The following is a 57671-nucleotide window of genomic DNA, read 5'->3' on the forward strand; positions in this document are numbered from 1 at the left end:
CTAAGCGCGAAGCCAACCTTAAGATGAGTATTCGTTGAAGAGACCTGGAAGATGACCAGGTAGATAGGCTATAGGTGGAAGCACAGTGATGTGTTAGGGAGCCAAGTAGTACTAATTTCTCGAAAGCTTCCTTTTTCTTTCTTTTTTAAAAGAAGGATCGATAATCAACGCACTTTTAAAATTCTATTACTTTCCGTATGTCATAACGATATAGAGTTTATCCAAAGGGATAGACAAAGATTTAATGGTGGTCATAGCGAGGGGGAGACACCTTTTCCCATTCCGAACAGAGCAGTTAAGCCCCTCAGCGCCGATGGTACTACGAAAGTGGGAGAGTAGGTCACCGCCAACCTAATCTATAAAGCCTGTACAGCAATGTGCAGGCTTTTTTTATCAAAAAAATAGCTCATCCAAAGGGATGAACAAAGAGTTAATGGTAGTCATAGCGAGGGGGAGACACCTTTTCCCATTCCGAACAGAGCAGTTAAGCCCCTCAGCGCCGATGGTACTACGAAAGTGGGAGAGTAGGTCACTGCCAACCTCATCTATAAAGCCTGTACAGCAATGTGCAGGCTTTTTTTGTTTAAGAAGAAAGGTTTTGCCCCACAGGGGCTGGCGGCTTTGCCGCCAAAGAGGAGCGAAGCGACTGGCCTAGCGATGTGCAGCAGTGGCCCATAGGGCCAGACCGAGCAGGCAAAGCCTGCGAAGGGCCGAGCGAATAGCGAGCTGCGAAACGTAGCGCCGCAAGGCAAAGCCGCAGCGGAGGCCCCAAAAACAATAAAGCATACATCAAAAAAACAATAGGCTGCATCTAGTAAAGAAAAGAACCTATGCGTAAAATTATTTACTTCCTCCTCTTTCTAGGAATATATAGCTCGGCTTGGGCTCAAGAGTGGCCCTACAGCCAGAAAATAGAGCAATACAATGAAATCTTGCCCACAGAAAATATTTATGCGCAAACCGATCGCAGCTATTATGAGCCAGGGGAAACCATCTGGTTTTCAGCTTATTTGTTGGACCAAAATCTGTTAGCTAGTAAGTCTGAAGTCCTAGAAGTGGAATGGCTAAACCCTAAGGGACAGGTCGAGAAAAGTTACCGCTTAGCCGTGCTAAAGGGAAAAGCAAGAGGAGATTTTAAGTTGAATGAAGATGCCAAAGGTGGAATTTATACGCTTCGGTTAAAGACCAGTTGGCAGAAGAATTTTGGAGATCAACAGTTTGTTTTTGAGAAAAAACTCACGGTCCAAAACCAATATTTGCCTGATCTATTGATGAAATTGGATTTTTTGCGAGAGCGCTATGGAGCTAGCGATTTGGTACAGGCCAAATTGGATGTACGCAGTCCCGAAAATGAAGTTTTGGCCAATAAAAAGCTAAGCTACGAGATTTTTCTGGGCGGAAAAGTCTGGAAAAGAGGTAAGGGAGAGACCAATGCCATGGGGCAAAGCCAAATTCAATTTGAGCTACCCACTCCCTTGGAGGCCTCAGAAGGATTGCTCAATGTCTTTGTAGAACATGAAGGCAAAAGAGAATCTATAGGGCGAAGTATTCCATTGGTCCAAGATAAAATACAGCTGCACTTTATGCCCGAAAGTGGCGACCTGATGGCGGGTTTTCAAAATCGCTTGGCTATTAAATCTCTAGATCTACAAGGCCAAGCTGTAGACATTGAGGCCGTTTTATTGAATGCCGCCGGAGAAGAATTGCAAGCCTATAAAAGCTATCATCAGGGAATGGGGGCCTTGGACTTTGAGCCAAAAGCGCAAGAACAATATCGTCTAAAAGTGCTTCGCCCCGTACAACAAGAGTTTGATTTGCCCAAGGCCCTCACTAAGGGACTTAGCTTTAAGATCTTGGCCCAAGATCAAGAACAACTAGAACTAGAAATTTATAGCAGTAAAAAACAAAGCGTCTGCCTGTTGATGGTACAAGATGCAGGCCTTATTGAAGAGCGGGGCATTGCCTTAAAGGCGGGTAGCCAAAGGTATAGCTTGCCGCTAAAAGATTGTAAAATGGGAATTACCAAAATTACCCTTTTCAATCAGGCAGAGCAGCCCGAGGCCGAGCGCCTATTCTTTGCCAAAAAGCAAACAGGTCTGCAAATCGAGATCGAAACAGATAAAGATAAATATGCCATTCGCGAAAAGGTCGAGCTGAAAATTAAGGTAAAAGATGCAGCAGGCAAGCCAGTGCAAACGCAGCTCTCTTTGGCCGTGGTCGATGATAAGTTTTGGAATCTGGACCAAGATAAACCCGATAATATTCTCTCTCATTTTCTACTCTCTAGTCAGCTAAAAGGAAAGGTCCAAGAACCCGCTTTTTACTTTGAAGACAATAACCCCAAAGCAGATACTGCCTTAGATTATTTGCTTTTGACGCAAGGTTGGCGCCGCTATAATTGGCGGCAAATATTGGCAGATGAGCCCCAAGTTAAATTCATAGCAGAAGATGGAAAACGTTTGGCCGGACAGCTATTATTTAATGGGAGGCCTCTGAGCAATAAGTCGCTAAGCGTTTATCGTAATGGAGATAGAAAACTACTCAGAGAACTCAAAACAGATGCAGAGGGCTTTTTTGTCTGGGAAGACTATGAGGGAGAAGATCAGCTCATACTAAAAACAAAGCATAGAGGCTTTTCGCTAGAACAAACGGTTTACCCCAAGCACTACTATAATGCCCCGAATACTAAGCCTATTTATTTTCAAATACAGCTTTTCCGCAGACAGCAAGATAAAGGCGCCTATTATAGCCGTAAAAAAGTGGGGAGCTCCTCAGATCCCACGGCCCTCAAAGGGATGGTCTTTGATGAATATGGAGAGCCTCTGGCTTTTGCTAATGTTGTCCTACTAAAAGCAGGAACAGAGCAGCTCGTAAAAGGAACCACTACAGATTTTGATGGGAATTATAAATTTGATGGAATTACTCCTGGAATCTATGACCTCAAGATTACTTATGTAGGTTATCCTAAAGGGCTGGTTAAACAGCTAAGTACTGGAGGCGGTGAGCAGCTACGCTATGACTACTATTATTCAGATTCGGATCTAGAGTTAATGGAGGTAGCTGTTGAAGAGGTGCAGGTTGTAGAATATAGTATTCCACTGATAGAAATGGATAATACCACTGCTGGCCAAACATTGGGGGCAGAGGATATCGAAAAATTGGCTACTCGTAATATTGCTAGTATTGCCGCAACTACAGCAGGGGTGAACCAGGCAGAAAATGGCGAGAATTTAAGTAGACGCACTAGGGCTGATGATGTTTTTGTTGATGGAGTAAGAGTAATTGGTGGCGCGCCAAGACCAGCTCCAATAGAAAAGATTACAGTAGTAGGACAGAAAACAAAGCTGAATACAGCTAATCTAAACGAAAACAGCAATTACCTCAACTTGCAAAGAGCAGAAGGACAGCTGCGACCCAACCCCACAACCGATAAGTTGAGCCAACCTCAAATTGCCGATACCAAAACGACGATAAAAGGACTCAGCGCAAAGCTTAGCCAAGAAGGTTGGGCGAGGTTTTATCGAAGTCAAAGCTTTTATGCTCCAGATTATAGCCCTTACTTAGCTGCAAAAGAGGACTACGAAAATATTTCCGTAGAGCGGACCGACTTTAGAAATACCCTATACTGGAACTCTTTGGTCGAAACGAATGAAGATGGAGAGGCAGAACTCTATTTTTATAATTCTGACGCACTAACCACTTTCCGCATTATTACAGAAGGGACCGGCGGACAAAAAATTGGCCGTAAAGAAAAAACCTATAGCGTGCAGGCTCCTTTTCAGCTACGTGCCCAATTGCCCAAAGAGCTGATTGTTGGCGATACCCTCCGTTTGCCTGTCTTTTTGATTAACCAAACCGATGAAGCGCTTTCAGGCAAGTTTTATTTATCGCATAGCCAGCAATGGCAACCGCTGTTTAGTCGAGATACACAGACATACAATATTCCTAAGGATAGCTTTTTGCGCCTGGAGCTGCCTTTTGTGCTCAATTATAGCAAAAACCGAGACCTCAATATGAAACTGAGCTTTTTTGCTTCTGGCCATAAAGATGCTTTAAAGCTAAAGAGCCGACTCAAAGCTAGAGCTTTTCCTGTAGCCATTAGCCAGGCCGATAAACAACGGCAAGCGAGCTATCAATTGAATATTGATGAAATGAAGGAGGGCTCTATGCAGGCCCAAATTACCGTTTTTGGCAATCCGCTTATGCAATTGCAAGGAACCTTAGAAGGCATGATCCGCCGCCCTTATGGCTGTTTTGAACAGGTCTCTTCCAGTACTTACCCAAATATTTTGGCCCTACATTTATTAGAATCTACAGGCCAACTCGATCCCAAAATAGCGGATCGAGCGCTGGGCTATATCCAAGATGGCTATAATAAATTGGCGGGCTATGAGTCTGCAGGCGGTGGCTTCGAGTGGTTTGGCGCATCTCCCGCACATGAGGGCCTCACAGCTTATGGCCTAATGGAATTTAAGGATATGGCCGCTGTGGCACCCATTGTCGATGAGGCCATGGTCGATCGTGCTCGAACTTGGTTGCTCTCTCGCCGAGATGGCCATGGTGGCTTTTTGTCTGCGGCTGGCTATAATCATGGCTGGGGCAAATCGGAGGCGGTAAGCAATGCCTATATTACGATGTCTTTGGCCTATATTGGCGAAAAAGGCTTGGCAAAAGAGCTGCAACTAGCCGCCAAAGAGGCAAGCGCTAGCCGCGATTTATACCGTCTGGCCCTAGTGAGTTTGGCCCATTTCTATGCAGGCAAAAAGACCAAGGGCAAAGAGCTTTTGGCTTTGCTCCAAAAGAATATGACCGACCTCAACAAGCTAAAGGCCGAGCATTCAATTACCTATTCTACGGGCCGAAATCTTCGTCCGCATATTTTGGCTTTGGCCATTTTGGCCCATTTGGAGGCGGGCGATTTGGCCGCCTGCCACCCCCTAGTCAATGCTTTGATCAAAACAAAAGGTCGCTATTATTTTGGCGATACCCAAGGCACGGTTTGGTCGCTCAAGGCCCTAACCGCCTACGCCTTGGCGCAAAAAATACAGTCTGCAGAAGACGGAAAATTGCTTGTTCATTTAAATGGGGAGCTGGTCCAAGAACAGGCCTTTAATAGCTATGAGGGCCTAACTTTAGCCATGGATAACTTGGCCAAAAAGATGGCTCTTGGTCAAAATAAAATTAGCCTGAGCTTTGAGGGCTTTAGCCAAGCGCAAAGCTATATGTTGGCGCTCAATTGGCTAGAATATACGCCCCCTACGGCCCAAAATGCGCCTATTTCAGTGGCTACTCGCTTGGCCAAAACGCAAGCATTAGAAGGAGATTTGATTCGCTATGAGGTAGAAATTAAGAACGAACTGCAGGATAAAGATGCGCCCACGCCCATTGCCATGATCGGGATTCCCGCTGGCCTGAGCTTACAATCTTGGCAGCTCAAGGAGCAGCAAGAGGCGGGCAAATTTGATTACTACGAGATTTTTGACAACTATTTGGTCCTCTACTTTAGAAAAATTCCTTCGGGCCAATCTAAAAAGATACTTTTGGACCTAAAGGCGGAGCTGCCCGGGCATTTTACGGCCCCAGCCAATTCGGCCTACCTCTATTATCGCCCCGATGCCGTATTTTGGGAAGCGGGCCAAAGTATTCAGATCAAAGCGGCCAATTAAGCGATTTTTATTTTGGGGCTGCCCCGCCCTGCGGGCGGGTCGGGCTGTGTCGTGGCTCGCAGGTCTGCTCGGCCCTGCAGTTTTTTCGCTACGCTCAAAAACTTGGGTCTGCGGCTGCGCCGCCCCACTTTCCATCCCTCAGCCTGCGGCCCTTTGGGCCTGTAGGACGCCAAGAGTGGGCCTTGGCCTAGCGATGCGGCGGGGTGGCCCGAAGGGCCAGACCAAAGGCGAAACGAAGTGTAGCCTGAAGGGCCGAGCAGACCTGCGAGCCCCAAAGCGTAGCGCCTGCCGAAGGCAGGAGGCCCCAAAAAAATATATATACAGATAGCAGATGAATAAACTATTAGCCTACTTTTTTTTCCTTTTAGTTGGACCAATTTGGGGGCAGAGCCTATCGGAGCCTGCCGTTTTTCAGCATTATTTTAAAGATGACTTGCGGGCCGCTCGTTTGTATACGGATGCGGGTTTGGGCAAATATTTTTGGTTGGCCCAGCAGCGGGAGCCCAACCTAAATTACTATGGTTTTGATGATTATAGTTTGGACCATGATGGGGCCTTTGGCAGTATTTTGCTTACGCCCAAGCATCAACCTCGTTTGGGTATAGACCTTATGGGCAGTCATGCTGGAGAGTTTAATGGGGCTTTGCGCAGCCGTTTGGATGTGGATGCCATGCAGGTCAGTTTGGATGTTCAGGGGCAATACCTGAATCAAATTCGGGATGCAAATGGGGATGGCTGGCAAGATCAGGCCCAAAATCAGAGTTTTTATTTAGATAATGGCTGGGATTTTTACTCGGGTCGATATCACTCCAATAATAATATTCAGTTTTTGAGTTTGGAGCAGCAAGATGGGCAAACTGCCTTTTTGCAGGGCGATACGATGGCTTATGGGCAAGAACTCAAGCTGCAACAGCAGCAGTTTAGCAGCCATCATTTGCTGGGGTTTCGGACCAAAGATTTATTGCTCATCAATTTGCAGTATAAGGACCATATGCAGCAGCGAAATTGGGGGGAGCGAGAATATGAGGGGGAAGAAGTTCGCCTAGAGGTTAAGGCTCGTTATGAATACCACCTCAAATCGGAGCTGGATATTTTTCGGATGCAGCTGGATGTGGTCCAAAATCGCTTTATTGAGCGCTTAGACAGCCAAGATTTTAGACGAGATGAACGGCTTTTGGGCGGGGCCTTGGGCTATGATACCTATTGGGGCCCAAAATGGCAGTTTATTACGCATATGCAGTTGCACTATCATAATTTGGCGGGCCCGCAATTTAGTCCACAACTAAAATTGAATTATCAAATCCATAAGGAGGTCAAGAGTAACTTTTTTGCTGGCCGCTCTTGGCGCTTTGCCAATCCCTTGACCGAATATGCCGATTTATTGCGCACGGGCCGCAGCATAGCAGTAGATAGCGATTGGCAGGCCGAAGAACTCTATTATTATGGCTTTGCCTTAGATGTTTCGCATTGGTGGAACCTTTATTATGGACCATTTGGCGCATTTCTTTCCCAGCTTCAGTTTCGTTGGCGGCAGCAGCTGGCCCCTCAAGAAATGGTTGCGAACTTAGATGAAGATCCCTATTTGCTTAGCTTTGACTATTTAGAGGAAGGGCAGAGGGGCCTGCGAAATAGCTTAGAGGTATCAGGAGGAATCAACTTTTCAGAGCCTTTACTTTCCTTTAATTTTGACTATCGTCATAGTCGGCGTTGGAGCTATATTGCAGATCAGCGTCGAGAGTTGCCCCTTTATAGTCGGCATCGTTTACGTTTGTCGGCTCGTTATATTTGCCGTTTCCGAAATTGGCCAAGGAATCGACCTACTTCTCTTTTTACTATAGAGTCTATTTTATATCTGCAATCTGCTCAACGTCTGCCGACTTTGGGCGCTAGAGGCGATGCCCCAGAAAGAAGTCCGGGCTTTAGTCGCTGGGATATGGAGTTGGAGTTGCCTTTCAATCGCTGGTTTTCAAAGTCTAAGTTCTTTAAGAAAACAGCATTTAAGCTAGGCGTACAACAACTGCTCAATAGGCAACAAAAAACGCTGATTTATGGAGCAGAAGATCCTTTTTCTGCAGATTTTGAGGGCGGCTATCAGTGGGGGAGTACAGTGGGCAGACGGTTTTATCTTCATTTTCGCTATCAGTTGATGTAGCAAGCAAAAAAGCCTAGTATCTGATGATACTAGGCTTTTGCTTTGTAGAGAAACCTACTTGAAAAGTTGGTCCAGTAGATCCTCATCGGCTTCTTGGGCAAGGGTAACTTGCAAGCCAGGAGAGCGTTTCATCTCTTCCTCAATGGCAAAACGAGCATGTGGGTTTCTGGCCCAAGCACGGCGGGCAATGCCGTTATTAACATCCCAGAAAAGCATCTGCTGTAGTCTGCGATCCGCTTCGGGACTGCCATCTAAGAGCATTCCAAAGCCGCCATTGACAACCTCGCCCCAACCTACACCACCACCGTTGTGGAGAGAAATCCAAGTGGCTCCGCGAAAGGCATCACCCACAAAGTTTTGTACGGCCATATCAGCGGTAAAAGCTGAGCCATCATAGATATTAGAGGTTTCCCGATAGGGCGAATCTGTTCCAGATACATCATGATGATCGCGCCCAAGGACCACAGGCCCTAGTTTGCCTTCAGCAATAGCTTGATTAAATGCTTGGGCAATGCGAATGCGGCCTAGGGCATCGGCATAGAGAATACGAGCCTTAGAACCCACCACCAATTGGTTGTCTTCGGCGGCCTTAATCCAACGAATGTTATCCGCCAATTGCTGGCTAATTTCTTCTGGCGCATCTTGGGCCATCTCTTCTAGCACCTGCGCCGCTAGCTGATCGCTAAATTGCAGATCTTCCATCTTTCCTGAAGCACAAACCCAACGGAAAGGACCAAAACCAAAGTCGAAGCACATTGGCCCCATGATATCCTGCACATAAGAGGGATACTTAAATCGACCATCGGGCAAACAAATATCAGCTCCCGCCTCATCACGAGCCGCCTTGAGAAAGGCATTGCCATAATCAAAGAAATACATGCCTCTTTCACTCATCTTATTGATGGCCGCCACATGCCGTCGGAGAGTGGCCTGCACGGCTTGGGCAAACTGCTCGGGCTGCTCGCCCATCATCTGCTTGGCCGTATCAAAATCTATATCAATCGGGTAGTAGCCGCCAGCATAAGGGTTGTGCAAAGAGGTTTGGTCAGAGCCTAGCTCTACTTTGACATTTTTCTCGACCAAATATTCCCAAAGGGCAACTACATTGCCCTGATAGGCCAAGGAAACGGCCTCTTTTTTAGCTCTGGCGCTTTCTATCCGCTCTACTAATTTGGCCAAATCCGTATAGACCTCATCTACCCAGCCTTGCTCATGTCTTTTTTGAGTGGCAATGGGGTCGGCCTCCGCTACAATGCCAATGGCACCAGCAATAACAGCCGCCTTGGCCTGAGCGCCCGACATGCCGCCTAGACCCGCCGTAACAAATAACTTTCCCCCCAAATCGTCGCTGCCTTGCAAACGAGCCGCATTGAGGACCGTAATGGTGGTGCCATGCACAATCCCTTGTGGACCAATATACATATAGGAGCCTGCTGTCATTTGACCATATTGGGTGACCCCCAAGGCGTTGTAACGCTCCCAATCATCTCCCTTAGAGTGGTTGGGGATCATCATGCCATTGGTGACGACCACTCTAGGCGATTCTTTGGGCGCAGGAAAGAGCCCCATAGGATGCCCAGAATACATCACTAAGGTTTGCTCATCAGTCATCTCCGCCAAGTACTTCATCGTGAGGCGATATTGGGCCCAGTTCTGAAAAACAGCCCCATTGCCCCCATAAGTAATCAGCTCATAAGGATGCTGGGCCACTGCAGGATCCAAGTTGTTCTGAATCATCAGCATGATGGCCGCAGCCTGCTTAGATTGATGCGGATATTCTTCTATCGGACGAGCATAAATGGCCTGCTTGGGCTGGTAACGGTGCATATAGATGCGGCCATAATCCTTGAGCTCCTGCATGAATTCAGGCGCCAACTGAGCATGCAAATGTGGCGGGAAATAACGCAAAGCATTTTTAAGGGCCAATTTTTTCTCCTCCAAACTAAGGATGTCCTTGCGCTTGGGCGCTCGGCTGATGCTAGGGTCCATTTTGGGGTATTCGGGCAGCTCTTGCGGAATGCCCGCTAGTATTTCGGCCTGAAAGGCCGTTAGACTGGCGTTGTCTGTTAGCATAGTTCTGTTTTTTTATATGAAATAGCTGTTTTCTTCATTAGGGCTAGGAAAACCTAAGGCCCAATACTAACGTACTGGGCCTTTTTTGGTTTTAGTCTTGCACGCAGCGACAAGCGGCAAAATTAGATTGGCTATAACTGGCCCCCCTCATGTTCTCATCATCATAATCCAGAATTTTATAATGGGCGTTCTGTGTGCCATCGGCCTCATTGCTCCAAAAAATTCCATATTCGCTGAGGCCCCTAAATTCGCCCTGAGCGGTCAGGTAATCTCCAGCGGCAAAAACCTTGAAGCCCAAGGCATCAATGCCATCGCTAGAGAGGATCCAGCCAGAAGTGGCTTTGAGCAAACGAGCTGGCCCTCCTTCATCATAGGGGAGGCTCTGCACCAAATTGTCCCATTCGCTCAAACTAGGCAGATGAAAATCCGCTGGGCAAACCAAGTTGGCGGTGTTCCAGGTATACAAACGACCGTAAATAGTGGCCGGAAAATCGGGATTGACCAAGGAGCCATTGGCCTGGTAACGCAGGTTTTCGCCCATCCAAATTTGGCCCCCCATCTCGGTTAGTAAGTAAAGTTGATTGTCTCGACTATCTTCGAGGTAGGCGGGTTGGCCAAAAAACTCTAGGGCGGGGCCATTTAAACCATCTACTTCGGCCCGAACTTTTTGGCTGCGGTTTTCTCGGCCCAAGGTCCAGTATATCTGCGCCACCCCATGGCTATTCGTTTTGCTGCGAGCCTCAAAAGTGCCATTATCAAAAGTACCGCTGCCAATGGCAATCTGAAAACTAACCTCTACATCTTCTATGGGCTCGCCTTTATTGTTGGTCACTCGAAGCTGTAAGGGCTCGCTTTGGCGGCTGCCCAGGGGCGTTTCTTGGTTGTTGCCTGCAAAAATGCTCGCTTCTGCGGGGATATTTTTGGTGCAGCTTCCCAAAAGTAGGAGGGAGGCAAGCAGGAGAAGGGGGAAATGGCAGCTAATTTTCATGCTAAGGGCTAAATTTAAAAGGAAAATATCTGTTTTTTGATGTTTTGGGGCTGCCCCGCCCTTTGGGCGGGTCGGGCTGTGTCGGGGCTCGCTATTCGCTCGGCCCTGCGCTTTTTCGCTCTGCTCAAAAGCTGGGTCTGCGGCTTCGCCGCCCCCCTTTCCATCCCTCAGCCTGCGGCCCTTTGGGCCTGTGGGACCAGAAAAGGGCGAACTAGCTTAAAGATAAAATTTTTGGAGCAGAGCAAAGCAGCCCAGGCCAAAAAATGGTCCAGTTGGCCTGGCGAAGCCAGGCTGGCCGAAGGCCAAATGGCCCAGCGCTGCGCAGCGGTGGCCGAAGGCCAGACCCAGCGGGCGCAGCCCGCGCAGGGCCGAGCAGACCTGCGAGCCGCGTAGCCTAGCGGCGGCCGCCCCCCTGAACAGGGCGGCCGCGGGCCCCAAAAAAAAGGACCATCCTGCAGCAGAATGGTCCAGATAAATTATCGTTCGTTTGGCTTAGAAAACGATGCCTAGACGTAGGCCAATATTATGAAAACCCGTGCGGGCTTTGTTGGGTTCTAGGCTTCCATTTAGCTCAAACAGTTCGTTAGTACTTACGGCATCCAAGAAGCCATAGTTGTAGAACAGGCCAGCAGTAAGCAAGAGGCCGCCGTCTTCATTGGGGGCGTACTCTACTCCAGCGCCGGCGCCAAGTTGGATTTGGAGGGGAAAGATATCCTTATAAACATTTTCGCCCTTTACTTTTTCGGGGGTGTAGTAAACTGGATCTCCAGTGCTGTTGACAAAGTTCGTTTCGTTGGGTGATTCAATGGTAGCGCGGGCCGAAACGGGGATACCAATAGTGAGGACAGGCAGTTGGAAAAAGGCGCGCATATAGCTTTCGCCCAACTCATTGGTGCGCAACTTTAGGCCAACGGGAATCTCGAGATAATTGAGGCGATACTTCACCTTAGTGCCGGGGGTGAGGAGCATTTCATTGCCATCGGTACCGATATTTCCGGTACTAGTGCTTACATAAGACTCGGCATCTAGCTCAGAATCGGGGAAAAGGCGTCCGCCATCCTCATAGAAAAGAGAGCCTCCACGGCCTAGCGAGAAATTTCCGCCCATAATGAGCGCATAATTATCGCTATTGCCAAAATAGTATTCTCCGAGCAGGCCAATAGTAAAGCCGAGATTGCTACCATCGGGTTCTACATCTTTGTCATTAGAGGCGAAAAAAGAGACAGAAGGCTCTACATAAACGCCAAATTTAAATTCCTTTTGTGCTTGGGCAGAAACAACAAAGGCCAAAAAGGCCGTTAATAAGGTGATTTTACGCAGCATAACTTTTTATTTTAGCAGCTATTAAATATTGGAGTTGTTGAACTGGCGAGTATTTAGCAGAAAGCCAATAGCAACAAATTCCTTGAACTCACAAAATTAGTGTAAAATATGAAAACTCTTTGGGGCCTATTGGCTTTTGTCTTTCTTTTTTCGGTCTTTACGGCATGTAGTAGCTCAGCGGAGCGGCGGTCTAAATACCAGCCAGATTTGGGCGAGCTATCGGCCAGAGTAGACATTTTTCGTTTTGAGCAAGACCTAATGGCTTTGTCCAGAGATAGTACGAAGATAAAAGAAGGGATAGAGAAATTGAAGGAAAAGTATCCGGATTTTGCCCCCCTTTATTTTGGCCAAATTATGGGCATGCCTGATCAACAGCCAGATTTTGCGCCTCGTTTATTGAGCTTTTTGGACTTTAAAGAGTCGCAATTGCTTTATGATAGTATTCAGTTGGCTTATCCCAACTTGGATCAGGTACAGGCAGATTTGGAGCAGGCTGGAGCGCATTACCTTTATTATTTTGGGGGCAAAAAGCATCCCTTTGAGAAGGTCTATACCTACTTTAGCTTTTACAATTATGGCACCTTTACCTTAGAAGACTATTCGGGTTTGGGTTTAGACTTCTTTTTGGGGCCGGATCATATTGGTTATTTGGCGCATCCGAACCTAAAAAACGCCTATATGCGCAGAACCCTAACGGCAGAGCACATCTCGGCCAAAATGGCCTATGCCTTGGCGGATCGTTTAGTGGAGCAGCAGGCCAAAAGAGAAAGCAGTCGATTGATTGACGAGATGCTTTTTAATGGGAAGAAGTTCTTTTTGGCGGGGGCTTTTCTGCCTCAAACCGCCGACAGTCTGCTCTTTAATTTTTCGGCCTTTCAAGTTGAATTTTGCGAAAAAGGCGAGCAGGGGCTTTGGGATTATTTGGGCGAGCAAGACCTCTTGTATAGCAGCGATGCCACCAAATACCGAAAATACGTAACGGTAGGTCCCTTTAAGCCAGAGCTAGACCTACCGGGCAATTCGGGAAGTTGGTTAGGGGCCCAAATTTTACGGCAGTACGCCCAGCGTCGGCGTTTGGAGCTCAAAAACAACCGGCCCAATAGCAGTCCTCAGGAAATAGACCAAGTGATTATACAGGAAATCCTCAATGAGAGTCGACCAGAACATTTTATGAAGCGCTACAAGCCGAGAAAATAAACAAAAAGGGCGAGCAGAATTTCTGCTCGCCCTTTTTTAGCTTAAAGGTCGTTGGCTTCCTTTATATAATGCTCAATGGCTTCGGCCATAGAACGTATTTTGGGAAACTCTGGATTAGGGACCTCAATATCAATATACAAGCCTTTGGCCTCAATAGCCTTGGCGGTAGAATTGCCATAAACGGCAATACGGGTACTTTTTTGCTGAAATTCTGGAAAGTTATCGTAGAGAGAGTCTAGACTCAATGGGCTAAAAAAGACCAAAATATCATAGAAAACATCTTCTAGGTCAGAAATATCCGAGCTAGCCGCTAGGTACATTTCTGAAACGACAAAATTAAAGCCTTCTGCTTCTAAAAAAGTCTTATAGGCTTTTTTGCCCAAATTAGAAGAGGGCAGCAAGAAGGTCTCTTTCTTCTTATGCTTTAGCAAATAAGGTTTGAGGTCTTGCAAAGTTCTTTTGCCAAAAAAGACACGGCGTTTGCGGTAAGTAGTATGCTTTTGTAAATAGAGGGCAATTGCTTCGGAGAGACAAAAATACTTAGTTTCTGCAGGCACCTTATAGCGCATCTCCTCACAAAGGCGAAAATAGTGATCAATAGCCGACTTAGAGGTAAAGATAATAGCCGAATACTCTTCTAGCTTTACCTTTTGTTTACGAAACTCCTTGGCCGAAACGGGCCGAACCTCTGTAAATGGGCGATAATCCACCTTAATACCGTACTTCTCTACTAAGCGATCATAGGGAGCTTTATTATTTTTGGTAGTCATTTGAGTCACCAAAATACTCTCTACGCGCTTTAATCTTTCTTTTGCTTCCACGGATGACATATATTCCCTTGGCCCTTTTGATAGTTAAATGATAGACAAGAATTTGAGTAGAATTAGCGGGGGGGCTATTTCAACGGTGCAAAGGTAAAGAAAAAACTGAAACTTATGAAATCGAACTGTATCAAGGGCAGTAAATGCCGCTCTTAGGGCAGTATAGCCAAAACTAAGGCCGAGCAAGCTCGCCAAGAACATGGGCAATAGGCCCTGCAAGTCAGGAGCGCTATAGGCCAACAAAAAGAGCATAGGCAGCAAGCTAAAGCCCATAATACGGTGCTGATTGGCATTGAGGTAGCCATAAAAACTCATCTCTTGGCCAATCGGGTAGAGCTCTCCCAAGAGACGCAGAATCGCTTGTCTAGCAGTATAGGCCGTTAGGCTAGCGGCTAGTAAAAAGGCAAAGTTAGCAAAGCTCCAATCGGGCAGTTGGCCTTCTTCTAGCTGCATAAAGTTGCTAGACAAATAGATAAAGCTCCCTAGGGCAAAACCCGCCTGCAAATAGCTCAGTACATTATAGGCCGACCATTGCTGAAACCGCTGCTCTCGCTCCTCTTGGCCCGCAATATTCAAATTGCCATAGGCCCAAAAATCTCGGTAGGTCTCCGAGCGGTAGGCCGTGAGCAAAAAGGCAAAAAGCAAAAGCTGCCCCAAAAGAGCAAACAATAGCCAAGCCGGCTGACGCTTCGCTTTTTGGGTAGAAGTAGATAAAACCGCAGGCTGCTCTTTGGGCGCAAATAATTCAGACCAAAATTTATCCATATCTACATCCTTGGCCAATTTGGCCTTGCGCCGCCCCAATTGCTGCCCCTTTTTGGGCAAATTGAAAGGGTTGCTGAAATCCTCCAAATCATAGGGATTATCTACATAATGCTCCCTAGAAATTTTGGTCGCCCGATAAGGCGCTGGCGCTGGCTTTTGTGGAGCCAAACGCAGTTGCTCAAAGGCCAAGGGATCCTCTAACAGAGGCGCATTTTGCTCCTGCTTTTCTTCCACCAGCATATTTAAACTCAAAGCATCTGCCGCCAAAAGCTGCTGCTCGCCAAACTGAGCCGATAGACCCAAGGGAAGCAAAAACAAACAGGCTAAGCAAATGAAGAGGCCTAGAATTAGGCTATGTTTTGTCTCGATATTCGTCAAAATGGACAGAAATTTGTCACTTTCTGGAAAACTGTTCCCCAAACCGGGAACTTTGTCGATAAAGATACAAAAGCAGGGCAGACAATCAGGCTATAAGGCTTTATTTTTATACTTTTAATGTGACTTTACACCCTATTTTAGCTCCCTAAATCAAATTATAATTTACAAATAGCGCTTTTTAGCGCCTCAACAACTACAAAATGAAACAAATTAGCTTTATTCTCCTCCTCTTTTTTACCTTCGCTTTTCAGGCGCAGGCCCAAGTAAAAGCTACCCTCAAAGAAGAGGTGCGCAGCATGTCTGAAGGCGCCCACAATGCCCTTGTGGTAGACCTCCCCAATTGCTCTGCCGATAAAGTAGGCGATATCTGGAAAACCTTTGTCAAGAAAAATTATAAAGGCAAAGTGAAGTACAAAAAGAAAGATAAACTCTATATCTCTGATAATGCTATCGTTAAAGATATGAGCGAAAATACCGTAGATATCTACGCTATGGTCCAAGATAAAGGCGAAGAAGGCGCCGAAATCGTGATCTGGTTCAACCTAGGCGTGAGCTACCTCTCGCAAAAAGAATTTCCCAATCAGTTCCAAGTGGCCGAGGAAGTCGTGAATAAATTTACCAAAAAACTAAGCGCCGACCTACTCGAAGACCTCCTCAAAGCCGAGGAAAAAACCCTCAAAAACCTAGAGAAGGACATGAAGGAGCTCGAAAAAGACGAGAAGAAACTTACCAAAGATATCGAGGACTATAAGGAGACCATCAAGAAGATGGAGGAAAATATCAAAAAGGCCGAAGAGGATATCAAGAAGTCTAAGGAAGATCAAGGAACCAAAAAGAAAGAGGTCGATGACCAAACGCAAGTGGTCGATGAACTCAAACAAAAAATTAAGGCCAATAAATAAACCCAAAAGCTCCTCTAGTCTGAGGGGCTTTTTTATTTTTTGGGGCCTCCCGCCTGCGGCGGGCGCTACGTTTCGGGGCTCGCTATTCGCTCGGCCCTGCGCAGGCTTCGCCAGCTTGGTCTGGCCCTGCAGGCCACCCCTGCACATCGCTAGGCCTGCGGGCCTTCGGCCCTGTAAAACCCCAAATAAAGAGCCCAAACTTCTTTTTTTAAAAGGCAGGGAACAAAGATGCCCCAAAAATTGTAAGTTTGTGCGTCTCCACTTCTCAACAACTGGAGCCCTTCACTAACCAATAATTTATCATGGCAACTAGCGAAATCCTATTCATCCTCGAAAATGTAGAGCTGATTGATTTTTACGGACAAAACGATAGCAAACTCGCTTTGCTGCAAGCCAGCTATCCAGACCTGAAAATTACGCCCCGAGGCAATACCGTCCGCATTAGCGGAGAAAAACAAAGGGTGCAAGAGGTAAAACATAAACTAGAGCTGATGGTCAAAATGCTCCAGCAATTAGGCGAGCTGCACCCTCAGGCAATTAAAGATATGCTCAAAGGAGAAAACCCCTTCGAAAGCAAATTGCGTAAGGTCAATCGCAATGCAATTGTATATGGCCGCTCTGGAAAACCCATTAGCCCGCGTACCCGCAACCAAAAGAAATTAGTCGAACTAGCCGATATTAACGACCTAGTCTTTGCGATCGGGCCAGCCGGAACCGGAAAAACCTATACGGCTGTGGCTATGGCCGTGCGCGCCCTCAAGCAAAATATCGTCAAAAAAATTATTCTCACCCGGCCCGCTGTAGAAGCTGGCGAAAATCTAGGCTTTTTACCCGGCGACCTCAAAGATAAGATCGACCCTTATCTACGCCCCCTCTACGATGCCCTAGATGATATGATTCTGCCCGATAAGCTCAATTACTTTATGCAAAACCGCATTATTGAGGTGGCCCCTCTCGCCTTTATGCGTGGCCGCACCCTAGATGATGCCTTCGTGATTTTGGATGAAGCCCAAAATACCACAGAAATGCAGATCAAAATGTTCTTGACCCGCTTGGGGCCCAATGCAAAATGTATCATTACCGGCGACCTCTCTCAAGTTGACTTGCCCAGAAAACAACAGTCGGGCCTTATCCGAGCCCTACGCATCCTTAAAGGCGTAGACGGGATTGGCCAGCTTTATCTGGATGCCAGCGATGTGGTCCGCCACCGTCTCGTTAAGGAAATTATTCATGCCTACGACCGAGATGATGCCGCCCAAGAAAGCCGCCGAGAAGATTGGCGACGCAAAAAAGAAGATGAGCGAAATAATGACCCGTATTAAAAAAAAACGCTTGCCTTTATGATACATCCCTCAGGAGTTTTTCCTGAGGGATTTTTTTTGGCCCCTTCTGCATCTAGCAGGGCCGAAGGCCCGCAGGCTGAGGGATGTAGAGGGTGGCCCGCAGGGCCAGACCAAACAAAATGAGCGTAGCGAATTTTGTGAAGGGCCGAGCAGACCTGCGAGCCCAGAACAGCCCGACCCGACCGATAATTCATGAGGGTTTTAACCCTCATTTTGTATCGCTTCGCAAAGCGATACCGCTTTGCGCTGGGTTTTAACCTCGCGGAAGGGGCAGCCCCAAAAAAATAATGAAAATAAAAAATTGACAAAATTGGTCCTAAAACCCATTAAAATGGACCTTGATAAAAATAAATATTGACAAATATCCGAAAAGCTATTTCGCTATCTAGCCCCAAAGGCCGTTCTTTGAAAATATGAAAAGCCAATAAGCGCATTATCTCCCCCTTAAATCATTTAGATTATGAATTGGAAAATATTTTATCTCCGTTTAAGTTTTCTGTTGGCCTTTTTGGGCAGCGGAGAGCTTATGGCCCAATGCGGCAACTTTCAGGCAGATGTTTATCCCGATAGCTCTACTTGTCCCGCTCAATTTGTTCAGGCCTACGCCTATGGCGGAACAGCTCCTTACAGCTATCTCTGGAATACAGGCGCCACCACGGCTTCTATTGCTACCCCTAGTTTGGGGATCTATAGCGTAATGGTGCAAGATGCTAATGGTTGTACAACTACAGACACAATTGTGGTGAATACCTTTAGCCTAAGCGCTACTAGTATTGTAGACGCTAGTTGTGGAAACAACAATGGCCAAATTCAACTGGCAGTCTCGGGCTCTGGACCCTACGACCTACGTTGGTACAATGCCAACTGGCAGTATCTGGGCTCAGGCATGACACTCGCTAATGTTCCTGCCGGAAGCTATACCATCCAAGCCTATGATAGCACCACACAATGCTACGAAAGCCAAACCTATACGGTAGGCGGAGGCAATGGCCCTCAGGCAACAATTTTTCCCGATACCGCCAGCTGCCCCGTAAATACACTTTTTGCTAGCGCCTCTGCAGGTACTGCCCCTTATTCTTATTATTGGAGCAATGGAGCCACAACTAGCTCTATCTCTAACCTAGCCGCTGCTCAAAACTATAGCCTAGCTGTTGTTGATGCCAATGGTTGTGCCGATACGACTAACTATTATATTGATACCCTTTGTAATCAACAACCGCCCTGTAGTATCTCTATCTTTATGCGAGACGATAGCCTTGGCTGCCCCGCTAACTGGGTGCATGCTATGCCTTCTGGCGGAACATCTCCTTATAGCTATGCTTGGTCTAATGGACAAACATCAACAAGCATTAGTAACCTGGTTGCAGGAATGAACTATATGGTCACGGTAACCGATGCTACAGGCTGTACCGCTTCTACTAACTATTACGTAGATACGACTAATTGTAATCAGCAACCCGTTTGTAATATGCAGGTCTATACCTACAGCCAAGGTTGTCCCGCCGATACACTTTCTGCTTATGTATGGAATGGCGCCGCCCCTTATACCTATAGTTGGAGTACCGGACTCACCGTCACCACACAAAATAATGTGCATGATGCTTATGCCATAAATGGAGCAGGCCTGTATAGCCTAACCGTAACAGATGCCAATGGCTGTATAGCCGTAAGCTCAGTACAAGTCAATAGCCAAGCGCCTATGCAAGTAGGCTATACCATTAACGATGCCTCTTGTGGCCAAAATGATGGCGCCATTGATTTGACCGTAAGCGGAGGCGATGGCATGTACATGTATAATTGGTCCAATAATGTAAATAACGGCTGGCAAGAAGATCAAAGCAACCTCGCCCCAGGTTTCTACTCTGTCTATGTTTATGATAGCTCTGGCTGCTCGGTTTATCTAGATAGCCTAATCCTAAATGGTAGCGGAACGATCAACCCTACTATCACGCCCGCCAACTGTGTCGATTCTCTAGGCGCTATTGCCCTAAACCCCAGCGGCTTTAGCAATCCTCAGTTTGTTTGGAGTATTGGCGCCACTGGCCCCAACTTGAATAACCTCGCTTCTGGAGTCTATACCGTAACGATTACCGACGATAGCTGCCAAACTGCCCGTACTTTCTTCCTCGACCAAGATTCTAGCTGTGCCATCATGATCGCTGGACGAGTAACCGATAATACCACTGGCGCAACTTGTACCCAAGGTACTGCCGAGGCTTTCCGCCTTGTTCGCCTACAACCCGCCGGAATTATCACAACAACTAACCAATACGGCTACTATCAGTTTACCGTAATGCAAACCGGAAACTATACCGTAGAGCTGCTACCCGATGGCGTAAGCAGCCAACTCTGCCCCGCCGCCAATATTTCAGTCAATGCCGCTAATGTAGGAGGCTATTATGGTGGAAACGACTTTGTGGTCACGCATCCCCCAGTGAATGATCTTCGTGTGAATTTGGTCCACTATAGTACTTCTACCCCCGGTTTTGACCTCTATACTTATGTCTACTACTGCAATGATGGAAATACTACCCAAAATGCAACCATCACTGTAGATTATGATAGCCAACTAGAGTTTAACTTTACAGCCATAAACCCTAACTACAATAATGCTAGCTATTATAGCTATAGCAATGCCTCTATCACTTCTCATGATGCCGTGAATAACAATATTACCTTTACCGCCAATAACTTGGGCGCTGGAGAATGTGGACTTATCCGCATTTACCTAAGCACACCCACTACGGTGGCCCTAGGTAATCAAGTCGCCAATAGCGTAGCCATTACCCCCATCTCTGGCGATGCTACTCCCGCTAATAATACAGATGTAGACAGCCTGATTGTTGTAGGCTCTTGGGATCCCAACGAGATCGTTCTTCGCCCAACTCGCTCTGGCGACCCCCGCGGACAAGCCGAAATCTTTACTCAAGATGAGGTTTTGGATTACACCATCCATTTCCAAAATCTAGGTACTGCCCCCGCCTATACCGTGGTGGTCCGCGATACCCTAGATGCTAGCTTTGATGTGAGTAGCCTAACTAATTTGCAGTTCTCTCATCCCGCTACAATGACGGTCGAAAACGGAAATATCCTCGTCTTTACTTTCAATAATATCAATCTTGCAGATGCCGATAGCGATGAGCCTGGCAGCCATGGTTTTATCAACTATAGCATCAATAGAGACCCGAATCTCCCCCTAGGCGCTGTAATTCCCAACAAGGCGGCGATCTACTTTGACTTTAATGCGCCCGTAATCACTAACCTTAGTGAGGCCATTATTTCTAGCCCCACTAGTACTCGCCAATTAGAGTTGCTCAATACTACGTTCAAGGTATTTCCTAACCCTAGCCAGGGCCAATACTTTGTCAGCTTTGAGCAAAACCAAACCCAAGACCTGCACCTTCAGGTCTACAATATGCAGGGCCAACTCTTGCTAGAACAAACTCAAGCCGATGCCCCCACATCCGGACAAATGAGCTTTGATCTCAGCAATTTCCCTGCAGCTCACTATTTGCTCCGTATCAATGGCCAAGAGCAATTGATCCAAAAGCAATAGAAGAGTAGTTCTCAAGTCTGTACAGACTTTTATTTTGCGGTCGCTGTCCTCATCCTTTTTTGGATGGGGGCAGTTTTTTTTGGGGCCTCCTGCCTGCGGCAGGCGCTACGCTTTGGGGCTCGCAGGTCTGCTCGGCCCTGCGGCGGCTTTGCCGCCTAGGTCTGGCCCTGCAGGCCACCCCGCCGCATCGCTAGGCCGCTCAACAGCTATTTTCAAGCTTATCTTTCTGCTTCGGCCATAGGATAGCTTAGTTAAGCTATTCGCAATTTGTGAAACGGCATTTGTAAAGTCAGGGAAGCTATTTGCAATTTGTGAAACGGCATTTGTAAAGCGTGGGAAGCTATTCGCAATTTGTGAAACGGCATTTGTAAAGCGAGCTAAGCTATTTGCAATTTGTGAAATGGCATTTGTAAAGCGAGCTAAGCTATTCGCAATTTGTGAAACGGCATTTGTAAAGCGAGCTAAGCTATTCGCAATTTGTGAAACGGCATTTGTAAAGCGAGCTAAGCTATTCGCAATTTGTGAAATGGCATTTGTAAAGAGTGAGACTGTTCAGGATTTTGTGTATCCGAATAAAATTGGGCCTTTAGCTGCTTAGGATTTGGCCAATAGTCGCCTAGGGACAAGCCCCTAGGCTAATCAAATGGAGTCAGCTCTAAAGGGCCTCAAAGGTTGACATACAGGGACGGGCTAAGTAGTTCTTGCAGAGAAGGTCCTTATCCAAAGGCCCTCTTTAGAGGGCTGTCTGAAAAAGCTAGCCTAGGGGCTTGTCCCTAGGCAGCAAAAAGGAGAAACACAAAATTTTAAACAGTCTCTACCAATCCTTCCTTAGGGAAAAAGAAAATCCCCTCCTAGGAGGGGATGCTGATTTAGTTCCTATAAATTTTATGAGCGTAGTAGGCACAGAAAAGGGCCGAAGGCCCGCAGGCCACAACAAGGTCTTTAGACCGCAGTTCGACGACCGAAGGGAGTAACCGCCGCAGCTTTGCTGCGGAGGCCCCAAAACAATATCCTAATCTACCGCTTCCGCCAACTCCTTCAAGACAGATTTGGCCGCATGGAGATTGCGCAAACCCTCGCAGATGAGAATGAGGTGCTTGGGACTTTGCTTGAGGAAAAAACGGTGGTCGCTATGTTTCTGGATATAATCCAAAATGCGCAAGAAATAATCGCTTTCATAAAAAGGAGAATCCTGCTTGCTAATAAAGTAGCAACGGAGCTTTTTGCCCTTGAAAAGCAGGCGCTCAAAGCCCAAAGAGCGGGCCATCCAACGCAGGCGCAGGGCCTCAAACAATTGGTTGACCTGTTCGGGTAAGGGGCCAAAACGGTCAATCATCTTCTCGCTAAAGGACTTAATATCGGCCTCGTTTTCTAGCTCATCCATCTTTTGGTAAAGGGCCAAGCGCTCGCTGATAATGGGCACATAATCAGAGGGGATCAGCATCTCTTCATCCAGTTCAATGATGACATCCTGGACAAATTCCCGCTTTTTCTCCATCTCTTCTTTAAAGAGCTCCTTGTACTCGCCCTGCTTGAGCTCCTGAATGGTCTCATTCAGAATCTTTTGGTAGGTTTCATAGCCCATATTGACAATAAAGCCGCTTTGTTCGCCGCCCAGAATATTTCCGGCTCCCCGAATATCGAGATCGCGCATAGCGATATGGATCCCGCTGCCCAATTCGGCAAACTGCTCTAGGGTTTGCAGGCGCTTGCGAGAGTCGGCGCTCAGGACCGAAAGGGGAGGGGCCAAAAGGTAGCAATAGGCCTTTTTGTTGGAGCGGCCCACCCGGCCCCTCAACTGATGCAAATCGCTGAGGCCAAAATGGTGGGCATTATTGATAATAATGGTATTGGCGTTGGCAATATCAAGGCCCGTTTCGATAATATTGGTACAAACAAGGACCTCATTATAGCCCTGAATAAAGTTCATCAGGCGCTTTTCGAGTTGGGCGGGCTCCATTTGGCCATGGGCCACGGCCACATCCAGATTAGGCATCATTTGGCGGAGCATAGCGGCCATATCTTCTAGGCTCTTCACTCGGTTATGAATGAAAAAAACCTGTCCGCCTCGGCTAACTTCCTGCTCAATGGCTTCTTGAATCAGCTCCGCATTGAAGGTCCGCAGCTCTGTGTGAATGGGCTGGCGGTTGGGCGGTGGCGTATTGATGACCGAGAGGTCTCGGGCGGCCATGAGCGAAAACTGTAGGGTTCTGGGGATGGGCGTGGCGGTTAGGGTCAGGGTATCTACATTGACCTTGATATTGCGGAGTTTTTCTTTGGAGGCCACCCCAAACTTTTGTTCCTCATCAATAATGAGCAAGCCGAGATCGGCAAATTGGACCTTTTTGTTGAGAATGGCATGGGTGCCAATCAGGATATCAATTTTGCCTGCTTTGAGGCGCTCGTAAATTTCTTTTTTCTCCTTGGTCGTTCTAAATCGGTTGATATACTCTACCTGCACATCAAATTGGCCCAATCGCTTTCTGAAGGTTTGGGCATGTTGTAGGGCGAGAATAGTGGTTGGGACCAAAATAGCCACCTGTTTGCCGGCCACCACCGCCTTAAAGGCAGCACGGACGGCAATCTCTGTTTTGCCAAAGCCCACATCGCCACAGATGAGGCGGTCCATGGGGTAGGGCTTCATCATATCTTCTTTGACGGCCTCGGTCGCTTTGGCTTGATCGGGGGTATCTTCATAGATAAAAGAGGCCTCTAATTCATTTTGCAAATAGCCATCGGGGGGAAACAGAATACCCTGGGTAGATTTGCGTTTGGCATAGAGCTTAATGAGGTCAAAGGCCAAGGCCTTAATTTTCTTTTTGGTCTTTTTCTTGGTATTGGCCCAGGCATTACTACCTAATTTGTGGACCGAAGGCGGCTTGCCGTCTTTGCCCACATACTTAGAGATTTTGTGTAGCGATTGAATGCTGACATAGAGAATATCTCCGCCATCATAGACCAATTTGACCGACTCTTGTTGTTTGCCGTTAATCTCAATATTTTGGAGGCCGGCAAACTTGCCCACTCCATGGTCAATATGCGTGACATAATCGCCAGGTTGCAGCTCATTGATGGCCTTCATCTTGAGGGCCATATTGCGATCAAAGCCTCTTTTTGTTTTATACTTATGGAAGCGCTCAAAGATTTCATGATCGGTATAGCAGGCCATCTTGAGCTCTTGGTCCACAAAGCCTTTATGTACTATTTTTTGGATGGGGTGCCATTTTACATGAGCGCGCAAATCTTCAAAGATGCTATAAAAGCGTTCGATTTGCTTGGGGTTTTCGGCCAAGATACAATTAGTAATGCCCTGTTGGCTATTTTCTCTAAGCTGCTCAATCAGGCGTTCGAAGTTTTTGCCAAAGCGGGGTTGCAGGCTTCCTTGAAAGCGAAAGCTTGGGCTTTTTTTGTAGAAAGGAGTATTGGCAAATTCTAGTAAGCGTTTATTGGCCAGTTGGTCCATAATATGGCGGGGAAAAACAAAGGCTTGTTCGTCTAGCAGGCCAATTTCCTCTATGCGTTCATATTGTTCTTGTTCTTGGAGTTGGGCCGAGAGGAGCTGAGCTTTTTCGAAGCAATCTTGCAGGCGGTCCAAGAGGAGCTGTACATCTTCTGCACAAATGAGTAGTTCTTTGGGGAGAATACTAAAGAGGTCGGTTTTCTGCTCCTTCTTAAATTGAGTATTGACATTGGGCACAATCGTGACAAAGGCCATTTTTTTGGTAGACAGTTGGGAGCTAGGGTCAAAAGAGCGGATACTTTCCACTTCTTCATCAAAGAGTTCTAGTCGATAGGGTAGTTCATGCCCATAGGAAAAGATGTCGATAATGCCGCCACGCAGGGCATATTGGCCGGGTTCGTAGACAAAATCGACATAATTGAAGCCATATTCGGTAAGGATTTCGACCAAGAATTTGCGGTCCAAATCTTCGCCCACCTTAATTTTGATGGCATTTTCGGCCAGTTGTTCGGGGGCGACCACCTGTTCAAAAATGGCTTCTGGATAAGAGACCATAAAAGGGGGGATGCTGCTGGCATCCAGCAGCTTACTCACGGCCTCGGTTCTTTGTAGAACGCTAGCACGGTCTAATTTATCAAAGCCTTGGGGGCGGCGGAAAGAGTCGGGAAAAAAGAGAATCTCCTCTCTTTCGCTAATATTTTGCAAATCAGCCTGCAGATAGGCAGCCTCTTCCTTATCATTGGCGAGAACGAGCAGGGGGCGTTCTGTTTTGAGGTAGAGCGCATAGAGAAAAAAGGCTTTTTGCGAGCCGTAGAGTCCCTTGAGCTGTACTTTTTGGTTCTCCTTTTTTTGGAGAGTTTGACAAATATCGGCTAGCTTTTCCGATTTGCGGTAGGCTTGGAGTAAGGTCTTAAAATTCATGATACAAAGATAAACGCTTTGCGAATAAAAACAGGAATAAGCATTTTGTTTTGGCCCGGGGCGGTTTTCTATTGGCCCAGCGCTGCGGAGTGGGTGGCCCGAAGGGCCAGACCCAGCGGGCGCAGCCCGCGCAGGGCCGAACAGACTTGTGAGCCCCGCAGCATAGCGGCGGCCGACCTAGGCGAAGCCTAGCCGGCCGCGGGCCCCAAAAAAGCCCCTCAAAGAACAACTTTGAAGGGCAAAATCTTTAGCGCGTCAGGACGATATAGTCGAGGAGGAGTTGGCGCAGAAAGTCGAGACGGTTTTTGAGTAGTGGCAGCTCTAGTTGTTGGGCCAGATGCTCGCTTAGGTCTAGAATGACCTGTTTGTGGGCCTCATTTTTATACTTTTTATGGCGGTCGATTACTCTTTTGACAAAGAGCATATCTTGCTCGCTCAGATGGAGGACCTCGGGGTATTTGGGTTCATAATCTTCCTTCTTGGCCAAAGAGAGAATATCTTCAAGGCGAAACTGTCGGCTTGCTTTGGTGCGCACCACCGTACTGCCCGATAGGAGGTCGCCCATGCGTTGGCTATGCCCAGAGGACGAAATCATGAGGCTAGCCACCGAGCCCGCCGAGCCCCAAATATCGATGAAGCGGAAGGCCCAACGCAGCACATAATCAAAGGCTTCGGCGGGCTCTCCATTGAGCTTGATAATGCGCAGCCCCACGGCCCTTTTGCCTAGGGTTTGGCCATTGAGTAAAATCTCGGAGGCCAAGGTGTAAAACAAGAGGGTAGGGAGGATAACGAGGATGGTGAAGTACATATAAGCTTCTCCATCAATGACCAGCCCAGCAATGAGATTGAGAATAATCATCAGGCCAATGAGCACGAGCATATCAATCATAAAGGCCGATATGCGGCTGCCTAGAGGCGCAAGCTCGTATTGGATACTCACTTTTTGGGCGGTGGTAATTTCAATCGTTTTCATGGCAAATGGGATTTATTGGGCAAGGGGAATCTTTAGCTTTTGGCCTTTGTACAAGTTGTTTGACTTCAATTTATTAAATTTTTGGATTTCTTGCCAGCGCAGGCCGTACTTTAATCCAATAGAATAGAGAGTTTCTTCTGCCTGCACCTCATGGATATACTCGCCATTGATGAGCGGCGGCTTGTCTAGCGCTGGCGGCAAGGGCGGGAGCTCGCCCATTTTTGTAATGGGTTGATCGGGTAATCCGCTACCTTTTGGCTCTTCTTTTTGGGTTGTTTCTGGGCCAAAAGTTGGAAAATTGGGCACTTCGGTTTTGGGGCTATCGATGCGCAATTCTGGAATCTTCAGGTCGCGACCATCAGGGCGCGTATTAGTATTTAAAGAATCCTGATAAATCTGCTCGGGATAAGTGGGTTGGTTGATGACCAAATCTGGAGCCTTAAATTCTTCTTTGGCTGGAGTTGTTGTGCTGTCTTTGGGGCTAATGTTAGGGACCAAATTGACATTCTCCCAATTGGGCAGTTTGTGGGCTCTAATTTTTGGCGGGCCCGCTGCTTTGCGGCCCAATAAAATGAATTCGCCATTGGCGGGCTCTTGCCCTTCTTGCATGAGGTTGCGCTCATAGAGCTTGTCTAAGGGCAGGCCATAAAATTGAGCAATTTCATACATGCTCTCATCATTCTTGACCAGATGTTCTTCTTTTTTCTCTCGGTACCTACTCTTTTTGGGCTGAATATAGCAATACTGATAATCAATGAGTTGATCCCCATCTACTAGATCGTTGAACCGAAGGAATTTGGCATAGGGCAGCCCAAAGCGGTTGGCCACTTCTAGGGCCGATTCTCCTGCTTTGGCAATCACATAAGAGCTTTTATTTTGCCGAAAAATCCCCTTTTTATAGCTCAAAAAGAGGGCACTTTTTTGCTGTCGGCGCAGTTGGCGCTCAAAGGGTTCGGGGGTGGCAAAAATACTAGGATCTACGGGCGTACTGTCTAGCTCATCACTAATTGTTAGAGGCTGCATTTCCAAGTCAAATTGCTGCAATTGGTTCTTTTCAATGGTGGCAATGAGCTTATCTGGATACTTAGGGTCTGTGGCATAACCCGCCTTGCGCAGGCCCTTGGCCCAGCCGGCATAATCCTCTTTGTCTAGCTCAAAAAGGCTAGCATAGCGCTTTCTTTTGGTCAAAATAGCACTATGGTCCACAAAAGAAGCCTCTGCATTTTCATAGACCCGAAAGCAAGACTCTATGGATTCATCATCCCATTTATAAAATTTTTCGCCGGGCCAATCCGAGGCGCATTTGATCCCAAAATGGTTGTTGGCTTCTTTGGCCAAATTGCTGTTTCCGGCCCCCGATTCATGAATGCCTTGGGCCAAGGTAATGCTAGCGGGAATCCCCGTTCGCTGCATTTCTCTTACCGCAATATTTTTATAGCTAGCAATATAATCTTCTACGCTAATGCGCTGCGCAATTAGGCCGGGTGCGCTCAATAGCAAAATGGCCCAAAACAGTATTTTCATTTCCTTTGGCGGTTCGTCTATCAAAAAAAGCTCAAGCTCTCACAAAATGAGGCAAGCTTTGAGCGCCACAAAGTTAAACAAACTGCAGGCATTTATGTATAGCCTTTTTTCTTTCTGTTTTTTTGGGGCGTTACTCCTTTCAGTCGTCGAACTGCGGTCTAAAGACCTTGTTGTCGCCGCAAAGCTGCGGCGGTTACTCCCTTCGGTCGTCGAACTGCGCCCTAAAGGGCTTGTTGTCGCTTCATAGCTCGCTGCTGTTTTGGGGCCTCCGCCTCGCTTCGCTCGTCGGCGCTACGCTTCAGGGCTCGCAGGTCTGCTCGGCCCTGCGGCCTGACGGCCTTGGTCTGCGGCTTCGCCGCCCCCTTTCGCATCGCTAGGCCGATGCTGCGGCTTGACAGCCGCAGCAAGAGCGGTATTGCTGCGCAATCTTTTAGATATTATTGGGCCAAGGGGGGCAGCTCTTCATAGCGCCAAAGTTGGGCCGGACGATCTTCTTGGGCCTCGGAGCCAATCCAAAAGCTGGCCCGGCCATGAACGACTAAGGCTTCGGCTTGCACTAAATCATAAGAGGGAAGAATAAATTGGCCCAAAACAGCCAGGCTGTGGCTATCAAAAACCCAGAGCTCCTGCTCTTTGGCCGCCAAAACATAAAGCAACTTTTCATCTTCAGAAAGGGCCACCGCTGAAGGATGAATCAAAAAAGGGCTCAAATCAAGGAGCGGAAGATAGTCGCCATTTTTTGGCGAAAAGAGATAGAGCCCCGCCGGCGATTTGGCCGCCACCAACAATTGCTGCTTTTTGGGCCAAAAACAAAGGCCCTCATATTCTATATCGGGCGGTAGGGAAAAAGGGAGTTCTTGCCCTTTCGTTTCCTCTAGGCCAAGCTGCCAAATTCGCCCATCGGAGCGCAAAATAAAATAGCCTAGATGGGGCCAAAAGGCCAGGCCTTCATAATCGCCGGGCGGTCCCCAAGGCTGGGGAAGCGCATCAAAGGCTGGATTAAAGTTGGCGGGGTATAGGCGGCCTTCCTCATCATTGAGGGCCATGAGTTGCTGCCCATTATCGCAAAGGCCAGAAATTTCATTTAGGGCTGGGGGCAAAACTTCTTGAACGCTAGCAAAGGGCATCATCCATTGCTGGCCGGGCAGGCGGTAGCTAGCGGGCCCCTCTTGGCAGTGGCCAAAAAGAAAAAAGCTACTGAGTAGCAGCAGGTGTTTCGGGAAGGGTATAGCCATAATTTCGGGCAGTACTGGGGCATTGTTTGGCCAATTCTAGCAAAAAAGCTTGCTCAAAAGCGAGGCTATCGGCAGCGGTTTTGAGTTGGCTCAAGGGATTCTCTTGGCCCATACATTCTTCCTGTTCTTTTTCTAGCTCGGCATAGAAGTCGGCTTCCATGCGGCCATTATCAACTTGGATCTTGGCCTTGGCTAGGGTTTGGCTGCAGTCGCAAAACTTTTTGGCATATTTGGCCGCAGAAGGGCCAGAAGAGCAAGCCATCAAAAGTAAAGGGAAAAAGAAAAGAGCAAGGCGCATAAGGCATCAGCTTAAAAAGTAAGACAATGGGAAAAGGGGGATTTCTTTCTAGCAAAGAGCCAGGAGCGAAGAACGTCATCGGCTGAGGGATGGACAGCAGTGGCCGCAGGCCAGACCGAGCTGGCGAAGCCAGCGAAGGGCCGAGCAGACCTGCGAGCTGCGACAACCAGCCCCTAAAGGGGCGCCAGTTCGACGACCAACGGGAGTACCCAGCCCGACCCGCCTGTAGGGCGGGGCAGCCCCAAAATAAAAACATTAAGGAACGGGGTCATGTCCATGTCCTCCCCAAGGATGGCAGCGGCCAATTCGCTTAATGGTCATCCAGCCGCCTTTAAAGGGGCCATATTTTTTGATGGCTTCTAAGCCATAGGCCGAGCAAGTGGGTTGGTAGCGGCAGCTAGAGGGCAAAAAAGGCGATAAAAACTTGCGGTAGAACTGGATGAGCAGTAAAAAGATAAAGGAAAGTATAGCCGAAATCAAGCGAAAAAGCTGAATAAAGGGCCAAAATAGATAGCGCATAGCATTTTCTTTTAAAGAAGCCATTTTTGCTTAAAAAGTTGCTTCTTCGGCCAATTTTTGCTGCAGGCGGCGGCGAGATTTTTCGGCAGCTTTTTGGATACTGCTTAGTGGTTCGGCTTTATGGCCCAGATAGACCCACATCATTTGCAGTTGTAGGTTTTCGTTGGGCAAGCTGGCCAGCCAATGGGGTTTATTTAGGCGGTAAGCCTCTCGCAATCGTCTTTTGAGTAAATTTCGGTCGGGGGCCTTTTTAAACTTTCGTTTGGCCACCGATACGCCCTGCAAAATAGCGGGTTCCCCCTCTGCTCTGGGCTGTAGGCGATAAAAGATGCGAATGGGGTAGCTCCCCAGCGATTGTCGAGCGGCAAAAATGGCCTGAATGGCCTTTTGCTGCTTGAGTCGTTCCTTTTTTGGAAAAGAAAAATCAGACATATAGGGGGCTTAGGGCTACAAAAACACAAAACAGCCTATCCGCTTTTGCGAATAGCTGTTCTGTGGTATGTATAAGAGTAAGTTATATACAAGCTTGGCGATCGGCTTACTTGAGCTTAGCGCGTTGGAAGTCGTCAGATACAGTTAGGCTCTTGCGTCCTTTTTTGCGACGACGGGCTAGTACTTTACGGCCGTTTTTGCTGCTCATGCGCTTGCGGAAACCGTGCTTATTTACTCGGCGACGTCTTGAAGGTTGGTACGTACGTTTCATGATTCAATAACTTTTGTAATTGTTCTATGAGAATTGCCGGCTGAGCAGCGGCAATAAATTCAATAAAATGTTTGCTTTTAGCCCCTCTTTGAGCTAAAGCGAGGGCAAAAATATAAAAAATATCCCTTTTTTATAGGGCTAGTTCGCTTTTTTTCAGTGAAAAGCAGAAAAAAATTAGCTATTCATAGAAAGCATGAATTCTTCATTGGTTTTGGTTCCTCTTAGATGCTTGAGCATAAAGTTCATGGCTTCATCGGTATTCATATCGGCCAGGTGTCGGCGGAGGATATACATACGGCTCATGATCTGTTCGTCATGCAAGAGTTCTTCTCTTCGGGTAGAGGACTTGGTGAGGTCTATAGCGGGATAGACGCGTTTGTTGGCCAAGCGGCGATCGAGCTGTAGTTCCATGTTTCCAGTTCCTTTGAATTCCTCAAAGATGACTTCATCCATTCTAGAGCCCGTATCGATAAGGGCAGTGGCTAGAATAGTGAGAGAACCTCCGTTTTCGATATTTCGGGCGGCGCCAAAGAACTGTTTGGGTTTGAGTAGGGCGTTGGCCTCTACACCACCAGAAAGGACCTTACCGCTAGCGGGGGCCACGGTATTGTGGGCACGGGCTAGGCGGGTGATCGAGTCAAGGAGAATAATTACATCATGGCCACATTCTACCATGCGCTTGGCTTTTTCGAGGACAATGCCGGCCACGCGGACATGATTTTCGGGATGGGCATCAAAGGTAGAAGAGATGACCTCTGCACGGACATTGCGCTCCATATCGGTAACTTCCTCGGGCCGTTCATCAATCAATAGGATGATGAGATAGGCTTCGGGGTGATTGGCGGCAATAGCATTGGCGACATCTTTTAGCAGGTAGGTTTTACCTGTTTTGGGTTGGGCCACAATGAGTCCACGCTGCCCCTTACCAATAGGCGTAAAGAGGTCAATGATGCGAGTAGAGTAGTGCTTGGGGTTCTCTTGGTCAATGATATTGAGCTTTTCGGTAGGAAAAGTCGGGCGCAAATGATCAAAAGCTACCCGGTCCTTAATATCTGCGGGGTCCCAGCCATTGATATGGCTCACTTGTAAAAGGGCAAAGTACTTTTCGCCTTCTTTGGGCGGGCGAATCGTTCCCTGAATGCTATCTCCTGTGCGTAGGCCCAATAATTTGACCTGTGAAGGAGAAACGTAAATATCGTCGGGAGAAGGCAGGTAGTTATAATCTGGAGAGCGCAAAAAGCCAAAGCCATCAGGCGTCATCTCCAAAACTCCACCCCCTTCAATTACGCCATCTAGCTCTACACTAAAGGCCTTTTTGCGAGCATACTTACGATCTTTACGCTCGTTTTCGTTCCGCTCTTGGTTTTGGCGGCTGTAGCGCTTACGGTCTTGAGGCTGCTCGTTTTGTTCTCTGTCTTGAGGCTCTCTTTTGTTATTTCGCTGTTCTCTGGGAGCTCTTTCTTGAGGTTCCCTTTTGTTGTCGCGTTGGTTTCTGTTGTTGTCTCTGTCCTGAGGCTCTCTTTTGTTATTTCGCTGTTCTTTAGGAGCTCTTTCTTGAGGCTCTCTTTTGTTGTCGCGTTGGTTTCTGTTGTTGTCTCTGTCCTGAGGCTCTCTTTTATTATTACGCTGTTCTCTGGGAGCCCTTTTGTTGTTATTTCGAGGCTGACGCTTTTCTTCTTGAGGCTCCTCCTTTTTTTCTGTAGCTTCTTCTTTAGTTAGCTCTTCTGCTTGAGGAGTTTCTACTTTCTTTTTGGGAGGGCGGCCACGGCGCTTGGGCTGAGGCTTTTCGGCCTCTTTGTCTTCCACTTCTTTTTTATTAGTCGTTTTGCGGCCTTTGGCAGGCGCCTTTTTCTGGGGCTCCTCTTTTTTCTCTTCTTTAGGAGCAGGGGGCACACCGCCATGGATGGCTTGGGCGTCTAGAATTTTATAAATGAGCTCCTTTTTGGGGAGACGCTTATAGCTTTTTACCTGCAACCGCTCCGCAATATCGCGCAATTGAGGCACCAACATTTCATTGAGTTGAAGGATGTTGTACATGTAGTCGTAAATTAGAATTGAAATAGTAGGTAGTTCTATAGCCACAGTCAGACCATCTACAAGCAATTGCTTTCTGCTCGCCCAAGGTGCATAGAATTAACTGATAAGCTGAAGTAGCCTCAGCTAAATGCATTTTACATCAAATAAGTGGACTGTAACTATCAAAATGAAGGGAGCTATCAAACAGGCAGTAGTTTAACCAAATTGGTTTTGCATTTTATCATCTTGCAAATAGCTGCGCTGAATGAGCCCGATAGATATAGGTAGGAAATGAAGCAATTAGATATAGGGCTTCTTGCTTTGTAGACGACAAATTTACACTTTAATTTTAAATTTCAAATACTATCTTTGAGCTTGTTTAAATTTTTTAGTCAGCAGCTAGACTAAGGCAAAAAAAAATGCTGCAAAGCGCTTATTATTGTTGATTACGACAAAAACAAAAAAAGGCTTTGCAACATGGTTGTGAATTTATCAAAAGAATTTATTACGGAAAAAATATTAGCATTTTTTCCCGAAAAAAAATTGGCTCGAAAAACCAAAGCGCCTCTGTGGCAAATTGTTAAAGCGATAATTTATAGGCTTAAAACAGGTTGTCAGTGGAGAGAATTACCGATACAATCTTTTTTTGACGAAGTTCTAATTTGCTGGCAAACAGTATATTACTACTTCAATAGCTGGTCCGAGTCTGGTATTTGGCAAAAAGTGTGGATCCAATTTCTAGCCCATGAAAAATCTTGTTTAGATTTATCTAGTATACAGCTTGACGGAAGTCATACCCCAGCGAAAAGAGGGGGCGAAGCTGTGGGTTATCAGGGCCGAAAAAAGTCCAAAACCACAAATGCTCTCTTTCTCACAGATAAAAATGGGCTGCCAATCGCTATGTCTCCGCCTTTTGCGGGAAACCATAATGATTTGTTTGAAATCGAGAGTCATTTCCAAAAAATGCTTGCCGATCTGCAGCTTTCAGACATCTCTCCTGATGGTTTATTTATGAATGCTGATGCAGGGTTTGATAGCAAAAAACTTAGAGAAAACTGCCAAAAAATGGGCATTATCCCTAATATTGACCACAACAAAAGAAATAGAAAAAAAGCTTATTATCAAGATATTATAGATGAGGAACTTTACAAAGAACGCTTTTCTGTTGAGCGAACTAACGCATGGATTGACGCATTCAAAATTTTACTCATTCGTTTTGAAAGAAAAGCCGACAACTGGGCGAGTCTACACTATTTAGCCTTTATACTTATTTTCCTAAAACGAAATTTTTAAACAAACTCTTTGTGAAAAGCGCCTTTTATCCACTCCTAAAGCAGTTGTTTATCTTCTGTCTGAATAAATAGACGCTAAAATTACTTGGCCTTGGCCCCTTTATTGTAGCCGCTGCCACTCATTTGACAATAACCATTTTACCTACATAAATTAGCTTTATGTTAGCCGTTCAGTTTATTCGCGAAAATCGCGAGAAAGTGCTCAGAAGCCTCAAAATTAGAAGCTTTGAGCCCCTCAACATCTTAGATGATATTTTGGCCGCCGATGACCTACGCCGTAGCCTCCAACAAGATCTAGACGCTCAAAGAGCAGAACTAAAGTCCATCTCTAGCCAAATTGGCCAGCTGATGCGCAAAGGAGAAAAAGCCGCCGCAGAAGAGGCCAAGTCCCAAACGGCTGGCATCAAAAGTCGTATTCACGAGCTAGAACAACTTAGCCGCGATAATGCAGAACGCCTAGAAGAACTGCTCCTGCAGGTCCCTAACTGTGCCCACGAAACAGTGCCCGCCGGAAAATGTGACCTAGATAATGTGGTGGAAAGAGAATGGAAAAAGGACCTTCCAAAACTTCCCGAAGATGCTAAACCCCACTGGGAACTCGCTCAAGAATATAGCTTAATCGACTTTGAAACTGGGGCCAAAATTACTGGCGCAGGCTTCCCGCTCTATACCGGTATGGGCGCCAAACTCCAAAGAGCACTCATCAACTTCTTTCTCGATGAGGCCGATAAAGCAGGCTACCGAGAGTTCCTTCCCCCACATCTAGTCAATGAGGCTAGCGCCCGTGGCACTGGCCAATTGCCCGATAAGGACGGCCAAATGTATCATGCTACAGCCGATAATCTCTACCTGATCCCCACCGCCGAGGTGCCCCTCACCAATATTTACCGAGATGTGATTTTGGCCGAGGATGATTTCCCGATCTGCCTAACGGGCTATACCCCCTGCTTCCGCCGCGAAGCTGGCTCTTATGGCGCCCACGTACGTGGCCTCAACCGCCTTCATCAGTTCGATAAGGTGGAAATCGTTCGCCTAGAACATCCCGAACGCTCTTATCAAGCCCTAGAGGAAATGTGCGCCCATGTAGAAGGCCTGCTCGCTAAATTAGAACTGCCTTTCCGTACACTCCGCCTCTGTGGTGGCGACCTCGGCTTTGCCGCCGCTCTCACTATTGATTTTGAAACTTATTCTGCCGCTCAAGATCGCTGGCTAGAGGTGAGCTCGGTCTCTAATTTTGAGGAGTTCCAAGCCAACCGCCTCAAGCTCCGCTACCGCCCCAATGAGGGCAAGGGAACGATCCAAGCGCATACACTCAATGGCTCTGCCCTGGCCCTGCCCCGCATTTTGGCCACGATCCTAGAAAATAACCAATGCGAAGAGGGAATCCACATTCCTAAGGCTTTGCAAGGCTACCTGGGCGGCCGTACAATGATTACTAAGTAGTTATTTTTGGGGCCTCCCGCCTGCGGCGGGCGCTCCGCGCCCTGCAAAACCGCAAACCGCTAAGAAAATAATAAGAGGGCCCTGGCCCTCTTTTTTTATGCCGAAAAAGTTTTTCTTTAAGTCATGAATAAAACAGAACTAAAGCAAATTGCCGCGGCCCTAAAAAGGGCCCTGCCCCAATGGGGACAGTTTATGCTGGAGGAAATCCAAAAGGTCCAAACTAAGGATGTACTCACTAAAGACCTCAATAGCTTGGTCAGTTATGTGGACCAAGAGGTAGAAAATCGCATTATTAAGTTGGCCCAATCCCTACTCCCTCAAGCAAATTTTATTGCCGAGGAGTCTGGCCAAAAACAAAGCGATAGCCCCTGGCGCTGGATCATTGACCCCCTAGACGGAACGACCAACTATTTGCACCAACTTCCCTTTTTCTCTATTAGTATTGCCCTGCAATATGAAGAGAAAACCGTTTTGGGAATGGTCTATGAACCCAATAGAAAGGAGTTGTTCTGGGCCATTCAGGGTGAAGGCGCCTACCTAAATAAACAGCCCTTGCTGCTTAGCCAAAAGCCAGCCGCCCTGAGCGATAGCCTCCTGGCTACGGGCTTTCCCTATTATGATTTTGAGCAAACAAAGGCTTATCTGGCCCTTCTGGGCGAGCTGATGCCCGCCTGCCGTGGTCTGCGCCGCTGCGGCTCGGCCGCCTTAGATTTGGCCTATACAGCTGCTGGCCGCTTTGGGGGATTCTATGAATATAGCCTAGCCCCCTGGGATGTAGCCGCAGGCGCATTTTTGGTCCAAGAAGCTGGCGGCTTTGTTTGCGACTTTTCTGGCCAAAATGATTATCTTTTTGGGCGAGAAATTTTGGCCGGCCAAAAAGGACTGCAAAGCATCCTTTTAAGCAAAATTCAAAAGCATTTTAAGGCTTAGCCAAAGAAGTTAGTATCTTGATGGTCCAAATTATACAGCTAGAGGCGAGCGAAGCGAGCCGGCTGAGGGATGGAAAAGGGGGGCGCAAAGCGCCAGACCAAGCAAAATGAGCAAAGCGAATTTTGCGAAGGGCCGAGCAGACTTGCGAGCCCTGACACAGCCCGACCCGACCGCAGGAAGGGGCAGCCCCAAAACAAAAAAAAGAACGCTAAAATAGAACTATGAATTATAAGGATGATGTAGAAGCACTGGAGGCCTTGGCCCAGGCTTACCGAGATTTGCGCCAAGAAATTGGAAAAGTGATTGTGGGCCAAGATGAAGTGGTCAAATCAGTCTTGATTTCGCTCTTTTGCGATGGATATAGCCTGCTGGTTGGGGTGCCTGGCCTAGCCAAAACCCTCTTGGTTAATACCATTTCTAAGGTGTTGGACCTGCAATTTAACCGCATTCAGTTTACGCCCGATTTGATGCCCTCAGATATTACTGGGGCCGAAATTATGGACGAACACCGCAATTTTACCTTTTCTAAAGGGCCCCTTTTTACCAATATTTTGCTAGCCGATGAGATTAACCGAACCCCACCCAAAACACAGGCGGCCCTGCTAGAAGCTATGCAAGAACGCTCGGTGACCGTGGGAGGGGTGAGCTATAAGTTGCCTAAACCCTTTTTGGTCTTGGCCACCCAAAACCCCATTGAGCAGGAGGGAACTTACCCCTTGCCCGAGGCCCAACTCGACCGCTTTATGTTTAATATTGTGCTGGATTATCCCACTTATGAACAAGAGGTGCAGATTGTGAAAAATACCACTTCTGGCCAAAAAGTAGAGCTAAAAGGCGTGGTTTCTGCCGAGCAAATCGTCTTTTTCCAACAACTAATTCGCAAAATTCATATTGCCGATAATGTGCTGGAATATGCCGTGGGACTGACCAATAAAACTCGCCCAGGCACCGCCATGGCCACCGATAAAGTTAATAATTATATCTCTTGGGGCGCTGGACCAAGGGCCTCGCAGTTTTTGGTGCTCGGCGCCAAATGTCATGCCGCCATCAACGGAAAATACTCTCCCGATAAATCTGATGTGCAGGCCGTAGCACCCTATATTTTGCGCCACCGGGTGGTCCGAAACTATAAGGCAGAGGCGGAAGGCATCACGATCGAGCAGATTATTCAAAGCTTATTCTAGAACTATGCGCATACTAAAATGGGTGGTAGCTGTTGTATTTATATTGATTTCGGTGGGAACGGTAACTTATGTCTTGGGGCCAAGGCCTAAGGCGGAAAATATTCCCGATAATTTACCTATTTATCATACGCCTTATGCCTCTGCCGCCGCTTTGGAGGCCCAGGTCGCCGCCTTTGATGCTCGCGATAAGGATGTGAAAACGGGCAACCAAAGCCGAGTAATTTGGGCCAATGATAGCCTCAAGAAAAAGACGCCTTATGCCTTTGTCTATTTGCATGGATTTTCGGCTTCGCCCATGGAGGGCTGGCCCATTCATGAGCAGTTGGCCAAGCGCTATGGGGCCAATTTGTATCTGCCTCGGCTTTCGCAACATGGCCGAAAAGATGTAGATGCCTTTGCCGATTTGACGGTACAAAGCTATGTCCAATCCGCTAAAGAGGCCCTAGCCATTGGCCGAGAATTAGGCGAAAAAGTGATCCTGATTAGCTGCTCTACGGGCGGCAGCTTGGGCCTTTACCTCTCGGCTGCAGATACCGCTATTGCCGGACATCTGGCCTTTTCGCCCAATATCCAAGTGGCCGACCCCAACGCCAAATTACTAACAGGCCCCTGGGGAATGGAACTGGCCCGCATGGTCTTTGGTGGCGATTACCGCAGCTGGGTCCCCGAAAATGATAGCATTGATAAGTACTGGACGAGCAAGTACCGCATCGAGGGCCTGATTCAATTGCAATTGTTAATAGAGAATTGTATGAAGCCCGAACTCTTTGAACAGGTCAAACAACCCTTTTTCCTCGGCTATTATTATAAGAATGAAGAGGAACAAGATCCCACGGTTTCGGTGGCCAAAATGCTCGAAATGTATGAGCAGCTAGGTAGCAAAACCAAACGCAAACAGGCTTTCCCAGAGGCAGGGGCACATGTCATCTGCTCCCCCTGGACCTCCAAAGCTTGGGAGGAGGTGCAAACCGCAGCCATCGCCTTTTTAGAGGAGGAGATGCAGCTTAAAGCAGTTTCCAAATAGCCCAAAAGGATAATTTTTATAGAAAGGTAGTGAGCTTTTTTGCTGACTACCTTTTTCTTGTTTTGGGGCCCGCGGCCAGCAAGCTGGCCGCCGCTATGCTGCGGGGCTCACAGGTCTGTTCGGCCCTTCAGGCTACACTTCGTTCCGCCTTCGGTCTGGCCTACGGCCACCCCTCCGCAGCGCTGGGCCGCTCAACAGCTATTTTTAAGCTAGATCTCCCGCTTCGGCCAGGAAAAAGGCGCAAAACCTAGGTTTTGCGCCTTTTTTTATGTCCAATTGTTAGGGAATTGTTAAAAATTGAAAAAACGCAACAAAATGAAAAAAGGCAAAAGTTAGGTCTGGCGGTAAACTGGTTATGTCTGGCGGTAAACTGGTTATGTCTGGCGGTAAACTGGTTATGTCTGGCGGTAAACTGGTTATGTCTGGCGGTAAACTGGTTATGTCTGGCGGTAAACTAGTTAGGTCTGGAAGTAAACTAGTTAGGTCTGGCGGTAAACTAGTTAGGTCTGGGGTGTTTAGAGCCATGGGCTAAAGCCCTTGTTTGCGATGGGGCTTGGATAAGCAGATAGTCGCCTAGGGACAAGCCCCTAGGCTAATCCAATGGAGTCAGCCCTCTGCGAGGGCCTCAACTATTGATATACAAGGCCTTGTTCAGTTGTTGTCGCAGAGAAGAACCTTATCCAAAGGCCCTCTTTAGAGGGCTGTCTGAAAAAGCTAGCCTAGGGGCTTGTCCCTAGGCAGCAAAAAGGGGAAACACAAAATATTAAGCAGACTCGCCGAAGAAGAAACTTAAGCTGGAAAAAGACAGATGAGCGGCCTAGCGATGCGAAAGGGGGCGGCGAAGCCGCAGACCAGAACAAGCCCTTTAGGGTGCAGTTCAACGACCAAAGGGAGTAACCGAAGGTGCGTAGCACCGAAGCGAAGGGCCGAGCGACCAGCGAGCCCTGCAGCGACAACAAGCCCTTTAGGGCGCAGTTCGACGACCAAAGGGAGTAACCGCCGACGACCGAAGGGAGGCGGAGGCCCAAAAAACAACTTAGTCGAAATTTGCAGAAGGCTAATAGTAAAAGTTTGACGGCTATTTCTTTAGCGCCTAAATTTGCCGCTAAGAATTACAAACCTCCACAACGAACTATTATGCAGCAGTTTTATCTACTGATATTCTTTTACTTATCGGCTATTTTGGGCTTGGCGGCTCAGCCGGTGGGCATGGCGGCCTACCCCAACAAAAAGGGCTTGCGGGCCATGCAATTGGGGGAGGGTAAATTAAAAATTGATGGCCGCTTGAATGAGGCGGCCTGGCAGGCGGCCCCCATTGCCGAGGGATTTACGGAATATGAGCCTGCGCCAAATACGCCAGGCTCTTTTCGGACCGAAGTACGGGTAATTTATGGACCTTCGGCCATTTATATAGGGGCCTATATGTATGATCCTGCGCCAGACAGCATTTTGCAGCAGTTGGCGGTTCGAGATGAAGTTTCGGGCTCTAATGCCGATTATTTTACCGTTTACATTGATGGGATGTTTAGGCAGCAAAATGCCTTTCATTTTACGGTCAGTGCTTCGGGCGTGCGAGAAGATGCCAGTGATGGGGACCAACTTTGGGATGCGGCTTGGCGCTCTGGGCATCAGATATTAGAAGATGGTTGGAGCGTAGAGATAGAGATTCCCTACTCGCAATTGCGTTTTGCACCTCAGGAGCAGCAGCTTTGGGGCATCAACTTCGAGCGTTATATTCGGAGATATAGAGAAAGTGCGTATTGGTCGGCCCTAGACCCCGAAATAGATGGGGAGGTGCAGCAATTTGGCTTATTGTATGGTTTGGAGGGCATCAATCCGCCCTTGCGCTTGTCCTTAACGCCCTATGCGGCCAGTTATTTGACCTTAGAGAATGGGCAGGCGCCTAGCTTTCGGGCTTCTGCAGGAGCAGACCTAAAATACGGCATCAATGAGAGCTTCACCTTAGATGTAGCTTTGATACCAGACTTTGGCGATGTGCAATCGGACAACCTACAATTTAACCTCAGCCCTTTTGAAATCTATTATACCGAGCGCCGCCCCTTTTTTACGGAAGGGACCGAATTATTTGGGCGAGCCGATTTATTTTATTCTCGTAGAGTGGGGAGCCGACCCAGTCGAGCCAGTTGGGCCAGCAGCCAAATGGATAGTACCGAAACCCTAGTCAGCAATCCAGAACGCAGCCAGTTGATTAACGCCCTAAAGTTGTCGGGCCGAACCAAAAAAGGCCTTGGCGTTGGGGTGTTTAATGCGGTAACCGCCCCGGCCTATGCCAAAATAGAAAGCGAAAAAGGGGAGGAGCGCAGCATCAAAACCGAAAGCCTGAGCAACTACAACCTTTTAGTCATTGACCAGCAGCTGCGGAACAACTCCTATATTAGTTTTGTACAAAGCTCTGTTTTGCGTTCGGGTGGTTTTACCGATGCAATGGCCTGGGGGACCGAATTTCGCTTGACGGATAAAAAGAACCGTTATGTATTGTCGGGCTCAGGCGCTTATAGTCGCCGTTATTTGGACCCAGAGCTTCATACTGCAGAGCTAGAAGATGGCTTTAAAGCTTATTTAAATGTAGGGAAGATTCAGGGCCAATGGCGCTGGTCGCTCAATCAAACCGTCTATAGCGATCAGTATAATATTAACGATCTGGGCTATATTGGTCGGCCCAATTATCTGCGGACCACCGCCAATCTAGATTACTATATCTTTAAGCCTTTTGGCCGCTACAATTATATGCACTACAATTTCTCTACTTATATGGAGCAGTTGTATAAACCCTATAATTTTAGCCGAATTGAAATGAATGCGCAGGTTTCGGCCACCGATAAAAACTTCTTATATAGCTTTTTTAATTTAGCTTTTCAGCCTTTGGGCTATGTCGATTTCTTTGAGGCCAGAGAGGCGGGCCGAGCTTGGAACAAACCCGTCTGGGGCCGTATTCGAGGCTATTTTTCTTCAGATTATCGCAAACCTTTTGCCTTGGATGGCGATATTTCTTATCGGCCCTTTTTGTCGGCCAATCCCATCTGGAAGAATGCCTATACCTTTGAGATGGAGCTGAGCCCCCGCTACCGCTTTAATGATCGGGCCAATTTGGTCTTGTCTCAAAACCTGACCCTGCGGAACAAGAACCTGGGCTATGTCAATCGCTTGGCAGATGAGAGCATTGTCTTTGGGCAGCGCAGTTATCAAACCCTAGAGTCGCAACTAACCTTTAATTACCTCTTTAGTCCCCTGATCTCGCTGAGCTTTAGAGCTCGACACTTTTGGGCCTCGGTGGCTTATTCAGATTTTTATGTTTTGGACCAAACTGGCGACCTACTCGATAGCTCCTATGATGCTTTGCACGACCAAAATTATAATGCCTTTAATATCGACCTGATTTTCCGCTGGCGCTTTGCCCCCGGTAGCGAGTTTAATGCAGTCTGGAAGAATGCCATCCTTACTGAGGGCCAATATGTAGAAGAAAACTATGGCCGAAACTTTCAGCAGATGCTAGAGGATAATCCCCTCAATCAGTTTTCTGTGAAGTTGCTCTACTTTTTAGATGTTCCCCGCTTTGGACAGGAGCTGGCCAAACGCTTTTAGTTTGGCCCAAAAAAAGCGCCCCAACAGCCTAGGCTGTTGGGGCGCTCCCTTTTTAGGGGGGCAAGCAATTAGTTTTGCTTCTTTTTGTTTTTCTGTTGGCCACCTTTTTTCTTTTGTTGGCCGCCCCCTTTGGGCTTCTTCTTACCCCAATTATCTCTTAGGGGAGAAGTCTGGTTAAAGCAGGGCTTTTCGGCTGTACTCTCGGCATCTAGGGTAAAGTAACCAATGCGCATAAACTGAAAAGCTTCTCCTTGCTTGGCCTCTTTCAAGAAGGGCTCTGCATAGGCGGTCTCTATGATCTCCAAAGATTTGGGGTTGATATCATCCAAGAAGTTGCCCGATGCTTTACCCGGTGCTTCCGTAGCAAAAAGACGATCGTATTTGCGAACTTCTACGGGAACCGCATGCTCAATAGATACCCAATGCAAGGTCCCTTTGGCTTTTACGCCACTGGTATCTTGACCACTCTTACTGTTTTCAATAAAACGGCAACGTACTTCTGTCACTTCGCCCTGCGCATCGGTTTCATAGCCCGTGCACTCAATAATATAAGCGCCCTTGAGGCGTACGCAGCGGCCCGGACCGAGACGGAAAAACTTCTTGGGTGGGTCAATCATAAAGTCGCCCCGCTCAATATAAATTTCTTTGGTAAAGGGCATGCTGTGGGTAGGCGAATCCTCAAGTTCGGGATTATTGACTACCTGCATGTCTTCACAATGGCCCTCGGGCAAGTTCTCAATGATTACTTTAAGAGGGTCGAGCACACAAAGGGCACGAGTAGCTACTTTATTGAGCTCTTCCCGCACACAGAATTCCAAAAGCGAAAGGTCAATGAATTGCTCGCGTTTAGATACCCCAACTTTCTCAATAAAGTTGCGGATAGCCATGGGCGGATAACCGCGGCGACGCATCCCCGAAAGGGTGGGCATCCGTGGGTCGTCCCAGCCACTAACATGGCCCTCTTCTACCAATTGCTTGAGCTTGCGCTTAGAGGTAATGGTATAATTGAGGTTGAGGCGAGAAAACTCTAGCTGTTGTGGCTCATGAATCTCTAGGTTTTTGGTCAACCACTCATAAAGCTCGCGGTGGGGCAAAAACTCTAGTGAGCAAAGCGAGTGCGTGATCCCTTCCATAGCATCCGATTGACCATGGGCCATATCGTACATAGGGTAAATCTTCCAAGCATCGCCAGTGCGGTGGTGGGCCATATTTTTTACCCGATAAATAATGGGGTCGCGCATAAGGCGGTTGGGGTGGCTCATATCAATTTTGGCCCGCAAAACGCAGATGCCTTCTTCATATTCGCCAGCCTTCATCTTCTCAAATTCGGCTAGGTTTTCTTCTACAGAGCGGCTGCGGTATTCGCTGGCTTCCTCGGCTCTTTTTTGGCGGTCCATTTCTTCGGCAGAAGTAAAATCGACATAAGCCAAGCCTTTTTGAATCAGCTTAAGGGCATATTCATAAAGCGTCTGAAAGTAGTCAGAGCTGTAATATTCTCTTTCTTCCCAATCAAAGCCCAGCCAACGCACATCTTTCTTGATGCTTTCCACATACTCGGTACTTTCCGTGGCGGGATTGGTGTCATCAAAGCGCAGATTGGTTTTGCCGCCAAATTTTTCGGCAATGCCAAAATTGACACAAATGGCCTTGGCGTGACCAATATGCAAATAACCATTGGGCTCTGGGGGGAAACGAGTGTGCACCTGGCCCCCAAAACGGCCATTCTCATTATGTTCTACAATAATTTGCTCAATAAAATTGAGCGATTCTTTTGGTTTGTCGTTTTCTTCTACTTTAGACATGCTCTTTTATTCTAAAATGTTCAGTTTCTTTTGGGGCCTGCCGCCTTTGGCGGCCGGGCTGTGTCAGGGCTCGCTGTTCGCTCGGCCCTGCGGCGCTTGCAGCGCCTGGGTCTGCGGCTGCGCCGCCCCCTTTTCCATCCCTAGGCCTGCGGGCGCTTCGCGCCCTGCAAAACGCAGAGAAGAACATTCGCCTAAGGCCTTTGTTCTAAGAGAACAAAATTAGTCATTTTAGGCAAAAGATAGGACTTAGGCGCTTGCTTTTTGTTGGCCCGCCCTTTTTTTCCTCTTTTGCTGGCCCGCAGGGCAGCCTTTCTTTTGGCCTAGCGATGTGCAGCAGTGGCCGTCAGGCCAGACCTAGCCAGCTTGCTGGCGCAGGGCCGAGCAGACCTGCGAGCTGCGAAACGTAGCGCAGCAAGGCGAAGCCGCAGCTGAGGCCCCAAAAAATCATAGAATATCAGTAAACAAGCCTTATCTTTGGGCAGAATCAGAAATAGAAAAACATGATGCGAGCACCACAAGCCGAACGCTTTAGCGAGCTATTTGAACAATATGATTGGGCGGCCACTAAGGCCAGCATTTACGCCAAAACGGCGGCTGATGTAGAGCGGGCCTTGGCCAGCGAAAAACCCAACTTAGAAGATTTTAAGGCCCTGATTTCGCCTGCGGCCGCGCCCTACCTGGAGCAAATGGCCCAAAAAAGCCAAGCCCTGACGCTCAAGCGCTTTGGGCGAACCCTGCAGCTTTATGCCCCCCTTTATCTCTCTAATGAATGCCAAAATATTTGTACCTATTGCGGCTTTAGTTTGGATAATCCCATGCGCCGCCGCACCCTTAGCGGAAGCGAGATGTTGATGGAGGCCACGGCCCTCAAAGAAATGGGCTATGAACATATTTTGCTGGTTACAGGAGAGGCCAATAAGACCGTGGGCATAGATTATTTTGAGCGGGCCTTTAAGGCTTTGCAGCCGCATTTTGCGCAGTTGTCTATGGAAGTGCAGCCGCTCAAGCAGGAAGAATATGAGCGTTTGTTGCCTTTGGGCCTGCATGCGGTATTGGTTTATCAGGAAACCTACCACAAAGAAGATTATAAAAAGCACCACCCCAAGGGCCGAAAATCCAATTTTACTTATCGGCTCGATACGCCCGATCGTTTGGGCCGGGCCGGGGTGCATAAAATGGGCATCGGGGTATTGATTGGTTTGGAAGATTGGCGGACCGACAGCTTTTTTACGGCCTTGCACCTAGATTATTTAGAGCGGAAATACTGGAAAAGCAAATACTCCATTTCTTTTCCGAGATTACGGCCTTTTTCGGGGGGATTGGACCCCAAAGTACCGATGAACGACCGAGAACTGGTCCAACTCATCTGTGCCTACCGTATATATAATGAAGAAGTAGAATTGTCCTTATCGACCAGAGAATCTGAGCACTTTCGAAATCATACTATCAAATTGGGCATTACCTCCTTGAGCGCAGGCTCCAAAACGAACCCTGGCGGATATGTGGTTGAGCCGCAATCATTAGAGCAATTTGAAATTTCAGACGAAAGGAGTCCAGCCGAAATCGTAAAAATGATAGAGGCGCAAGGCTATGAGGCCGTTTGGAAAGACTGGGACAAGGCCTACAGCGGTTTGCTTTCTAAAGTCTAAAAAAACCTTAGGAAGCCGTTAATCTCTTGTGGAAGTAGGGCGAAGTCGCTACCTTTTGCGTTATAGAAAGTATCACATAAAAAATAGGCATGCAAGCATTTGATTATAATGAGGGAGAGGGCCAAGATTTTCGCATGATTTTGCGCCGATACGAGGGAATGTTAGCCAAGGGCGAACTTCAGTTTTTGGACCTAGAAAGCTTTTTGCGCTTATTAGAGCATTATGAGGCGCAGGGCAAATGGGAGCAGGCTTTTTTAACTTTAGAGCATGCGTTGCGGCAGCACGCTTTTTCGGGCCAATTGTATCTCTTTGGGGTGCAGCTCAGCTTGGAGGTGGACCGCCTTTGGGAGGCCGAGCGTTATTTGGCGCAGGCCAAACTTTATGAGCCTAGCAGCATGGAAGTCCGCTTTTTTGAGGTGGAAATCTTGCAGCAAAGAGGACATTATAAGCAGGCTTACAGATTATTAGATGAGATGATGGCCGAGGCCAAGGGGGCGGATCGTCTAGAAGCCCTTTTGATGCAGGCGGTCATTCATGAGCAGCAAGAGCGCTATGATAAATCTTTTGAACTCTTGGCCGAATTGCTCCGAGAAGATCCCCATCATGAGCTAGCCTATAACCGCATTTGGTTGGCCATGGAGCTGGGCGAGCTCTATACGGAAGGGGCCGAATTACATCAGGAACTCACCGATTTGGATCCCTATGCGCCCTGGGCTTGGTACAATTTGGGCCATGCCTACAAGAAACTGGGCCTTTATGAAAAGGCCTTAGATGCTTATGACTATGCCATTGTGATTGCCGAAAAAATGGAATTTGCCTATCGGGATTATATCCCCTTATTGATGCATCTCAAGCAATTGGACCGTTTGGCAGGGGTATTAGAAGACTTTGAGGAGCATTTTCCTCAATATCCCCAAGATTTGGGCATGTGGAGGGGCCAACTACTACAACTGCAGGGACAATATGCTCAGGCGCAACAGCAGTTTTTAAGTCTGTTGGAAGAAGAAAAAACGCCCAACTGCTTTTATTTGCTGGGGGTCAGTTATGCGGCTCAGGGGCAGTGGCTAGCGGCCCTAGATGCCTTTGAGCAGGCCTTTAAATTGGCGGATTATGAAGAGCGCTTCTTATTGGCCATGGCCGAAACCCACAATCAATTGAACCAAGAAGAGGCGGCCAGAAACTGCTTTCAGCAGGCGGTGGAATTGGCCCCGCATTCGCCTTTGGTTTGGCGCAGCTACCTAGAATTTCTAATTGATGAGGGAGATTATGAGCAGGCCTGGCTGGCCTTACAATCGGCGCAGTTAGAGAGCAATGCAGATATATATGATTGGGCGGCGGTGCTTTTGCTTTGGCAATTGGGCCAAAAACAGGCCGCTAGCGAGCAACTCATTATGGCCCTTTCTACAAAGGTCTGGAGCAAACATTTGTTGTTTGAGCTAGAACCCGATCTGGAGCAAAACGAAGCCTTTATGAGCTGGTGGGGCAGCCATTTAGATTAGGATTTGGGGCCCGCGGCCGGCTAGGCTTTGCCTAGGTCGGCCGCCGCTATGCTGCGGGGCTCACAGGTCTGTTCGGCCCTTCGCTTTTTCGCTGCGCTCAAAAGCTCGGTCTGGCCTTCGGCCACCCCTCCGCAGCGCTGGGCCAAACCGCTTTATGAATAAATTAAAATGTCTATCCTAAAACAGGATGGGCATTTTTTGTTTTTTAGGCAGTGATATGATGAACATATAAAAAACAACAGATGTCAAACAACGCATTTTTTCTTAGCGGAATAGGAACTGAAATTGGAAAAACCTTGGTCTCGGCCATTTTGGTCAAGGCCTTAAAAATGGATTATTGGAAACCCGTACAATCGGGAGAACTGGAATATACGGATACCGATAAAGTCCGGGACTTGGTCCAATGGGAGGGCCTAAAGACCCACCCAGAGCGTTATCGTTTAGAGATACCGGCCTCTCCACATTACTCTGCTAGGGCCGAGGGCAAAAAAATAGAGCTAGAGCAGTTGGTTATTCCCAAAACTGACAATAATTTGCTGATAGAAGGGGCGGGCGGCCTGATGGTCCCACTAAATGAGGAAGAGCTATATATAGATTGGGCCGCAAGGCAAAAATTGCCCGTTATTTTGGTTTCTCAAAACTACTTGGGCAGCATTAACCATACAATCTTGAGCATAGAAGCCCTAAAAGCTAGAGGCTTGACAGAAATTTACCTCTTGTTTAATGGTCCATCAACCCCATCGACAGAAGAATTTATCTTGAATTATAGTCAGTTAACTTGTTTGGGCCGAGTAGAACAGGCTGAAGGCCCCGTAGATGCAGCCTTTGTGGCCCAAGAAGCTAAGCGCTTAAAATCAAATTTTGAAAAAATTTTAAAAAAATAGGTGTTGTAACGGTAACAATTTTGCTGTTTTGGTCATAGATAGGTAACAAAGATATAGAGTCGCCCCTTTTATATAATTTTTTTGCTTCAATAATTTGCTTTTTATAGCAAAAAAGTGAAACTTTGCCCGCCTCAGGGCGTATACCTAGAAAACTTTATCAAAATAGCCTATGCGACAGTTAAAAATTACCCAGAAGATTACCCAACGCGAAAGCTCAGCATTAGAGAACTACTTAAAAGATGTGAGTAAAATTTCTATGGTTTCGGCCGAAGAGGAGGTGGTTTTGGCCAAAAAAGTAAGAGCTGGCGATCAGCAGGCTTTGCATCGTCTGACGACAGCCAACCTGCGTTTTGTCATTTCGGTGGCCAAGCAATATCAGCATCAGGGCATGGCCCTAAGTGATTTGATCAATGAGGGAAATTTGGGTTTGATTAAGGCGGCCCATCGTTTTGATGAAAGCAAGGGATTTAAATTTATTTCTTATGCTGTATGGTGGATCCGTCAATCGATTTTGCAGTCTTTGATGGAGCATGGGCGAATGGTGCGTTTGCCCTCTAATAAATTAGGGGGGCATGGCCGATTGCTTCGGGCCAGACAGCGCTTTATGCAAGAGCATGAGCGGGAGCCTTCGGTAGCCGAGTTGGCGGAAATTCTGGAGCTAAGAGAAAAGGATATTGTGGCTTTGGAGCGCATGATTCAAAAACATATTTCTGTAGATGCGCCTTTGGGAGCTGGCGAACGAGATTCTGATGTGAATATGCTAGATACACTGGCTTGTTCGCTAACAGAAGAAGGCGATCAGGCTTTGATGGAAGAGTCTTCGCGGATAGAGCTAAAAGGGCAATTGGACCGCCTGTCTGATTTGGAGCGCCAAATTATTGTTTCTTATTATGGTTTGTATAATCATTGCCCAATGACTTTAGAATCTATTGGAGAAGATTGTGGCCTGACCAGAGAGAGAGTACGCCAAATTAAGCAGCGAGCCTTGCGCCGCCTCCGCCGATATATTAAAGCAGATTTAGTTTTGCCTTCTGCAAGCTAAAGGACGATATATAAAATATTTAATTGTGTAATTTAGTAGTTTCAGTAAGTAGTTGAAAGCCTTCCTTTGCGGGAAGGCTTTTGCTTTTGGTCCATCTAGGCGCGCAGCGCCTCGGCTGAGGGATGGGCAGCAGTGGCCCAAAGGGCCAGACCCAGCCGCCAAAGGCGGCGCAGGGCCGAGCGAAGAGCGAGCTGCGATACAGCCCGACCCGCCCGATAATTCATGAGGGTTTCCACCCTCATTTTGTATTGCTTCGCAAAGCGATACCGCTTTGCGCTGGGTTTCAACCCTGCGGAAGGGGCAGCCCCAAAATAGAAGTACATAAAATATTAACTTAGTTTACATAAAATTAACCCAAAGTAAATTTGGTGTTCCTGTGTTTTTGTAGTTTAATATTTGTGTTTTTAGGCTTCTTTTGCACAACTCTTTTAATCACTAGTAGGCCCTTGTTTGTAGGCATTTTTCAAAGAAAGTGAAAGCCCTATATTGAGTTAAATCTTTATCCACAAAACAAAAAACGGGCATGAAAAAACTATCCCTAGCTATTCTTGCAGTCTTCTTGACAGTAGCCGCCGCGCAGGCGCAGATTGTCATCAATGAGATTATGTACAATCCCCCAGAAAGTGGGGCCGACTCCACAGAATTTATTGAGCTCTACAATGCGGGCACTGCTGCTGTAGATATTCAGGGCTGGCATTTTACTGCCGGTGTAGCGGACTCTGTAGATGTTTCTACCGTGATTCCTGCTGGAGGCTACTTTGTTTGGACCGTAAACGCGGCCGCTTTTCAAAACACTTATGGCCAAGCTGCTGGCCGTGAATGGGCTTCTGGTGGTTTGAGCAATGGCGGAGAAGCCATCGTTTTGGTCGATGGTGCTGGAGTTCTTATGGATTCTGTTACTTATAATGATGCCGGTAGCTGGCCTACTGCCGCTGATGGCCCTGGTCACTCTTTGGCCCTTTGCGATGCCACTACAGATAATGCCGATCCCGCAAACTGGACGGTAGATTCGACCAATACCGGACTTACCGTAGGCGGAACGGCTCTTTTTGCTAGCCCCGGCGCTGTAAATACAACCAATTGTGTAGTCAATACGACCTTGACCGTAGGCTTTGTTGGAACACAAACTTATGTAGACGAAAACGTAGGTACGGTAACAATTGATTTGACGATTCAGAACCCTAACGCTACGGCTACTACAGTAGAGGTGAGCATTGGCGCTTCTTCTACGGCTATTGCTGCTGATTATACCAACTTTAGCAGCCCCACAACCGTTACTTTTCCTGCCAATAGCACAACTAACCAAAGCTTCACGATTGATATCGTAGATGATGCCGACCAAGAAGTTTTGGAAACCATCATTTTTGAGTTGGGCAACGCAACTAACGGCGCAGTCATTGGTACAAACAACAGCTATACAGTGAACATCAACGCTAGCGATATTGCCGCCGTTCCTGTTCCTGATGTTGTGATTACAGAAATCTTGTACGACCAAGTAGGAACCGATACCATCGAGTTTATCGAGTTGTATAATAATGGTGCTGCTACTGCCGACTTGAGTGGCTTCTACTTTGATGGCGTTACTTATACTGTGCCTAACGGAACTACTCTTGCCGCTGGTGCTTACTGGCTGATCACTTTGGATTCTGTGGCCCTACAGGCCGTAACTGGCGTAACCGCTAACCAATGGACCTCTGGCGCATTGAGCAATGCTGGGGAAGATATCGTTTTCTATACTATTGCTGGCGATACTGTTGATATTGTTAACTATAACGACAATGCACCTTGGCCCCTACGCGACGATAATGTCGCTATCCAACTTTCTGATGTAAATACAGATAATAACGATGCCGCCAACTGGTGCTATGCTACCAACAATGCCGGTACTACTGGCCTAGGCGATATTCTTTATGCTACTCCCGGCGCTGCCAATACAGCCTGCGCTTCTCCTGGTGTTTATGTTTACTCTACTATCGATCAAATTGATGGACTTCTTCTTCCTGGCAATGTTCCCGCCTATGAAGGCGATAGCGTTGAGCTTCGTGGCCTAGTCTACTGCGCCGATTTCCGCTCTAGCAACGGCCTAGACTTTGCCCTAATCGAAACGGCTTCTACTAACGGTATCCGCGTCTATGCACCTGTAGATATTAACAACTACACCGTAAATGCTGGCGACTCTATCCGTGTATTTGGCCGAATCAATAACTACAACGGTTTGTTGCAGCTATTGGCCGATAGCATCGATTTTGTAAGTGCTGGCAATGCCACGTTGAGCCCCCTAGAGGTAACTGCTCTTTCTGAAGCTACCGAAAACAAATTGATCGAAATCAATAACTTGACTTTGGTTGATCCCGCTCAATGGACAACCGGCACTGGCTTTGGCTTTGCCGTTGAAGCTACCAATGGTACCGATACTTTTGATCTCTATATCGATAATGATGTAGATCTTTTCACACAACCCGCTCCTACTGGCGCATTCAAAGTATATGGCTTTGGTGGACAGTATGACCCCAGCATTCCGCATGATGAAGGCTATCAGTTGCTAGCTTGCAACTCTAGCATTACGCCTATTTCTAGCCTGAACTTGAGCACTCAAGCGCCTGTTCGCATCTATCCCAATCCCGCCCAAGACCGTCTATTCGTAGAGGCCGAGGCCGTTGATGCTATCCAAGTATACAACAATTTGGGCCAGTTGATGATTCGCCTAGACAACTTGCAAGGTAATCGCCAAGAACTCAACTTGAGCCAACTAGAGGCCGGTGTATACCACCTCAATATCATCCGCAACGGACAATCTAGCAGCCAAAGCTTTATCAAGCAATAGGCTTAGCGCAATGATTTAATACCAAAAGGTCTTCTTCCCAAAATAGGGGAGAAGGCCTTTTTCTTTTGGGGCCTCCCGCAGCAAGCTGCGGGCGCTACGCTTTGGGGCTCGCAGGTCTGCTCGGCCCTTCGCTTTTTTCGCTTTGCTCAAAAAAGCTCGGTCTGGCCTTCGGCCACCCCGCCGCATCGCTAGGCCTGCGGGCCTGACGGCCCTGCAAAACGCAGATTGGAGCATTTTTTATGCTTAAAAGCCATTGAAAAACAAAAACTTATAAAATGAGGTTATTTTTTTGTTTGTTTTTTTTGCCAAAAAGTTTGCAAGAACCAAAAAGCTGCCTTATATTTGCAAAGCAGTTCGGAAGAGAGTTGTTAAATATTTGATAAGCAGAAGTAGCTCAGCTGGTAGAGCATAACCTTGCCAAGGTTAGGGTCGCGAGTTCGAATCTCGTCTTCTGCTCCAAGAGAAGTTCGCAAGAGCTTCTTTTTTTTTGGATGAACAAGAAGTTCTTTTGCCCGGATGGTGAAATCGGTAGACACGCAGGACTTAAAATCCTGTTGACAGTAATGTCAGTGCGGGTTCGAGCCCCGCTCCGGGCACCAAAAAAAGGACAAAAAAAGTTTGGAGTTTAAAAAAAGCGCCTTATCTTTGTGTCCACACAACAAGCAGAAGTAGCTCAGCTGGTAGAGCATAACCTTGCCAAGGTTAGGGTCGCGAGTTCGAATCTCGTCTTCTGCTCAGGATTCTCACGATCGAGCAGTTTCTTTTATAGGAGCTGCTTTTTTTGTGTCTATACTTCAAAGCTCAATCTTTAATTAGGTTGGGCTTTTTGTGTTTTGGTCCAATGAGGAAGGGCGCGCAGCGCCCGCCGAGGAGCGCAGCGACTGGCTGAGGGATGGGCAGCAGGGCCGCCGCAGGCGGCAGACCTAGCGGCTGAAAGCCGCGCAGGGCCGAGCAGACCTGCGAGCTGCGAGACAGCCCGACCCGCCTGCAGGGCGGGGCAGCCCCAAAAAAATAGCCCTTAGAATAAAAAAAGAGGGAAAACCTGTAGCGGAAAGAATAAAGCGTACTTTTATAGGAAAACAGTTTTATGAAATGGATTTGGATGCTATTGCTGCTCGTTTCTTTGGGTAGCTGTCAATTGAAGAAAGTGGTAGAGCGAGATGCGGAGGGAAGAAAAATCAGTCGTTATCGGCAGCATAAGAAAACGGGAGAAATAGAGGGGCGCTACAAAGGCTTTCATGAGTCGGGGGGGATTGCTTTAATTATGCATTATAAAAAAGGGAAATTGGATGGGGCGGTAAAGACCTATTACCCCAATGGGCAGCTAGAAAGTTTGGCTTATACGGTAAAAGATCGTTATGAGGGGAAGTTTCAGTATTGGCACAGCAATGGGCAGCTCAAGCAAGAGGGCGAGTATATTAACGGTGATATAGAAGGGCCGTTGAAGACCTATTATCCCAACGGAAAGTTAAAGGAAATCGTTGAGTTTAGTGGTAGTGTAGAACATGGGGCCTATACCTTATACTATCAAGATGGAAAAATAAAGGAAGAGGGGCATTTTTTGAAAGGGCCGAATATGGATGGCCTCATTAAGCAATATGATGCGGAGGGGCAGTTGTTGCGCAAACAATCTTGTTCGGCGGGCAGTTGTGAAACCATTTGGGAGCGTAAAACAGCAAAAGATGAAGAATAAGGTATTGATTTTTTTGGGCCTATGTTTGGCCTTTTCGGGCTTGCAAGCTCAGGTAGAAGGTGGGCGCTATGTCTATGAGTTTTTAGAGTTTTCGCCATCGGCTAGGGCAACGGCTTTGGGCGGGCGTTTGCCCTCTGTACGAGACAAGGACCTGAGCTTGTCCTTTCTCAATCCGGCTGCTTTGAATGCAGAGAACCACAACACTGTATCCTTACAGCAGAATGCTCATATTTCGGGTATTACGCATGGAACCGTGGCTTATGCCTATCATATTGCGCCCAAAAAACTGAGTTTGATGGGGAGCATAGAGCATGTGAGTTATGGTCAGTTTGAGGGCTATGATGAAGTGGGGCAGGCTACGGGCAGTTTTTCGGCCTCGGAGTTGGCTTTGGGTTTAGGGGCGAGTTATCAGGCTAGTGATAAGTGGAGCTTTGGGCTACAAGTTAAGGGGATTTTCTCTAGATATGAGGCCTATTCATCTAGAGGTTGGGCGGCTAATTTGGGCATGATTTACCAGGATACGGCCAAGCGTTTCAGTATGGGCTTTGTTTTGAAGAACATTGGCCAGCAGCTCAAAAGCTATCATCCGGATCAGGAAAAATATGCCCTGCCCTTTGATATGCAATTGGGGATTAGTCAGCAGCTCAAGTATTTGCCTTTGCGGATTTCGGTGGTGGCGCATCATTTGGACCGTTGGGATATTCGCTATGAGGACCCCGCATTGGTCCAGGAAAATAGCTTATTGGGCACGGAAGAACCGCAGAACAACGATTTTGGCGATAGCGTAGATAATTTTTTCCGACATTTGAACTTTAATCTAGAGTTTTTGCTAGGGCCTAGCCTCCGTTTGCGTTTGGGCTACGACCATTTGCGCCAAAGAGAGATGAGCATAGAAAACTTGCGTTCTTTGGCAGGATTCTCGGCAGGTATTGGCTTCAAACTCTATAAGTTTCGCTTTGATTATGGGCTGGCCAACTATCATTTAGCCGGGACCGTACATCATTTTGGCATCAGTACTCGGCTTCAAGATTTTTAAACAGAATTAGGAAGGCCAATAAATAAATGTATCTTTGTGGGTTGAAAAGCAACCGCAAATGCTGCGGTATTAAAGAGACTAGCAACTTAGCAAAGCATGAGAAAACAGCAGTGCCTAAAGCAGGCGGTAACAATAGTTGGAAAAGGCTTACATTCAGGGATAGATGTTGAACTTAAGATCTTGGCAGCCGAGGCTGGCCATGGTATTCAGTTTCAACGTATGGATTTGCCCGAAGCCCCTGTCATTAAGGCTGATGCCGCCAATGTTTTCAAAACTGATCGCCATACGGTAATTGGAGATGAAACCGCTTATGTAGCTACTGTAGAGCATCTGATGGCTGCTTTTTATGCTTTGGGTATTGATAATGCTTTGGTAGAAATTAATGCTGCCGAACTCCCTATTTTAGACGGTAGTGCCCAGCCTTTTATAGAGGCCTTTAAGGCCGTTGGCCTAGAGGAACAGGCTGCAGAAAAGCCTTTGCTTAAAATTCAGGAGCCTATTTCGGTGAAACTAGGCGAAAGCGAAATTAGTATTTACCCTGCCGAGGAACTAGAGGTGATGGTGACCGTAGATTTTCAGTCTGCCGTTTTACCCGCTCAGTTTAGCCGCTTTAAAGCCAGCCAAGAAAGCTTTGAAGAAGCCATTGCGCCCGCTCGTACTTTTGTTTTTTTGCATGAGCTCTCTGCGCTTTTGCAGCATGGTTTAGCCAAGGGCGGACAGCCCGATTCGGCCCTCGTTTTTGTAGAGCAACTCCCTACTGCCAAACAAAAGGAGGCCCTAGAACAACAATATCAGCAAACTATTGATGTGCAAACTACGGGCTTGCTGCCTGGCCAAAGTCTCCGCTATAACAATGAGGCCGCCCGCCACAAATTGCTTGACCTTATGGGCGATTTGGCGCTCTTGGGTTTTGATATTGTGGGACGAATTGTGGCCCATAAACCCGGACATGGCGTTAATAACAAAATGGCCCTAGCACTTCGCCAATTGGCCATCAAAGAACGCAAAACGAAGAACATTCCTGTCTATGACCCCAAACAGGAAGCCATCTATACTGTTGAAGATATTTTTGGGAAACTGCAACATCGTTATCCCTTTTTGCTCATTGATAAAATCATTGATCTTTCTCCCCAGCATGTGGTGGCGGTAAAGAACGTGACCTTTAATGAGCCTTTTTTTGTTGGACACTTTCCTGGCCACCCCATTATGCCTGGTGTGCTCCAAATTGAAGCCATGGCCCAAACTGGCGGAATTTTAGTCATGGAGGCTATCGAGAACCCCCTCTCTTACGACACTTATTTCCTCAAAATTGATAAGGCCCGCTTTCGCCGGCCTGTAGTCCCTGGAGATACGCTCATCTTCCGTCTAGACCTGATGCGCCCAATTAGAAGGGGCTTGGTCGAAATGCAAGCTAAGGCCTATGTTGGTGATAAACTAGTGGCCGAAGCCGAATTATTAGCTCAAATTATTAAGCGTAAGTAATCGTGAATCATCATCCACTAGCTGCCGTCAGTCCAAAAGCCAAAATTGGCAAAAACGTAAAAATTAGTCCTTTCGTTACCATCGAAGAGGATGTCGTTATTGGTGATGGTACCCAAATTGGCCCCAATGCCGTGATTATGTCTGGTAGCCGCATTGGCCAAAATTGCCAGATTTTTCCCGGCGCAATTATTGGCGCGGCCCCCCAAGATCTTAAATTTAAAGGCGAATACTCTACCCTAGAAGTAGGCGATAATACCATTATCCGAGAGTATTGTACGCTCAACCGTGGTACAGCAGCTAATGAGAAAACTGTGGTGGGCAGCAATTGCCTGCTGATGGCTTATGTGCATATTGCCCACGATTGTATTGTCGGTAACCATTGTGTGCTGGCCAATAATAGTACCTTGGCCGGGCATGTAGAGCTAGAAGATTATGTCATCCTTGGTGGCATGTCTGCTGTGCATCAGTTTACCCGAATTGGCGCACATGCTATGCTCGGCGGTGGAGTGCTGCTCAATAAAGATGTACCTCCTTTTGTCCGGGTGGCCCATTATCCCGCCTCTTATATTGGGGTAAATGTGATTGGCCTGAAACGAAGAGGCTTTAGCGTAGAGACTATCGAAAGTATTCAGGAAATTTATCATCAGCTTTTTGTAATTAAGCAAAGCCGAGCCGATGCCTTAAGCAGTATCACTGCTTTGACTAGCTCTACCGAAAGAGAACAGATTCTTCAGTTTGTAGAAGGATCTGAAATCGGAATTGTTAAGGGCCTGCGCTCAAATGCTTAGCCTATGCTCTCCATTGATCTCCAAGATTTAGCTAAACGCTACCGATACGAATGGATTTTTAAGGGCCTCAATTATACTTTTGAGGCCAATACCGCCTATGCTATTCGTGGACATAATGGGGCCGGAAAGTCTACGCTGCTCCAATGCCTTTCGGGCTTTCTTTCTCCCTCTGCCGGCCAATTGGTCTATACTTATCATGGCAAGCCACTAGATAGAGAGAACGTTTTTCAATATTGCAATTATCTCGGCCCTTATGTGCAACTGATCGAGGAGCTGAGCCTGATGGAGGCCATTGATTTTCATCGACAGTTTAAACCCCTGCTGCCAGGCATTTCTCCCCAAGATCTTTTTGAGCTCTCTGGCCTGCCTAAGTCAGCCAAAAATAAACCGATTCAGTTCTTTTCTTCAGGGATGAAACAACGCCTCAAGCTAAGTCTGGCCCTCCTAAGCGAAAGCCCACTGCTCTTACTCGATGAACCCAGTATTACGCTAGACCGAAAAGCCGTGGCCTGGTTTCAAGACCTGCTCGAACGCTATGGCCTTCCCAATAGACTCTGTATTATTGCCTCTAATGTAGATGAGGATCTGCTGCTCTGTCAAGAACAACTGCAAATAGAAGATTTTAAAGCAAGCTAATTATGGCTTGCTTTTTTTTATGGGGCTGCCCCGCCCTGCGGGCGGGT

The 57671-nt window shown here is 47.4% G+C and carries 37 protein-coding genes, 3 tRNA genes and 2 rRNA genes; 27 read left to right on the plus strand and 15 right to left on the minus strand.

Going from position 1 to position 57671, the window contains the following annotated elements:
- The first annotated feature begins 243 nt into the window (after positions 1-243).
- The 4 genes from rrf (SAPGRDRAFT_RS10285) to SAPGRDRAFT_RS10305 all read left to right on the plus strand — a co-directional run bounded on the left by rrf (SAPGRDRAFT_RS10285) (position 244) and on the right by SAPGRDRAFT_RS10305 (position 7818).
- Positions 244-352 (plus strand): 5S ribosomal RNA (rrf, locus tag SAPGRDRAFT_RS10285).
- Between the two features lie 80 nt (positions 353-432).
- Positions 433-541 (plus strand): 5S ribosomal RNA (gene rrf, locus SAPGRDRAFT_RS10290).
- A gap of 289 nt (positions 542-830) precedes the next feature.
- A complete protein-coding gene (locus SAPGRDRAFT_RS10300; RefSeq protein WP_002659213.1) occupies positions 831-5666 on the plus strand; it encodes an MG2 domain-containing protein in 4836 nt (1611 codons plus the stop codon).
- A 331-nt stretch (positions 5667-5997) separates the two neighbouring features.
- Positions 5998-7818 (plus strand): hypothetical protein, encoded by a 1821-nt coding sequence (locus SAPGRDRAFT_RS10305; RefSeq protein WP_002659214.1) that lies wholly within the window; start codon positions 5998-6000, stop codon positions 7816-7818.
- Between the two features lie 54 nt (positions 7819-7872).
- Here the strand turns inward: SAPGRDRAFT_RS10305 and SAPGRDRAFT_RS10310 are convergent, their stop codons facing one another.
- The 3 genes from SAPGRDRAFT_RS10310 to SAPGRDRAFT_RS10325 form a co-directional block, all read right to left on the minus strand.
- Entirely contained in the window at positions 7873-9891 is a 2019-nt protein-coding gene (locus SAPGRDRAFT_RS10310) for a urocanate hydratase (RefSeq protein ID WP_002659215.1), read from the minus strand.
- A 91-nt stretch (positions 9892-9982) separates the two neighbouring features.
- Entirely contained in the window at positions 9983-10879 is an 897-nt protein-coding gene (locus SAPGRDRAFT_RS10315; protein ID WP_002659216.1) for an FISUMP domain-containing protein, read from the minus strand.
- 492 nt (positions 10880-11371) lie between these two features.
- Positions 11372-12202: a porin family protein gene (locus SAPGRDRAFT_RS10325; RefSeq protein ID WP_002659218.1), complete on the minus strand. Its 831-nt coding sequence runs from the start codon at positions 12200-12202 to the stop codon at positions 11372-11374.
- 108 nt (positions 12203-12310) lie between these two features.
- On the opposite strand from SAPGRDRAFT_RS10325, the gene SAPGRDRAFT_RS10330 reads away from it, so the two are divergent.
- Positions 12311-13399, plus strand: a complete 1089-nt coding sequence (locus tag SAPGRDRAFT_RS10330) for a hypothetical protein (protein WP_002659219.1) — start codon at positions 12311-12313, stop codon at positions 13397-13399.
- Positions 13400-13440: 41 nt separating this feature from the next.
- Here SAPGRDRAFT_RS10330 and SAPGRDRAFT_RS10335 read toward each other — a convergent pair whose 3' ends face one another.
- On the minus strand, positions 13441-14229 hold the full coding sequence (locus SAPGRDRAFT_RS10335; protein ID WP_002659220.1) for a uroporphyrinogen-III synthase: 789 nt from the start codon (positions 14227-14229) through the stop codon (positions 13441-13443).
- 24 nt (positions 14230-14253) lie between these two features.
- Entirely contained in the window at positions 14254-15363 is a 1110-nt protein-coding gene (locus SAPGRDRAFT_RS10340) for a DUF4271 domain-containing protein (RefSeq protein ID WP_002659221.1), read from the minus strand.
- 200 nt (positions 15364-15563) lie between these two features.
- On the opposite strand from SAPGRDRAFT_RS10340, the gene SAPGRDRAFT_RS10345 reads away from it, so the two are divergent.
- The 3 genes from SAPGRDRAFT_RS10345 to SAPGRDRAFT_RS10360 all read left to right on the plus strand — a co-directional run bounded on the left by SAPGRDRAFT_RS10345 (position 15564) and on the right by SAPGRDRAFT_RS10360 (position 21164).
- Positions 15564-16265 carry a hypothetical protein gene (locus tag SAPGRDRAFT_RS10345; protein WP_002659222.1) on the plus strand — a complete coding sequence of 234 codons (702 nt, stop codon included), beginning with the start codon at positions 15564-15566 and terminating at the stop codon, positions 16263-16265.
- A gap of 302 nt (positions 16266-16567) precedes the next feature.
- Complete coding sequence (locus tag SAPGRDRAFT_RS10350; RefSeq protein WP_002659223.1) at positions 16568-17587, plus strand: PhoH family protein; 1020 nt, start codon at positions 16568-16570, stop codon at positions 17585-17587.
- A 481-nt stretch (positions 17588-18068) separates the two neighbouring features.
- Positions 18069-21164, plus strand: a complete 3096-nt coding sequence (locus SAPGRDRAFT_RS10360; protein WP_002659225.1) for a DUF7619 domain-containing protein — start codon at positions 18069-18071, stop codon at positions 21162-21164.
- A gap of 1012 nt (positions 21165-22176) precedes the next feature.
- On the opposite strand, the gene mfd is transcribed toward SAPGRDRAFT_RS10360, so the two are convergent.
- The 9 genes from mfd to rho all read right to left on the minus strand — a co-directional run bounded on the left by mfd (position 22177) and on the right by rho (position 32834).
- Positions 22177-25545, minus strand: coding sequence for a transcription-repair coupling factor (gene mfd / locus SAPGRDRAFT_RS10375; protein ID WP_002659226.1), 3369 nt, complete (start codon positions 25543-25545; stop codon positions 22177-22179).
- A 247-nt stretch (positions 25546-25792) separates the two neighbouring features.
- Positions 25793-26518 (minus strand): RDD family protein, encoded by a 726-nt coding sequence (locus tag SAPGRDRAFT_RS10380; protein ID WP_002659227.1) that lies wholly within the window; start codon positions 26516-26518, stop codon positions 25793-25795.
- A gap of 12 nt (positions 26519-26530) precedes the next feature.
- Positions 26531-28042 (minus strand): glucosaminidase domain-containing protein, encoded by a 1512-nt coding sequence (locus tag SAPGRDRAFT_RS19860; RefSeq protein ID WP_002659228.1) that lies wholly within the window; start codon positions 28040-28042, stop codon positions 26531-26533.
- A gap of 437 nt (positions 28043-28479) precedes the next feature.
- Positions 28480-29277, minus strand: coding sequence for a hypothetical protein (locus SAPGRDRAFT_RS10395; RefSeq protein WP_002659230.1), 798 nt, complete (start codon positions 29275-29277; stop codon positions 28480-28482).
- A complete protein-coding gene (locus tag SAPGRDRAFT_RS10400) occupies positions 29237-29575 on the minus strand; it encodes a hypothetical protein (RefSeq protein WP_002659231.1) in 339 nt (112 codons plus the stop codon). Before SAPGRDRAFT_RS10400 ends, SAPGRDRAFT_RS10395 begins: the two co-directional genes overlap by 41 nt.
- A gap of 255 nt (positions 29576-29830) precedes the next feature.
- Positions 29831-30094: a membrane protein insertion efficiency factor YidD gene (yidD, locus tag SAPGRDRAFT_RS10405; RefSeq protein WP_002659232.1), complete on the minus strand. Its 264-nt coding sequence runs from the start codon at positions 30092-30094 to the stop codon at positions 29831-29833.
- Positions 30095-30124: 30 nt separating this feature from the next.
- Positions 30125-30526, minus strand: a complete 402-nt coding sequence (locus tag SAPGRDRAFT_RS10410; protein ID WP_002659233.1) for a ribonuclease P protein component — start codon at positions 30524-30526, stop codon at positions 30125-30127.
- Positions 30527-30632: 106 nt separating this feature from the next.
- On the minus strand, positions 30633-30797 hold the full coding sequence (gene rpmH, locus SAPGRDRAFT_RS20745; protein ID WP_002659234.1) for a 50S ribosomal protein L34: 165 nt from the start codon (positions 30795-30797) through the stop codon (positions 30633-30635).
- A gap of 174 nt (positions 30798-30971) precedes the next feature.
- Positions 30972-32834 (minus strand): transcription termination factor Rho, encoded by a 1863-nt coding sequence (gene rho / locus SAPGRDRAFT_RS10415; protein WP_002659235.1) that lies wholly within the window; start codon positions 32832-32834, stop codon positions 30972-30974.
- A gap of 456 nt (positions 32835-33290) precedes the next feature.
- Here rho and SAPGRDRAFT_RS10420 point away from each other — a divergent pair, with 456 nt between their 5' ends.
- From SAPGRDRAFT_RS10420 to SAPGRDRAFT_RS10455, 6 genes are all read left to right on the plus strand, one after another.
- Complete coding sequence (locus tag SAPGRDRAFT_RS10420; RefSeq protein WP_002657728.1) at positions 33291-34106, plus strand: IS5 family transposase; 816 nt, start codon at positions 33291-33293, stop codon at positions 34104-34106.
- A 158-nt stretch (positions 34107-34264) separates the two neighbouring features.
- On the plus strand, positions 34265-35548 hold the full coding sequence (serS, locus tag SAPGRDRAFT_RS10425; protein WP_002659236.1) for a serine--tRNA ligase: 1284 nt from the start codon (positions 34265-34267) through the stop codon (positions 35546-35548).
- Positions 35549-35671: 123 nt separating this feature from the next.
- Positions 35672-36478, plus strand: coding sequence for an inositol monophosphatase family protein (locus tag SAPGRDRAFT_RS10430; RefSeq protein ID WP_002659237.1), 807 nt, complete (start codon positions 35672-35674; stop codon positions 36476-36478).
- Between the two features lie 221 nt (positions 36479-36699).
- Positions 36700-37662 (plus strand): AAA family ATPase, encoded by a 963-nt coding sequence (locus tag SAPGRDRAFT_RS10435; protein ID WP_002659238.1) that lies wholly within the window; start codon positions 36700-36702, stop codon positions 37660-37662.
- A 4-nt stretch (positions 37663-37666) separates the two neighbouring features.
- A complete protein-coding gene (locus tag SAPGRDRAFT_RS10440; RefSeq protein ID WP_002659239.1) occupies positions 37667-38686 on the plus strand; it encodes an alpha/beta hydrolase in 1020 nt (339 codons plus the stop codon).
- Between the two features lie 1137 nt (positions 38687-39823).
- Complete coding sequence (locus SAPGRDRAFT_RS10455) at positions 39824-42289, plus strand: DUF5916 domain-containing protein (RefSeq protein WP_253271307.1); 2466 nt, start codon at positions 39824-39826, stop codon at positions 42287-42289.
- Positions 42290-42357: 68 nt separating this feature from the next.
- On the opposite strand, the gene SAPGRDRAFT_RS10460 is transcribed toward SAPGRDRAFT_RS10455, so the two are convergent.
- Positions 42358-44091 carry a glutamine--tRNA ligase/YqeY domain fusion protein gene (locus SAPGRDRAFT_RS10460; protein ID WP_002659242.1) on the minus strand — a complete coding sequence of 578 codons (1734 nt, stop codon included), beginning with the start codon at positions 44089-44091 and terminating at the stop codon, positions 42358-42360.
- Positions 44092-44594: 503 nt separating this feature from the next.
- Here SAPGRDRAFT_RS10460 and thiH point away from each other — a divergent pair.
- The 13 genes from thiH to SAPGRDRAFT_RS10540 all read left to right on the plus strand — a co-directional run bounded on the left by thiH (position 44595) and on the right by SAPGRDRAFT_RS10540 (position 57624).
- The gene (gene thiH, locus SAPGRDRAFT_RS10470; protein WP_002659243.1) at positions 44595-45740 is read left to right on the plus strand and encodes a 2-iminoacetate synthase ThiH; all 1146 of its coding nucleotides are present in this window, start codon (positions 44595-44597) and stop codon (positions 45738-45740) included.
- Positions 45741-45829: 89 nt separating this feature from the next.
- Positions 45830-47239, plus strand: coding sequence for a tetratricopeptide repeat protein (locus SAPGRDRAFT_RS10475; protein ID WP_002659244.1), 1410 nt, complete (start codon positions 45830-45832; stop codon positions 47237-47239).
- A 242-nt stretch (positions 47240-47481) separates the two neighbouring features.
- Entirely contained in the window at positions 47482-48123 is a 642-nt protein-coding gene (gene bioD, locus SAPGRDRAFT_RS10480) for a dethiobiotin synthase (RefSeq protein ID WP_002659245.1), read from the plus strand.
- Positions 48124-48292: 169 nt separating this feature from the next.
- Positions 48293-49165, plus strand: a complete 873-nt coding sequence (locus SAPGRDRAFT_RS10485; RefSeq protein WP_002659246.1) for a sigma-70 family RNA polymerase sigma factor — start codon at positions 48293-48295, stop codon at positions 49163-49165.
- Between the two features lie 523 nt (positions 49166-49688).
- Positions 49689-51989, plus strand: coding sequence for a lamin tail domain-containing protein (locus tag SAPGRDRAFT_RS10495; protein ID WP_002659248.1), 2301 nt, complete (start codon positions 49689-49691; stop codon positions 51987-51989).
- A 383-nt stretch (positions 51990-52372) separates the two neighbouring features.
- Positions 52373-52448: transfer RNA gene (locus tag SAPGRDRAFT_RS10505), tRNA-Gly, on the plus strand.
- A gap of 51 nt (positions 52449-52499) precedes the next feature.
- Positions 52500-52588 (plus strand) — tRNA-Leu (locus tag SAPGRDRAFT_RS10510).
- A 63-nt stretch (positions 52589-52651) separates the two neighbouring features.
- Positions 52652-52724: transfer RNA gene (locus SAPGRDRAFT_RS10515), tRNA-Gly, on the plus strand.
- 352 nt (positions 52725-53076) lie between these two features.
- On the plus strand, positions 53077-53682 hold the full coding sequence (locus SAPGRDRAFT_RS10520; RefSeq protein ID WP_002659249.1) for a toxin-antitoxin system YwqK family antitoxin: 606 nt from the start codon (positions 53077-53079) through the stop codon (positions 53680-53682).
- Positions 53672-54718, plus strand: a complete 1047-nt coding sequence (gene porQ, locus SAPGRDRAFT_RS10525) for a type IX secretion system protein PorQ (protein ID WP_002659250.1) — start codon at positions 53672-53674, stop codon at positions 54716-54718. Before SAPGRDRAFT_RS10520 ends, porQ begins: the two co-directional genes overlap by 11 nt.
- Before the next feature lie 96 nt (positions 54719-54814).
- Positions 54815-56200, plus strand: a complete 1386-nt coding sequence (locus SAPGRDRAFT_RS10530; RefSeq protein WP_002659251.1) for a bifunctional UDP-3-O-[3-hydroxymyristoyl] N-acetylglucosamine deacetylase/3-hydroxyacyl-ACP dehydratase — start codon at positions 54815-54817, stop codon at positions 56198-56200.
- Between the two features lie 2 nt (positions 56201-56202).
- On the plus strand, positions 56203-56988 hold the full coding sequence (lpxA, locus tag SAPGRDRAFT_RS10535) for an acyl-ACP--UDP-N-acetylglucosamine O-acyltransferase (protein ID WP_002659252.1): 786 nt from the start codon (positions 56203-56205) through the stop codon (positions 56986-56988).
- A gap of 3 nt (positions 56989-56991) precedes the next feature.
- Positions 56992-57624, plus strand: coding sequence for an ABC transporter ATP-binding protein (locus tag SAPGRDRAFT_RS10540; RefSeq protein ID WP_002659253.1), 633 nt, complete (start codon positions 56992-56994; stop codon positions 57622-57624).
- The last annotated feature ends 47 nt before the right edge of the window (positions 57625-57671 follow it).

Source organism: Saprospira grandis DSM 2844 (assembly GCF_000275825.1).
Classification (GTDB): Bacteria; Bacteroidota; Bacteroidia; order Chitinophagales; family Saprospiraceae; genus Saprospira; species Saprospira grandis_A.

Bases quoted from the DNA above. Each gene is read 5' to 3' on its own strand.
- SAPGRDRAFT_RS10300 (WP_002659213.1), top strand. From the start codon at position 831: ATGCGTAAAATTATTTACTTCCTCCTCTTTCTAGGAATATATAGCTCG.
- SAPGRDRAFT_RS10305 (WP_002659214.1), top strand. From the start codon at position 5,998: ATGAATAAACTATTAGCCTACTTTTTTTTCCTTTTAGTTGGACCAATT.
- SAPGRDRAFT_RS10310 (WP_002659215.1), bottom strand. From the start codon at position 9,891: ATGCTAACAGACAACGCCAGTCTAACGGCCTTTCAGGCCGAAATACTA.
- SAPGRDRAFT_RS10315 (WP_002659216.1), bottom strand. From the start codon at position 10,879: ATGAAAATTAGCTGCCATTTCCCCCTTCTCCTGCTTGCCTCCCTCCTA.
- SAPGRDRAFT_RS10325 (WP_002659218.1), bottom strand. From the start codon at position 12,202: ATGCTGCGTAAAATCACCTTATTAACGGCCTTTTTGGCCTTTGTTGTT.
- SAPGRDRAFT_RS10330 (WP_002659219.1), top strand. From the start codon at position 12,311: ATGAAAACTCTTTGGGGCCTATTGGCTTTTGTCTTTCTTTTTTCGGTC.
- SAPGRDRAFT_RS10335 (WP_002659220.1), bottom strand. From the start codon at position 14,229: ATGTCATCCGTGGAAGCAAAAGAAAGATTAAAGCGCGTAGAGAGTATT.
- SAPGRDRAFT_RS10345 (WP_002659222.1), top strand. From the start codon at position 15,564: ATGAAACAAATTAGCTTTATTCTCCTCCTCTTTTTTACCTTCGCTTTT.
- SAPGRDRAFT_RS10350 (WP_002659223.1), top strand. From the start codon at position 16,568: ATGGCAACTAGCGAAATCCTATTCATCCTCGAAAATGTAGAGCTGATT.
- SAPGRDRAFT_RS10360 (WP_002659225.1), top strand. From the start codon at position 18,069: ATGAATTGGAAAATATTTTATCTCCGTTTAAGTTTTCTGTTGGCCTTT.
- mfd (WP_002659226.1), bottom strand. From the start codon at position 25,545: ATGAATTTTAAGACCTTACTCCAAGCCTACCGCAAATCGGAAAAGCTA.
- SAPGRDRAFT_RS10380 (WP_002659227.1), bottom strand. From the start codon at position 26,518: ATGAAAACGATTGAAATTACCACCGCCCAAAAAGTGAGTATCCAATAC.
- SAPGRDRAFT_RS19860 (WP_002659228.1), bottom strand. From the start codon at position 28,042: ATGAAAATACTGTTTTGGGCCATTTTGCTATTGAGCGCACCCGGCCTA.
- SAPGRDRAFT_RS10395 (WP_002659230.1), bottom strand. From the start codon at position 29,277: ATGGCTATACCCTTCCCGAAACACCTGCTGCTACTCAGTAGCTTTTTT.
- SAPGRDRAFT_RS10400 (WP_002659231.1), bottom strand. From the start codon at position 29,575: ATGCGCCTTGCTCTTTTCTTTTTCCCTTTACTTTTGATGGCTTGCTCT.
- yidD (WP_002659232.1), bottom strand. From the start codon at position 30,094: ATGCGCTATCTATTTTGGCCCTTTATTCAGCTTTTTCGCTTGATTTCG.
- SAPGRDRAFT_RS10410 (WP_002659233.1), bottom strand. From the start codon at position 30,526: ATGTCTGATTTTTCTTTTCCAAAAAAGGAACGACTCAAGCAGCAAAAG.
- rpmH (WP_002659234.1), bottom strand. From the start codon at position 30,797: ATGAAACGTACGTACCAACCTTCAAGACGTCGCCGAGTAAATAAGCAC.
- rho (WP_002659235.1), bottom strand. From the start codon at position 32,834: ATGTACAACATCCTTCAACTCAATGAAATGTTGGTGCCTCAATTGCGC.
- SAPGRDRAFT_RS10420 (WP_002657728.1), top strand. From the start codon at position 33,291: ATGGTTGTGAATTTATCAAAAGAATTTATTACGGAAAAAATATTAGCA.
- serS (WP_002659236.1), top strand. From the start codon at position 34,265: ATGTTAGCCGTTCAGTTTATTCGCGAAAATCGCGAGAAAGTGCTCAGA.
- SAPGRDRAFT_RS10430 (WP_002659237.1), top strand. From the start codon at position 35,672: ATGAATAAAACAGAACTAAAGCAAATTGCCGCGGCCCTAAAAAGGGCC.
- SAPGRDRAFT_RS10435 (WP_002659238.1), top strand. From the start codon at position 36,700: ATGAATTATAAGGATGATGTAGAAGCACTGGAGGCCTTGGCCCAGGCT.
- SAPGRDRAFT_RS10440 (WP_002659239.1), top strand. From the start codon at position 37,667: ATGCGCATACTAAAATGGGTGGTAGCTGTTGTATTTATATTGATTTCG.
- SAPGRDRAFT_RS10455 (WP_253271307.1), top strand. From the start codon at position 39,824: ATGCAGCAGTTTTATCTACTGATATTCTTTTACTTATCGGCTATTTTG.
- SAPGRDRAFT_RS10460 (WP_002659242.1), bottom strand. From the start codon at position 44,091: ATGTCTAAAGTAGAAGAAAACGACAAACCAAAAGAATCGCTCAATTTT.
- thiH (WP_002659243.1), top strand. From the start codon at position 44,595: ATGCGAGCACCACAAGCCGAACGCTTTAGCGAGCTATTTGAACAATAT.
- SAPGRDRAFT_RS10475 (WP_002659244.1), top strand. From the start codon at position 45,830: ATGCAAGCATTTGATTATAATGAGGGAGAGGGCCAAGATTTTCGCATG.
- bioD (WP_002659245.1), top strand. From the start codon at position 47,482: ATGTCAAACAACGCATTTTTTCTTAGCGGAATAGGAACTGAAATTGGA.
- SAPGRDRAFT_RS10485 (WP_002659246.1), top strand. From the start codon at position 48,293: ATGCGACAGTTAAAAATTACCCAGAAGATTACCCAACGCGAAAGCTCA.
- SAPGRDRAFT_RS10495 (WP_002659248.1), top strand. From the start codon at position 49,689: ATGAAAAAACTATCCCTAGCTATTCTTGCAGTCTTCTTGACAGTAGCC.
- SAPGRDRAFT_RS10520 (WP_002659249.1), top strand. From the start codon at position 53,077: ATGAAATGGATTTGGATGCTATTGCTGCTCGTTTCTTTGGGTAGCTGT.
- porQ (WP_002659250.1), top strand. From the start codon at position 53,672: ATGAAGAATAAGGTATTGATTTTTTTGGGCCTATGTTTGGCCTTTTCG.
- SAPGRDRAFT_RS10530 (WP_002659251.1), top strand. From the start codon at position 54,815: ATGAGAAAACAGCAGTGCCTAAAGCAGGCGGTAACAATAGTTGGAAAA.
- SAPGRDRAFT_RS10540 (WP_002659253.1), top strand. From the start codon at position 56,992: ATGCTCTCCATTGATCTCCAAGATTTAGCTAAACGCTACCGATACGAA.